General features: G+C 64.2%; 49 protein-coding genes, 2 tRNA genes and 1 pseudogene (1 of these 52 cut by a window edge). 21 read left to right on the top strand and 31 right to left on the bottom strand.

All coding sequences use genetic code 11. The features are described from left to right. Positions 1–212: pseudogene (locus PHO31112_RS22550) on the bottom strand (hypothetical protein); the annotation flags it as partial. A gap of 133 nt (positions 213–345) precedes the next feature. Beyond that, on the bottom strand, positions 346–1,272 hold the full coding sequence (locus tag PHO31112_RS22545; RefSeq protein WP_150623270.1) for a LysR family transcriptional regulator: 927 nt from the start codon (positions 1,270–1,272) through the stop codon (positions 346–348). A gap of 308 nt (positions 1,273–1,580) precedes the next feature. On the opposite strand from PHO31112_RS22545, the gene tcuC reads away from it, so the two are divergent. From tcuC to PHO31112_RS22530, 3 genes are all read left to right on the top strand, one after another. Next, positions 1,581–2,900 (top strand): MFS transporter, encoded by a 1,320-nt coding sequence (tcuC, locus tag PHO31112_RS22540; RefSeq protein WP_150623268.1) that lies wholly within the window; start codon positions 1,581–1,583, stop codon positions 2,898–2,900. Positions 2,901–2,911: 11 nt separating this feature from the next. Continuing rightward, on the top strand, positions 2,912–3,727 hold the full coding sequence (locus PHO31112_RS22535; RefSeq protein ID WP_150623266.1) for a substrate-binding domain-containing protein: 816 nt from the start codon (positions 2,912–2,914) through the stop codon (positions 3,725–3,727). A gap of 153 nt (positions 3,728–3,880) precedes the next feature. Further along, positions 3,881–5,416, top strand: a complete 1,536-nt coding sequence (locus tag PHO31112_RS22530) for an amidase (protein WP_150623264.1) — start codon at positions 3,881–3,883, stop codon at positions 5,414–5,416. Between the two features lie 54 nt (positions 5,417–5,470). Here PHO31112_RS22530 and PHO31112_RS22525 read toward each other — a convergent pair whose 3' ends face one another. The 9 genes from PHO31112_RS22525 to PHO31112_RS22485 all read right to left on the bottom strand — a co-directional run bounded on the left by PHO31112_RS22525 (position 5,471) and on the right by PHO31112_RS22485 (position 14,114). Beyond that, complete coding sequence (locus PHO31112_RS22525; protein WP_150623262.1) at positions 5,471–5,713, bottom strand: DUF3820 family protein; 243 nt, start codon at positions 5,711–5,713, stop codon at positions 5,471–5,473. Positions 5,714–5,844: 131 nt separating this feature from the next. Continuing rightward, positions 5,845–6,486 carry a LysE family translocator gene (locus tag PHO31112_RS22520; protein ID WP_150623260.1) on the bottom strand — a complete coding sequence of 214 codons (642 nt, stop codon included), beginning with the start codon at positions 6,484–6,486 and terminating at the stop codon, positions 5,845–5,847. A gap of 167 nt (positions 6,487–6,653) precedes the next feature. Beyond that, positions 6,654–7,622, bottom strand: a complete 969-nt coding sequence (locus tag PHO31112_RS22515; protein WP_150623258.1) for an ABC transporter substrate-binding protein — start codon at positions 7,620–7,622, stop codon at positions 6,654–6,656. Between the two features lie 59 nt (positions 7,623–7,681). Then, the gene (locus PHO31112_RS22510; protein ID WP_150623256.1) at positions 7,682–8,929 is read right to left on the bottom strand and encodes a c-type cytochrome; all 1,248 of its coding nucleotides are present in this window, start codon (positions 8,927–8,929) and stop codon (positions 7,682–7,684) included. Positions 8,930–9,019: 90 nt separating this feature from the next. Then, complete coding sequence (locus tag PHO31112_RS22505) at positions 9,020–9,874, bottom strand: ABC transporter ATP-binding protein (protein ID WP_150623255.1); 855 nt, start codon at positions 9,872–9,874, stop codon at positions 9,020–9,022. Further along, positions 9,868–10,986, bottom strand: coding sequence for an ABC transporter permease (locus tag PHO31112_RS22500; protein WP_150623252.1), 1,119 nt, complete (start codon positions 10,984–10,986; stop codon positions 9,868–9,870). Before PHO31112_RS22500 ends, PHO31112_RS22505 begins: the two co-directional genes overlap by 7 nt. 6 nt (positions 10,987–10,992) lie before the next feature. Then, positions 10,993–12,036: an ABC transporter substrate-binding protein gene (locus PHO31112_RS22495; protein WP_246178468.1), complete on the bottom strand. Its 1,044-nt coding sequence runs from the start codon at positions 12,034–12,036 to the stop codon at positions 10,993–10,995. A 78-nt stretch (positions 12,037–12,114) separates the two neighbouring features. Then, a complete protein-coding gene (locus tag PHO31112_RS22490; protein WP_150623250.1) occupies positions 12,115–12,999 on the bottom strand; it encodes a class II aldolase/adducin family protein in 885 nt (294 codons plus the stop codon). 17 nt (positions 13,000–13,016) lie between these two features. Further along, a complete protein-coding gene (locus tag PHO31112_RS22485; protein ID WP_150623248.1) occupies positions 13,017–14,114 on the bottom strand; it encodes an LLM class flavin-dependent oxidoreductase in 1,098 nt (365 codons plus the stop codon). Positions 14,115–14,366: 252 nt separating this feature from the next. On the opposite strand from PHO31112_RS22485, the gene PHO31112_RS22480 reads away from it, so the two are divergent. The 4 genes from PHO31112_RS22480 (at position 14,367) to PHO31112_RS22465 (ending at position 19,463) form a co-directional block, all read left to right on the top strand. Next, positions 14,367–15,680 carry an acyl-CoA dehydrogenase family protein gene (locus PHO31112_RS22480; RefSeq protein WP_150623246.1) on the top strand — a complete coding sequence of 438 codons (1,314 nt, stop codon included), beginning with the start codon at positions 14,367–14,369 and terminating at the stop codon, positions 15,678–15,680. Then, a complete protein-coding gene (locus PHO31112_RS22475) occupies positions 15,677–16,324 on the top strand; it encodes a cysteine dioxygenase family protein (protein WP_150623244.1) in 648 nt (215 codons plus the stop codon). Before PHO31112_RS22480 ends, PHO31112_RS22475 begins: the two co-directional genes overlap by 4 nt. 241 nt (positions 16,325–16,565) lie before the next feature. Further along, positions 16,566–18,146: a rhodanese-related sulfurtransferase gene (locus PHO31112_RS22470; RefSeq protein WP_246178471.1), complete on the top strand. Its 1,581-nt coding sequence runs from the start codon at positions 16,566–16,568 to the stop codon at positions 18,144–18,146. A 186-nt stretch (positions 18,147–18,332) separates the two neighbouring features. After that, positions 18,333–19,463 carry a glycosyltransferase family 9 protein gene (locus PHO31112_RS22465; protein ID WP_150623240.1) on the top strand — a complete coding sequence of 377 codons (1,131 nt, stop codon included), beginning with the start codon at positions 18,333–18,335 and terminating at the stop codon, positions 19,461–19,463. Between the two features lie 234 nt (positions 19,464–19,697). On the opposite strand, the gene PHO31112_RS22460 is transcribed toward PHO31112_RS22465, so the two are convergent. The 7 genes from PHO31112_RS22460 to PHO31112_RS22430 all read right to left on the bottom strand — a co-directional run bounded on the left by PHO31112_RS22460 (position 19,698) and on the right by PHO31112_RS22430 (position 27,201). Then, entirely contained in the window at positions 19,698–20,858 is a 1,161-nt protein-coding gene (locus tag PHO31112_RS22460; protein ID WP_150623288.1) for an iron-containing alcohol dehydrogenase, read from the bottom strand. 24 nt (positions 20,859–20,882) lie between these two features. Next, positions 20,883–21,530, bottom strand: coding sequence for a branched-chain amino acid ABC transporter ATP-binding protein (locus tag PHO31112_RS22455; protein WP_150585857.1), 648 nt, complete (start codon positions 21,528–21,530; stop codon positions 20,883–20,885). Beyond that, entirely contained in the window at positions 21,523–22,287 is a 765-nt protein-coding gene (locus PHO31112_RS22450) for an ABC transporter ATP-binding protein (protein WP_150623238.1), read from the bottom strand. Before PHO31112_RS22450 ends, PHO31112_RS22455 begins: the two co-directional genes overlap by 8 nt. 11 nt (positions 22,288–22,298) lie before the next feature. Beyond that, a complete protein-coding gene (locus tag PHO31112_RS22445; protein WP_150623236.1) occupies positions 22,299–23,315 on the bottom strand; it encodes a branched-chain amino acid ABC transporter permease in 1,017 nt (338 codons plus the stop codon). Continuing rightward, a complete protein-coding gene (locus PHO31112_RS22440) occupies positions 23,312–24,208 on the bottom strand; it encodes a branched-chain amino acid ABC transporter permease (protein ID WP_010808561.1) in 897 nt (298 codons plus the stop codon). The genes PHO31112_RS22445 and PHO31112_RS22440 overlap by 4 nt, the downstream gene beginning before the upstream one ends. A 129-nt stretch (positions 24,209–24,337) precedes the next feature. Then, complete coding sequence (locus PHO31112_RS22435; RefSeq protein WP_246178466.1) at positions 24,338–25,642, bottom strand: ABC transporter substrate-binding protein; 1,305 nt, start codon at positions 25,640–25,642, stop codon at positions 24,338–24,340. A 110-nt stretch (positions 25,643–25,752) separates the two neighbouring features. After that, the gene (locus PHO31112_RS22430; RefSeq protein ID WP_150623235.1) at positions 25,753–27,201 is read right to left on the bottom strand and encodes an NAD-dependent succinate-semialdehyde dehydrogenase; all 1,449 of its coding nucleotides are present in this window, start codon (positions 27,199–27,201) and stop codon (positions 25,753–25,755) included. 175 nt (positions 27,202–27,376) lie between these two features. Between PHO31112_RS22430 and PHO31112_RS22425 the strand changes: the two genes are divergently transcribed. Together PHO31112_RS22425 and PHO31112_RS22420 are read left to right on the top strand one after the other, a co-directional pair. Beyond that, positions 27,377–28,279: an IclR family transcriptional regulator gene (locus tag PHO31112_RS22425; RefSeq protein WP_246178465.1), complete on the top strand. Its 903-nt coding sequence runs from the start codon at positions 27,377–27,379 to the stop codon at positions 28,277–28,279. A 251-nt stretch (positions 28,280–28,530) separates the two neighbouring features. Continuing rightward, on the top strand, positions 28,531–29,172 hold the full coding sequence (locus PHO31112_RS22420) for a flavodoxin family protein (RefSeq protein WP_150623233.1): 642 nt from the start codon (positions 28,531–28,533) through the stop codon (positions 29,170–29,172). 128 nt (positions 29,173–29,300) lie between these two features. Here PHO31112_RS22420 and PHO31112_RS22415 read toward each other — a convergent pair whose 3' ends face one another. After that, a complete protein-coding gene (locus PHO31112_RS22415; protein WP_150623231.1) occupies positions 29,301–30,017 on the bottom strand; it encodes a GntR family transcriptional regulator in 717 nt (238 codons plus the stop codon). Between the two features lie 177 nt (positions 30,018–30,194). Between PHO31112_RS22415 and PHO31112_RS22410 the strand changes: the two genes are divergently transcribed. From PHO31112_RS22410 to PHO31112_RS22385, 6 genes are all read left to right on the top strand, one after another. Next, entirely contained in the window at positions 30,195–31,415 is a 1,221-nt protein-coding gene (locus tag PHO31112_RS22410) for a pyridoxal-phosphate-dependent aminotransferase family protein (protein WP_150623229.1), read from the top strand. 187 nt (positions 31,416–31,602) lie between these two features. Further along, on the top strand, positions 31,603–32,880 hold the full coding sequence (locus PHO31112_RS22405; protein ID WP_150623227.1) for an MFS transporter: 1,278 nt from the start codon (positions 31,603–31,605) through the stop codon (positions 32,878–32,880). A 196-nt stretch (positions 32,881–33,076) separates the two neighbouring features. Beyond that, positions 33,077–36,139, top strand: coding sequence for an FAD-binding and (Fe-S)-binding domain-containing protein (locus PHO31112_RS22400; protein WP_150623225.1), 3,063 nt, complete (start codon positions 33,077–33,079; stop codon positions 36,137–36,139). 40 nt (positions 36,140–36,179) lie between these two features. Further along, complete coding sequence (locus PHO31112_RS22395) at positions 36,180–37,349, top strand: DSD1 family PLP-dependent enzyme (RefSeq protein WP_150623223.1); 1,170 nt, start codon at positions 36,180–36,182, stop codon at positions 37,347–37,349. Positions 37,350–37,432: 83 nt separating this feature from the next. Further along, a tRNA-Ala gene (locus PHO31112_RS22390) sits at positions 37,433–37,508 on the top strand. 16 nt (positions 37,509–37,524) lie between these two features. After that, a tRNA-Glu gene (locus PHO31112_RS22385) sits at positions 37,525–37,600 on the top strand. Between the two features lie 171 nt (positions 37,601–37,771). Here PHO31112_RS22385 and PHO31112_RS22380 read toward each other — a convergent pair. Continuing rightward, positions 37,772–38,068, bottom strand: a complete 297-nt coding sequence (locus PHO31112_RS22380; RefSeq protein WP_150623221.1) for a YciI-like protein — start codon at positions 38,066–38,068, stop codon at positions 37,772–37,774. A gap of 49 nt (positions 38,069–38,117) precedes the next feature. Beyond that, positions 38,118–38,906: an AraC family transcriptional regulator gene (locus tag PHO31112_RS22375; RefSeq protein ID WP_150623219.1), complete on the bottom strand. Its 789-nt coding sequence runs from the start codon at positions 38,904–38,906 to the stop codon at positions 38,118–38,120. Between the two features lie 101 nt (positions 38,907–39,007). On the opposite strand from PHO31112_RS22375, the gene PHO31112_RS22370 reads away from it, so the two are divergent. Continuing rightward, positions 39,008–39,916, top strand: coding sequence for a DMT family transporter (locus PHO31112_RS22370; RefSeq protein WP_150623217.1), 909 nt, complete (start codon positions 39,008–39,010; stop codon positions 39,914–39,916). A 48-nt stretch (positions 39,917–39,964) separates the two neighbouring features. On the opposite strand, the gene PHO31112_RS22365 is transcribed toward PHO31112_RS22370, so the two are convergent. The 3 genes from PHO31112_RS22365 to PHO31112_RS22355 all read right to left on the bottom strand — a co-directional run bounded on the left by PHO31112_RS22365 (position 39,965) and on the right by PHO31112_RS22355 (position 42,017). After that, positions 39,965–40,282 carry a VOC family protein gene (locus tag PHO31112_RS22365; protein ID WP_150623215.1) on the bottom strand — a complete coding sequence of 106 codons (318 nt, stop codon included), beginning with the start codon at positions 40,280–40,282 and terminating at the stop codon, positions 39,965–39,967. A gap of 260 nt (positions 40,283–40,542) precedes the next feature. Further along, a complete protein-coding gene (locus PHO31112_RS22360) occupies positions 40,543–41,055 on the bottom strand; it encodes a hypothetical protein (RefSeq protein WP_150585870.1) in 513 nt (170 codons plus the stop codon). Positions 41,056–41,282: 227 nt separating this feature from the next. Continuing rightward, positions 41,283–42,017 (bottom strand): YoaK family protein, encoded by a 735-nt coding sequence (locus PHO31112_RS22355; RefSeq protein WP_150623213.1) that lies wholly within the window; start codon positions 42,015–42,017, stop codon positions 41,283–41,285. A 235-nt stretch (positions 42,018–42,252) separates the two neighbouring features. Between PHO31112_RS22355 and PHO31112_RS22350 the strand changes: the two genes are divergently transcribed. The 3 genes from PHO31112_RS22350 to PHO31112_RS22340 all read left to right on the top strand — a co-directional run bounded on the left by PHO31112_RS22350 (position 42,253) and on the right by PHO31112_RS22340 (position 43,695). Further along, positions 42,253–42,462 carry a TOBE domain-containing protein gene (locus tag PHO31112_RS22350; protein ID WP_150623211.1) on the top strand — a complete coding sequence of 70 codons (210 nt, stop codon included), beginning with the start codon at positions 42,253–42,255 and terminating at the stop codon, positions 42,460–42,462. Between the two features lie 39 nt (positions 42,463–42,501). Continuing rightward, a complete protein-coding gene (locus tag PHO31112_RS22345) occupies positions 42,502–43,071 on the top strand; it encodes a nitrogen fixation protein NifQ (protein WP_217427061.1) in 570 nt (189 codons plus the stop codon). A 99-nt stretch (positions 43,072–43,170) separates the two neighbouring features. Beyond that, a complete protein-coding gene (locus tag PHO31112_RS22340; RefSeq protein WP_343042783.1) occupies positions 43,171–43,695 on the top strand; it encodes a DUF1993 domain-containing protein in 525 nt (174 codons plus the stop codon). A gap of 52 nt (positions 43,696–43,747) precedes the next feature. Here PHO31112_RS22340 and PHO31112_RS22335 read toward each other — a convergent pair whose 3' ends face one another. Both PHO31112_RS22335 and PHO31112_RS22330 read right to left on the bottom strand, forming a co-directional pair. Beyond that, a complete protein-coding gene (locus PHO31112_RS22335; protein WP_150623206.1) occupies positions 43,748–44,278 on the bottom strand; it encodes a GNAT family N-acetyltransferase in 531 nt (176 codons plus the stop codon). Beyond that, entirely contained in the window at positions 44,275–44,964 is a 690-nt protein-coding gene (locus PHO31112_RS22330) for a type 1 glutamine amidotransferase domain-containing protein (protein ID WP_150623204.1), read from the bottom strand. The genes PHO31112_RS22335 and PHO31112_RS22330 overlap by 4 nt, the downstream gene beginning before the upstream one ends. Before the next feature lie 271 nt (positions 44,965–45,235). Between PHO31112_RS22330 and PHO31112_RS22325 the strand changes: the two genes are divergently transcribed. Further along, positions 45,236–45,850: a glutathione S-transferase gene (locus tag PHO31112_RS22325; RefSeq protein WP_150623202.1), complete on the top strand. Its 615-nt coding sequence runs from the start codon at positions 45,236–45,238 to the stop codon at positions 45,848–45,850. A 68-nt stretch (positions 45,851–45,918) separates the two neighbouring features. Here PHO31112_RS22325 and PHO31112_RS22320 read toward each other — a convergent pair whose 3' ends face one another. From PHO31112_RS22320 to PHO31112_RS22305, 4 genes are all read right to left on the bottom strand, one after another. Beyond that, positions 45,919–46,680, bottom strand: coding sequence for an ABC transporter permease (locus PHO31112_RS22320; protein ID WP_150623200.1), 762 nt, complete (start codon positions 46,678–46,680; stop codon positions 45,919–45,921). A gap of 8 nt (positions 46,681–46,688) precedes the next feature. Next, the gene (locus tag PHO31112_RS22315) at positions 46,689–47,618 is read right to left on the bottom strand and encodes an ABC transporter ATP-binding protein (protein ID WP_150623280.1); all 930 of its coding nucleotides are present in this window, start codon (positions 47,616–47,618) and stop codon (positions 46,689–46,691) included. A gap of 146 nt (positions 47,619–47,764) precedes the next feature. Then, on the bottom strand, positions 47,765–48,193 hold the full coding sequence (locus PHO31112_RS22310) for a VOC family protein (protein ID WP_150623198.1): 429 nt from the start codon (positions 48,191–48,193) through the stop codon (positions 47,765–47,767). A gap of 58 nt (positions 48,194–48,251) precedes the next feature. Next, positions 48,252–48,635, bottom strand: coding sequence for a YybH family protein (locus PHO31112_RS22305; RefSeq protein WP_150623196.1), 384 nt, complete (start codon positions 48,633–48,635; stop codon positions 48,252–48,254). A gap of 107 nt (positions 48,636–48,742) precedes the next feature. On the opposite strand from PHO31112_RS22305, the gene PHO31112_RS22300 reads away from it, so the two are divergent. Then, positions 48,743–49,393: a TetR/AcrR family transcriptional regulator gene (locus PHO31112_RS22300; protein ID WP_150623194.1), complete on the top strand. Its 651-nt coding sequence runs from the start codon at positions 48,743–48,745 to the stop codon at positions 49,391–49,393. Between the two features lie 33 nt (positions 49,394–49,426). On the opposite strand, the gene PHO31112_RS22295 is transcribed toward PHO31112_RS22300, so the two are convergent. Next, on the bottom strand, positions 49,427–50,280 hold the 3' portion of the coding sequence (locus PHO31112_RS22295; protein WP_150623192.1) for a LysR family transcriptional regulator. 52 nt of this gene lie beyond the right edge of the window; the window shows 854 of its 906 coding nt (coding positions 53–906); its start codon lies off the right edge, out of view; it ends in the stop codon at positions 49,427–49,429.

Genomic DNA, 50,280 nt, shown 5'->3' with positions numbered 1-50,280 from the left:
CGGTTGGACGTGATCGCGCCGCCGGCGCCGCCGCCAACCGCACCTCCCACCACCGCACCGGTGCTGCCGCCAAGCGCACCGCCCACGGCCGCGCCCGCCACGCCGCCTAGCGCGCCGCCAAGAGCATTGTTCATATCACTGGCCGAAGCCGTCAGGGAAGTCGTTGCTACCACGGCGGCGATCACCACCATCGGGAAAATTCGCTTGAGCATGAGTCTTGAAGTGGATTCGAATGAACGCGAGGCAAGTATAAAGACGCATCGTCTCGCCGCCACTACCTCAATGTTTCACTTCTCGTAAGGTCAGTAACGAAATGTTACCTTGCGTGCGTTCGCTGCGATTCGGCTATACGGCCTCGCTGCCCGCACGGCGCCGCGACGGCACCTTCATCTCGGCCACATAGCGATACAACTGGGTGGCTGCGGGCGAGAGCGGCCGCGCCTTGCTCCGGATCATGCCGACGCGCCGCGTCACCACGGGATCGACCAGCGGCACGCTCGTGAGCAACGGATGGTCGCCGCCCGGCATCGCCATCGTTGGCACGGCCGCCACGCCCAGCCCCGCCTCGACCAGTCCGAGCATCGTCGTCACATGCTGTGTCTCGCAGATACTCGGCGGGCGTTGCGGCAGCGCCGTCAGCGCCTGATCGAGCAGCAGGCGGTTACCTGAGGCCTTCCCGACGGTGATGTAGTCGTACTCGTAAAGCTCTCGCCACGTCACCCGCTTCTTGCCGGCGAGCGGATGGTCGCGCCGGCACGCCGCCACGTAACGCTCCTGCAGCAGGAGCCTGAACTCGATGTTCGGCTCCTGACTGCCGATGAAATTCAACCCGAAATCAGCATCGCCGTTCACCACGGCGGCAAGCACCTCGTTGGCGCTGGCGTCGAGCACGGAGATGCGGATGCGCGGATACGCCCGGTGGTAGCGCGAGATCACCTGCGGCATGAAGTAATACGCGGCAGACGGTACACAGGCGATGGTCACGTGCCCGAGGCTCGACGACGCCACGTCTCGAATCCCCAGCAGCGCGTTATCCAGATCGTCGAGAATCCGTTCGGCATCGCGCGCAAACGCGCGCCCGACGTTAGTGAGCGCCACGCGTCGCGTGCTGCGCTCGAAGAGCTTGACGCCCAGCGCCTCCTCGAGCTTGTCGATGCGGCGTGAGAGCGCAGGCTGCGAGAGGTGAATGGCTTCGGCCGCGCGGCGAAAGCTCGCGAGTTGCGCCACCGCGCGAAAGGCCTGCAAATCGTTCAGATCGAAATTGATCGCCATGACATTGGAGGGATGAAAGTCGGGCAAGCGCCGCACGCGGCCCGGACACCGGGGGACCGCCGCAGGTTCGGGCGTGGCGCAGAGTGTAACGTGTTACCGCTCGGTAGGCGCATTAGCATCGTACGATTGATAGCATATGTGCATCAATCTTTCCAAAACTTGCAATTCACAACCGGGGAACTTCCGGCGCACCATTGGCGACTTCAAAAAAGCGTCCGTGACGGTTCGACACGTCCCTGGCAGAGACGCAATGCGACGATTCATTGGTGGCCCGATCCCCCGGGCCGCAAGCAAAACGGAGACAGGGTATGTCACAGCGCCCCCAAGACGCGGTTTCGCGTCGCCCATCGAAAGCCGGCGCGGTTCTGCGCGTGACGGCCGGCAACTTCCTCGAGCAGTTCGATTTCTTCCTGTTCGGTTTCTACGCCACCCAGATCTCTCGCGTCTTCTTCCCGACGGACAGCGAGTTCGCATCGCTCATGCTGACCTTTGCCGTTTTCGGCGCGGGTTTCCTGATGCGCCCGCTCGGCGCCATCGTGCTGGGCGCGTACATCGATAACGTTGGCCGTCGCAAAGGGCTGGTCACCACGCTGGCCATCATGGCGAGCGGCACCATTCTCATCGCCTTCGTGCCGGGCTACGAAACCATCGGTCTGGCAGCGCCGGTGCTGGTGCTGATCGGCCGTCTGCTGCAAGGTTTCTCGGCCGGTGCCGAACTGGGCGGTGTGTCCGTGTATCTGGCGGAAATCGCCACGCCGGGCCGTAAGGGCTTCTACACGAGCTGGCAGTCGGCGAGCCAACAGGTTGCCATCGTGGTCTCGGCGGGCCTTGGCTTTGTGCTCTCGCTCACACTGACGGCGCAAGAGATCGCCTCGTGGGGCTGGCGCCTGCCGTTCCTCGTGGGCTGCATGATTGTGCCGGTGATCTTCGTGCTGCGCCGCTCGCTTCAGGAGAGCGAGGAGTTCAAGCAACGCAAGCGTCACCCGTCGGTCGGCGAAGTGTTCCGTTCGATGGCCGCCAATGCCGGCGTGGTGCTCGGCGGCACGATGCTCGTGGCGCTGACCACGACGGCGTTCTACCTGATTACCGTCTACGCGCCGACGTTCGGCAAGAGCGTGTTGCACCTCTCGAGCGCCGATGCGCTGCTCGTCACGCTGTGCGTGGGCGTGTCGAACTTCATCTGGCTGCCGATCGGCGGCACGCTCTCGGACCGCATTGGCCGTCGTCCGGTGCTGCTGCTCTTCGCGGGCCTCACGCTGGTGAGTGCCTATCCGGTCCTGTCGTTCCTCGTGCAGGCACCGAGCTTCACGCGCATGCTGATCGCGTTGCTGTGGCTCTCGTTCCTGTACGGTATGTACAACGGCGCGATGATCCCGGCGCTCACCGAAATCATGCCGCCAGACGTGCGCGTGGCCGGATTCTCGCTGGCCTATAGCCTGGCGACGGCGATTTTCGGCGGCTTCACGCCCGCATTGTCGACGTATCTGATCCACGCCACGGGCGACAAGGCCGCACCGGGTTACTGGATGAGCTTCGCTGCGTTGTGCGCAATCTGCGCGACGCTGGCGCTTTATCGTGGCCGCCCCGGCGGGCAAGGCCGCACCCGTACCGAACTTGCCGCAGGCTGAGAGAGCGCGCTATGAAAAACACTTCCACCTCCGTGCGTGCGAGCGCTGTCCGACGCCTGTTCGCCACGCTCGGTGCGGGCATCGCGATGACGGCGCTGTTCGCTGCCACGTCCGCTCACGCAGAAGACCTGCGCGTGATGAACTCCGGTGGCTTCACGGCCGCGTACAAGCTGTTGCTGCCCAAGTTCGAGGCATCGAGCGGCGATCATGTCGACACGGCTTGGGGCCCGTCGATGGGTAAAGCGCCGGAGGCGATCCCGAATCGTCTGGCGCGCGGTGAGTTGGCCGACGTCGTCATCATGGTCGGTTACGCGCTCGACGATCTCATCAAAGCGGGCAAGGTACGCCTCGATTCACGCGTCGATCTGGCCGATTCGCGTATCGGTGTCGTCGTCAAAGCGGGCGACACCGTACCGGACGTCAGCACCCCCGAGAAGCTGAAGGCGGCGCTGCTGGCCGCGAAGTCGGTCGCGTATTCCGACAGTGCCAGCGGCGTGTATATCGAGCGTGAGCTCTTCAAGAAGCTGGGCATCGCCGAGCAGATGCAAGGCAAATCGGTGATGGTGCAGAAGACGCCCGTCGCCGAGAAGGTGGCCGCGGGCGACTACGCGCTGGGATTGCAACAGGTGAGCGAACTGCTGCCGGTCAAGGGCGCGGTGTTCGCGGGCAAGATTCCCGAGTCGCTGCAATCGGTCACGCGCTTCGCGGGCGGCGTACCAGTGAATGCGCCGCATCCCGAAGAGGCGAAGAAGCTGCTGACCTACATGGCTGCGCCTGCCGTTGCGAAGGATGTCGAGTCGACCGGTCTCGATCCGCTGACGCACTGATGCGCCGGGCATCGCTGAAGATGTGAACTAACGTATTTCTACCGCCGTGGCGGACTTAATTTTCCCCTCGGCATCCTTGGCGGGTTTGACCGACAATGGCGTGTCAGACAACGGCGTCGCACCGATCGACGCCACCGCCAAGGAGATAGACGCATGGCCATCGTGCCAGACCTGCCCCCCCTGGCTGCCCAAACGAGTGCAGCCGCAGCCAACACCACGGCTACCCCCGACACTCCCCTGAACGATGTCGTCGCGCTCGATGCGCTCGCGCTGTCCGGCGCTATTCGTACGCGTCAGGTTTCGTGCCGTGAGGTGATGCAGGCCTATCTCACCCATATTGCGCAGTACAACCCAGTGGTCAACGCCATCGTGTCGCTGCGAGATGCCGACGTGGTGCTGGCGCAGGCCGACGAGCGCGACCGGCAACTGGCGAACGGTCAGTATCTTGGCTGGATGCACGGCATGCCGCACGCGGTGAAGGATTTGGCTGCCTGTGCCGGATTTCCCACGCGCAAGGGCTCGCCTTTGACGTCGGCAGACCCCGACACGCAGGACAGCATCAGCGTCGCGCGCATCCGCGCAGCGGGTGCGATTTTCATCGGAAAGACCAACGTATCCGAATTCGGACTGGGTTCGCACAGCTACAACCCGGTCTTCGGCACCACGCGTAACGCCTACGACACAACGCGTATCGCAGGCGGCAGCAGCGGCGGGGCAGGCAGTGCGCTGGCGCTGCGCCTGCTGCCGGTGGCGGACGGCAGCGACATGATGGGATCGCTGCGCAACCCGGCGGCGTTCGGCAACGTGTACGGCATGCGCCCGTCGCAGGGCCGTGTGCCGTATGGCCCGACACCCGAAGTCTTCGTCCAGCAACTGAGCACTGAAGGGCCGATGGGCCGAACGGTGGCCGACGTCGCCCAATTGCTCGCAACGCAGGCCGGCTACGACGCGCGCAGTCCGCTTTCGCTCGCCGGCGAGACGCCGCCGTTCGCGAGTGCGCTATCGCGTGATGTGAAGGGCGTGAAGCTGGGTTGGCTCGGCGACTACGGCGGTCATCTGCCGATGGAAGACGGCGTGATGGCGTTGTGCGAGGCGTCGTTGCGCGACTTCATGGCGATGGGATGCGACGTGGAGCCGTGCATGCCCGACTTCGCGCCGGACCGGCTGTGGCAGACGTGGCTCACGCTGCGTCACTGGCTCGTGAACGGTTCGCTGGGCGCGATGTACGCCGATCCGGCGCGTCGCGACAAGCTTAAGCCGGAGGCGCAATGGGAGGTCGCGGGGGGCGACGCGTTGCGCGCTGCCGACGTGTTTCGCGCGAGCGTCGATCGCAGCGAGTGGTACCGCTCGCTTGCGCGGTTGTTCGAGCGTTACGACTTCCTGTTGCTCCCGTCGGCGCAAATGTTCCCGTTCGATGCGCAATCGCACTGGCCGACGTCCCTGGCGGGTAAGCCAATGGACACCTACCATCGGTGGATGGAGGTCGTGATCGGGCCGACGCTGGCCGGATTGCCGGCGATCAGCGTGCCGGTCGGGTTCGATGCGCGCGGTTTGCCGATGGGACTGCAAATCATCGGACCCGCGCAAGCGGATCTTGCGGTGCTGCAACTGGCGTACGCTCACGAGCAGCAAACACAGTGGGTACGCCGCCATCTGCCGTCGATGCTCACCGGCACTGTGCGGGCCTGACGGCCCTGCGAGGATGTGCGGGCGGCGCTCCGGCTGATTCCGGCCTATTCCGGCTTATCGGGAGCGCGCGGCCTGCGCTTTCGCGCGCAGTGGCCGCAGCAATTCACCCAGTGCGTTGTGATCGATCTCGTGCATGAGGGCGAGCAAGCGGCCGATCTCGCCCGGCGGGAAACCTTCGCGGGCGAACCAGCTCAGGTAGTTGCCCGGTAGATCGGCGATGTACGTGCCTTTGTGTTTGCCGAATGGCATGGGCGTCGTGACGAGGCGCATCAGCGCGTCGGCGTCGAAGTCGAGCATGGCGAAAGGGCGCGACGTGCGGCGCGCGTGGCTGGGACGGAAAGCGTCACGCTACCACACGTGGCACGGGGTGCGCCGATGACCCCGTCACCTTTTACCCCTCGCTTCAGCCCGCTCCGCCTCCCCTCACCTCACACTCGCGACGTCAGCAATTGCCAGCTTGCCGCACCGAACACCACGGCGAGGCATCCGTCGAGCCAGCGCCGAATGCGCAGATAGACGCGCCGCGCCGTGAGTGTCGAGAACAGCATCGCGTAGCCGCAGAACACCGTCAGCCCGAGAACCACGCAACCGGGCACGACCGCGATGGGCATGGCGCCGTCTGGCGTCGAGGACAGCGCGACAACGGACACCCATCCCAGTATGGCCTTCGGATTGGTGAGGTGCATCAACGTGCCGCGCAGGTACAGACGTTTGAGCGACACCATGCCGCTGGCGTCTGCGGGGACGGACTGCGTGGTACGCGCAGGGCGTAGTGCAGATCGCGCGGACTTTAGCGCGAGCCACAGCAGATAGACCCCGCCGAAGAGTTTGATGGCGATGAGGAACTGCGCGTAGGCGAGCAGCGTGGCGGCAATGCCGAGCATGGCAACCGTCGCCCAGAACAGCGAACCGGACATGACACCCAGCGCGAACGTCAGCGCGGGCTTGCGGCCGTGCTTTGTCGCAATGGACATAATCGCCAGATTGCTTGGCCCCGGACTGGCCGCGCCAATGAAATACGCCGTGTAGGCGAGCAGGAGATGCGCTGAGAGCATGCTGTTGGCGACCATGGTGAACCTTGTGCCGGAGGGCAGGGAATCTTCGGAGTGTCGGCGCACATGGCGTGCGGCGCCATAGACAGTTCGTCAATCTCCGGCCGAGCCAATTCGCGGCGGGTTGCCATGCCCTCATGCCGTATGACCGCCCCGTTGGGCGGTCATCGGCACCTGCGGTTGCCTCAGACCTTGACGGGGAAGCGCCGGTCAAACGTGGTTTTTACGTCAAGCGGTTGCCGGAGCAAGCCGACTTGCGAGTAAAAGTCGGCCGTGCGCTGTTGCTCTGCGACGAGGGCGTCGTCGATGTTGCGCCATTTCGTGGCGCGTCGCGAGAACTGTAGTTTCGCGGCCTCGGGCGGAATGCCGACGATACGCGCCATGGCCGCAGAGAATGCATCGACATGCTGATACGACCAGACCTGGGCACGCACGGCGCGCGCGAGGAAATCGCGCAGCACGTCCTGTTTGCTCGCGATGGCGGCGTCGGTCGCCGCGAGATAGCTCAACCCCGACCAGAGCCCGCGTCCGTTCACGAGCACGCGCCCGCGTCCGGTTGTCTCCGCCACGGCGGTGTAGGGCTCCCATGTCGCCCATGCGTCGACCGAGCCGCTGGCCAGCGCGGTGATGGTGTCGGCTGGCGGCAGGAAGCGGAAGTTGACGTCGTTCGGCGCCAGCCCGGCGGCAGCGAGCGCCTTGAGCGTGACGAAGTGACCGATGGAGCCTCGCGTCGTGCCGATGTTTTTGCCCTTGAGGTCGGCGGCGGTGCGCAACGTGGCGTCCGGCCGAACGATCACGGCGGTGCCGTACGCATCGGAGCGATTGGCCCCGATGATCTTGATGGCGGCACCTGCCGACAGTGCAAAGATCACCGGTGCGTCGCCGATCGGACCGCAATCGACGGCACCTGCATTGAGCGCTTCGGCCAGCGGTGCCGCAGCGGGGAACTCGGTCCATTGAATGTCGTAGGGCAATGCCTTGAGTTCGTCTGCGGCTTCGAGCAGCGCACGCAGTCCGCCTTTCTGGTCGCCTGCCTTGAGGATCGGGCGGCCGGATTGCGCGTAAGCAACGCCGGGCAGGGCGAGTGTGGTCAGTGCACCCGCCGCACTGGCGGTCGTGACGTATTGGAGAAAGCGGCGTCGGGAAATCGTCATGATGAAAGCCTGTGGTGGATCGGAAAAAGGGGAAGCCCGGTGCGGACGCTGAACGATGGCTAGTGCACGAAGCCGCCTTTGACGAACCGCACGGGGTCGTCGTCCATTTGGCGCAGCGTGGCGGTGAGCGGGTCGGCGCGCAGGGCGGCCTGAGCGCCGTCCGGCAGGACAGTCGACGTCGTGCACATCAGGCCGCCGTCGGCCCAGCCCCGGCGTCCGGCGGGGGCGAGGGCACGCAACCAGCCGTCACGGTCCGCCAGCCATTCGGTGCCTGCGACGCTTGACGGGGAGGCCCCGGCAATCTGCGCGAAGACCTGCCACGCTTCGGGGTCATCGGCCACGCAGTCGGCTCGCGCGCCGAATAGGGTTGTGACGTTGGCCTTCGGCGTACGCTCCGGGCGTTGCGCCGCCACCTTGCGAATGCCAGACGCTTGATGCGGTGACGGGCCATTGCGCTCGACCAGCAGGGTGAGGAAACGCGGGTCTTCAAACGGGGGCGGATGATCGGCATCCACGGCGACGACGCGCACCCGCTGGTTGCCGCGCCACGCGGCGATATTCCGGGTGGGGCCGTTGGCGCACTTCACCGCGAGGGAGGGCAACGCGATCGGCACGGGCCAACTGCCGCCAGCGGCCATGCCGGCCGACGCCGAGAGCACGCGCATGTAATCGAGTGCGGCCCAGATTTCGCGGTCGCTCAGCCGTCCGGCGAAGCCGGGCATGGTCCTCCCCCGATCGTCACGCATGCCATACAACACATGCCAGAACAGTTCGCCGTCTGCGCGGCGGCTCAGCAGCGCACTCGCCATGGTCGGTGGCCAACGGTGCAACGTAGACGCCAGCGGGCCTTCGCCGCGTCCGTCTGCGCCGTGACATGCAACGCACTGGGCCGCATAGACACGTGAGCCTCGCGAGATGCTCTGCACGGTGAAGCCCGTCGGGCTCGTATGGAAACTGGTCGGCACGGCGGCCGTCAGCCAAAGCGATGGGGATGGCCACGGGGCCAGCACCAGTGCGCCGACGGCGGTGGCGAGCAGCCAGCGCCACGCGCGTCGCCAGAACAGCGCCAGCAGTACGCAGGCGAGGGCAAACGCGATGGCCGCGAGCATCCCGCCGAACTGACGGGCGAGGGCGACGTCGATGACGAGATTTTCCCCGGCGATGCGCACGTCCCATGGCCACGCGGGCGCGCCGTGTGAATCGCCGGTGACGCCGAGCGCATAGAGCGTGCTCAGCCAGGCGGACTGCACGCACTGGAGGGCTTGCAGCAGGGCGTTAAGCCAGAGATGCGAGGGTGGGGACGTCATCGGGCGCGCTCCGCCGGGAAGCGATCCGATGACTCCGATGACGGCCGGTACGTCGACTTCATCCGCTTTGTGATACCACGATCTGCACGATTACCAGCTCGCATCGAGCCCCAGGTGTCGGAGCGCTTCGTGGCGCAGTTTGGTAATGCGCGCGTCGCCGCGATGGCGCGGATAGGGCAGATCGACACGTAGTTCCGCCACGATCTTCGCCGGGCGCGGGCTGAACACGATCACGCGTTGCGCCAGGAAGAGGGCTTCCTCAACGTCGTGCGTGACGAGCAGTGCCGAGAAGCCGGCGCGTTGCCACAGATCGACCAGTTCGCTTTGCATCGCCAGGCGCGTGAGCGAGTCGAGCTTGCCGAGCGGCTCGTCGAGCACCAGCAGGCGCGGGTCGTTGACGAGCGCCCGGGCGAGCGCCACGCGTTGCGCCATACCGCCGGAGAGCTGATGTGGAAACGCGTCGGCAAACTCCGAGAGGCCCACGCGCGCGAGGGCCTCGTCGACTCGCTGGCGTTCCTTGCCGAGCACACCACGGGCTTGCAGACCGAGCGCGACGTTATCGCGCACGCGCCGCCATGGGTAAAGCGTCGGGTCCTGAAACACCACGATGCGCGACGGATCGGGACGCGTAATCGCCGTGCCGTCCTGTGTAATCGTGCCGCGCGTTGCGGTCTCAAGTCCGGCGACGAGGCGCAGCAACGTGGACTTGCCGCAGCCACTTGGGCCGAGCAATGCCACGAACTCGCCGGGCGCGACGCTCAAGTTCACACCGTCGAGCACTTGCAACGGTGCCTGCTGCGTGCCGAACCAGTGATCGACGCCGCGAATATCGATCCGCGCACCGGTGTCGTTCGCGGAGGTGGCGCCGTCGCTCGCGGGATGAGACGCCGGAGCGTGGGCGTCCCGCCGGTCGAGTGTGGGAGAAGACGTTGCGGCGCTTACCATTTGACGGTTCCTTTCTGCCACGCGAGCGCGCGGTCTCGTACGGTGAAGAGCAGCGTAATGACGCCGGAGAAGAGCAGTGCCATGACAATCAGGGCGGCGTACATGTTCACGTAGGAGGCCCAGCCTTGCGCCCATGTGAGGTACCAGCCGAGGCCGGACTTCACGCCCATCATCTCGGCGGTGACGAGCACCGAGAATGACGCCCCAAGCCCCATGAACAGACCGACGAAAACGTTGGGCAGCGCAGCGGGAATCGCGACGCGCAGCACCAGAAACGCATCGGACGCGCCGAGCGTGCGGGCAACGTCGTAGTAGCTCTTGTTCACCCCGGCGACGCCCGACCATGTGAGCACCGCGACAGGGAATGCCGTCGACAGCGCGATCAGGAAGGTTGCGGCCGAATAGCTCGACGGAAAGAAGTAGAACGTGAGCGGCAGCAGGGCGGTGGCAGGCACCGGGCCGAGCACGCGCAGTATCGGATGCACCCAGTAACCGATCGCGCGCGACCAGCCGATCGACACACCGATCAGAAAGCCTGCGATGGCACCGAGTCCGAAGCCGATGCCGAGTAGCTTGAGCGTGTTCACGGCGCTGTCGCCGAGGCGTCGCCAATCGTCCGTATAGACCTCGATGAGGGCTTGCGGCGGGGCGAAGAACGGCGTGGGCAGCGATCCGGTCTTTGCGGTGAGGATTTCCCACGCGGCCAGCACGAGCGCGATGGCGACGAGCCACGGGCCCGCGCCGGTAAGTGCTTCACGCAAACGCAGCAACGGCGGGGTGGCGCGGCCCGCGACCGACAGCACCGCGAGCAGGGCGGCGACGACGAGCGCGAGCGCGCCCAGCTCATCGGTAAAGGCCCAGTCCGAGAAGCCCACGATCTTGTTGGGCCAGCGCAGCGTGAGCGCACCGAAGGCGGCCCATGCGAGCGCGGCGGCGAATCCGGTGCCCCACAAGGCGGGCGTGCGGGGGGCGGCGAAGCGTTGATCGATTTCGGTGTCGTCGAACCGGGGCACGGGCACACGCAGCGTTGTGCCCTCCGTCTGTTCGGCGAGCTCCAGTGCGCCGGCGGGGGAGGCCCCGCGTAGCGCAGCGTTGTCGAGAATGGCACTCATGGTCGTTTATCCCAGGACATTGGCGTAGACGTGCTGCGCCAGTTTCTGCGGGTCGGTGCTCTTCTTGAGCACACCGATGCGGCGGAAGTCGTCGGCGAAGAAGGCGATTTCATCGCGCAGGTCTACGCCGGTCGGATGGTGCGAGTAGGTGAGCGTCGCGTACAGCTTGCGCAGGTCTTCGGGGCTGATCTTCGGCGAATACTTGGCGAAGATCTTCGCGGCCTCGTTCGGGTTCTCGTTCACGAACTCGGTGGCTTGCACGATGGAACGTGCGAGCGCGCTAGCTGCCGCTCGGTCGTTGCGCACCAGTTCCCCGCGCGCGCCGATCACGCAGCACACCTTGCGGGCGTATTCGCCGCTCAGGTTGGTGGCCAGTTCGACGTACGCGCCCTTGGTGCGCTTCTCCAGCAGATACAGATTCGGGTCGCCGTCGGCAATCGCCTGAATCTCGCCCTTGTCGACGGCCACGCCAAGCAGGTCGGCCGGGTACTGACGCCAGGTGATGTCGCGCTCGGCGTCGATGCCGTTCTTAGCGAGCAGGATCTGGAAGAAGTGTTTGCCCGGCGCGGCAAGGTCGGATACGCCGATGGTCTTGCCCTTGAGCGCGGCAAGCGACGTCACGCCTGCGGCCTTCGCGCCCAGCAAGCGCACGCAGCCGCCATGCGAGCTGCCGATGATCTTCACGTCGAAACCGGCTTCGAGCGGCTTGAGCCAGCGGTGGATCATGCCGACGGCGGCGTCCGCCTTGCCAGTGGCAATCGATTCGAGCAACTGGTCGGTCGAGCCGCTGTAGTTGATGAGGTCGACTTGCAGGCCGTTCTTCTCGAAGAAGCCGCGTTCCTGCGCGGCGACGATCGGCGTGAGGCAGAACGAGTTCTGATTCCAGGCGAACGTGAGCTTGCGCGGTTGCGACCACGCGCGGCGTCCGAGCAAGAGGGCGGGGGCGGCCAGTGCGGCGGCCGCGCTCGCGCGCAGCACCTTGCGGCGGCCGGGGCGAACTTCGTGTTGTGTCGTGACTTCCGAACCGTTGGCGGTGTGACGAAACTTCATGGATACGACTCCCCTGATGATTTCTGATGATTGTGTTCGGGTGGCGAAATGGGGGCGAGCGAAGCACGCCCCGCAATGTCAATCGAGCAGATCCGGTTCGGCGGCAACCAATCCTTCGTAGAGGCTTTCGAACGAGTACAGCGCGCCTTCCGGGCCGCCGACCTGACTGTGGGTGTGGCGCGCCGTCGCATCGTCGATCGGCTGCGGCGTGCCGGCGGCTTCCGCGAGCAACTGCGTGTGCGCGGCGTTCTCGAGGGCGATGTACCACCATGCGGCGGCCTCGACGGTCGGGCCCGCTGTGAGAATGCCGTGGTTCTTGAGAATGACGCCCTTGACCGTGCCGCTGCCGTCGGGCTTGTTCAGCGCGTGCGCGATACGGTTGCCTTCGCTGTCGTCGACCACCATGCCGGTGAAGTCGTCGAACAGTGCGTGGTCTTCGAAGAAACCGCATGAGTCCTGCGTGAGCGGATCGAGCGGGCGTCCGAGCGTCGACCATGCCTTGCCGTAGGTCGAGTGCGTGTGTGCGGCGGCAACGAGATGCGGATGGGCCTCGTGAATGGCCGCATGAATCGCGAACGCGGCCTTGTTGAGCGGCCTGTCGCCCACGACCGTCTCGCCCTTGGCATTGACGAGCAGCAGATCGGAGACCTTGATGCGCGAGAAGTGCACGCCCAGCGGATTGACCCAGAAGTGGTCGGTCAGCTCGGGATCTCGCGCCGTGATGTGTCCGGCCAGTCCGAGGTCGAAGCCGTGCCGCGCGAAGATGCGAAACGCGGCGGCCAGACGTGTCTGGCGGTGGCGGCGCTCGGCAAGCACATCGTTGCGCACCGGTGGCGCGTCGAACCAGAAGCGCTGCTGCGGCGCGGTGTTGAGCACGAGCCCGGTGGGCGTGGTGCGTGTCGGGGCGGGGGTGGACGTCGAGCGGGCGAACGTGTGGGTGTCGACGGGCAGAACGGCAGCCATGGGGTGTCTCTCCTCGATCAGGCCGCGCGGCGCGTGGCGTCGTTTTGACGATCGCGTTCGGCCACCAGGGTGCGCAGACGCGGAATGAGTTCGCGGCCATAGTCGATGGCGTCGCCCAGCGGATCGAAGCCGCGAATGAGGAACGTCGTCACACCGAGGTCGTAATAGTCGAGCAGCGCGTCGGCGACTTGCTCGGGCGTGCCGACGAGTGCGGTCGAGTTCGAGCGTCCGCCGATGAGTTTGGCGACCTCCGTCCACAGCACCTTGTCGAGGCGCGCCCCCTTGTCGGCGGCGGCGAGCAGGCGCCGTGCGCCTTCGCTTTGCAGCGCCGAGCCTTGCGGCAGTCCTGCGGCTTCGCGAATGGCCTTCGCCTGCGCGAGAATTTGATCGGCGCGCGCCCAGGCCTTCGCTTCGGTCTCGCCGAGAATCGGGCGGAACGACACCGAGAAGCGCGGCACGCGGCCGTGCACCGCGGCGGCAGCGCGCACGCGCATGGTGATGTCGCGTACCTGATCGAGCGATTCGCCCCACAGGGCATAGATATCTGCGTGCTTGGCGGCGACTTCCAGAGCGGCTTCTGACGCACCGCCGAAGAAGATCGGCACGTGTGGTTGCTGCACGGGCTTGACCTCCGAGAAGCCTTGCTTGAAGCGGTAATACGTGCCGTCGTGATCGAACGGGCGGTCCTCCGTCCAGATGCGACGCAGGATGCTCAGGTATTCGTCGGTACGCGCATAGCGCTCGTCATGCGAGAGAAAGTCGCCGTCGCGTTGCTGTTCGGCATCGGAGCCGCCCGAGATGAAGTGAACGCCGAGACGGCCGCCGCTGAACTGATCGAGCGTGGCGATCTGGCGCGCGGCCAGCGTCGGTGCGACGAAGCCCGGGCGGTGCGCGAGCATGAAGTGGATGTTCTCGGTCACGGTCGTCGCGTAGGCGATCGTGAGCGTGGCGGATGGGCTTGTGGAGTGGTGCGGTACGAGAATACGGTCGAAGCCGGATTGCTCGTGGGCACGGGCGAAATTACGCACGTAGTCGCGGTCGACGGCTGGGCCGTTTTGCGGATGAATTTCGGATTGCTTACTGCTTTGAATCATGCCGATGATTTCGACGCTCATGAACGCTCTCCTTGTGTGGGGCAGGACGCGTGCACGACGACGTGGGTCGGTTTGCGCTACACGCCCATCGATCGGAAACAGACGGTGAACGGGAGTGAGCCTACGCAAACAATTCGCGGCCGTTAAATAATCATTTCCGCAAAGATTATTCGATATGGATGGTTGGGCGAGGCAGCGCCGGGCCTTACGCTATGGGCACTGCGTAAGAAGGCACGCGCTGTGCCAAACGCGTATTTGCTTATTCCAAAAGCCATGTCTTCTCTTGGTCAATCGCCGTTGCTGTCCGACGCGTTGCCGTCGCCAGCGAACCACGCGCCGTCCGGCGCGGTGCTACCTCTGCCGCGGGCCGATGGCCCGGCACGTCTTGCGCAACTGGCTGCTTTGCTGCCCCCCATCACACGCACGCTCGCCGAGCGTGCGGCGGAGCTCGACCGCGATGCACGCTTCCCATTCGAGAACTTCGCGCTGTTGCATCGTCACGGGCTGATTGCCGAGATTGTGCCGCGTGCGCAGGGCGGCGGCGGTGGCGGCCTGGTCGCGGCGCGACGCATCGTCGGTGCGGTTGCGGCGGGCGAATCGGCCACCGCGCTCGTGCTGACGATGACCTACCTTCAGCACCGTTCGCTCGTACGGACGAGCACGCACTGGCCCGAGGTGCAACGACGGGCGGTTTTCGACAGTGCGGTGCGCGACGGCGCGTTGATCAATGCGCTGCGCGTCGAACCCGATTTGGGCACGCCTGCCCGGGGCGGCTTGCCGTCCACCATTGCACGGCGCACCGAATCGGGCTGGCGGCTGTCTGGCCGCAAGCTCTACTGCACCGGCATACCGGCGTTACGCTGGTTGTCGGTCTGGGCGCGAACCGATGAACCCGAGCCGCGTGTCGGGGTATTTCTCGTGCCACGTCCCGACGGCCCGCAGGCGCAGCCCGACCGGCCGGGTATCCGCGTCATTCAGAACTGGGATCACCTCGGGCTGCGCGCGTCTGGCAGTCACGAAGTCGCTCTTGAAGACGTCGACCTGCCTTTCGGCAATGCTGTCGATATTCGCTTGCCCCATGAGTGGGCGCCGGCGGGCATTGGTCAGCCCGATAACGACGCGCACATCGAACAACAGGCGTGGACGAGCGTGTTGCTCGGCACCCTCTATGACGCGGTGGCGCGCGCGGGTGTCGATTGGCTCGTGACGTTCCTGAACACGCGCGTGCCGGGCAATCTTGGCGCGCCGCTCGCCAGCGTGCCACGCATTCAGGAAACGGTGGGCGAGATCGCGACATTGCTGTATGTGAACCAGCGATTGCTCGATGGGGCGGCCGAGTCGGCGGACGCCGGCGTGCCGGATGACGACATCGCCAGTGGTGCGTTAAAGTTCACGGTAACGGGCAATGCCATTCGGGTTCTCGAACTCGCTTTGCGGCTCTCGGGCAATCATGGACTTTCGCGCAACAATCCGCTTGAGCGTTACCACCGCGACGTGCTGTGCAGCCGCATTCACACGCCGCAAAACGACACCATTCTGGGCGCTGCCGGCCGGCGGGCGCTCGCTGCTTTCCGGACATTTGTATGACCGCCACTTTGGATGGCATCGCACTGACCGGCGATGTGCCCGACCATGATTACGAAGCGCTCGATCCGCTGCGCAACTTTGTTGCCGCATTCTCGCGGCTGCTCGAACGCCGTCCGCACGAGACGACACTGCTCGAAGAGGGCGCCGGGCTACTTGCCCAATTGGTTGCCCGCGACGATTGGCTGCCCGAGGCGTTCGCAACCCCGCATCCCGAGCACTATCAGCAATACCTGCTGCATTGCGATTCCGCGCAGCGTTTTTCCATCGTGAGTTTCGTATGGGGGCCGGGGCAGCGCACGCCGATTCACGACCACACCGTGTGGGGCCTGATCGGCATGCTGCGCGGGGCGGAGGACTCCCAGCCTTACGTGCTCGACGCGAAGGGCGTGCCTGTCATCGCGGGCGAGCCGGTGCGTTTGTCGCCGGGCGACGTGGAGGTGCTGTCGCCGCGTCTCGGGGACATTCACCGTGTGATCAACGCCTACGTCGACCGGGTGTCGGTGAGCATTCACGTGTATGGCGCGAACATTGGTGCGGTGCATCGCAGCGTGTTCACCGAGTCGGGCGAGCGCAAAGGCTTCGTCTCCGGCTATGCGAATGCGCAGTTGCCGAATCCTTGGGGCAGAGCGGCGCCACGCGTCTGAGACTGACGCGCCCATAAGCTGCACTGCGCATGCCGCAGTGCACCACAGGGTGCGGCACTTGCGCGGGGCCCTTCTGCGACAATGGCCGCTGGCATACGCAGACGGGGCACTTCGCCGTGCCGACACTCGATACCGAAGCAACGTTCGACGAATTCAAGGAACCACCGTGTCCGTTCAATCGACTGACGCGCCGTCGCAGACGGCTGACCAGGCGCTCGCCGCTGATTTCACCTTCCCCGAACTGACCTTTGCCGATGTGCGTGCCGCGTTGCTCGCGCGCGAGGAAATCGCTCTGCTCGACGTCCGCGAAGAAGATCCGTACGCGCAGACACATCCGTTGTGGGCCGCGAATCTTCCGCTCTCGCGTGTAGAAATCGACGCATGGGCGCGCATTCCGCGACGCGACACACGGATCGTCCTGTACGGCGAGTACAACGGTCAGGATCTCGCGCCGCTCGCAGCGAGCGTGCTTCGCAGGCTGGGCTACACGAACGTCAATTTGCTCGCGGACGGCCTCGACGGCTGGATTGCCGCCGGCGGCGAAGTGTTCCGTGACGTCAACGTGCCGAGCAAGGCTTTTGGCGAGTGGGTCGAGGGATTGCGTCATACGCCGTCGCTGTCGGCGCAGGAAGTGCAGGCACTGCTCGATGCAGACGCCGACGTGATCGTTGTCGACGCGCGCCGCTTCGACGAATACCAGACCATGAACATTCCCGGTTCGACGAGCGTGCCCGGTGCCGAATTGGTGCTGCGCGTTCGCGAACTCGCACCGGACCCGGCCACGCGTGTGATCGTCAACTGCGCGGGGCGCACGCGAAGCATCATCGGCACGCAATCGCTCGTCAATGCCGGTCTGCCGAATCCGGTGGCGGCATTGCGTAACGGCACCATTGGCTGGACGCTGGCCGGCCAGACACTCGAGCGCGGGGCGGATCGCCGTCATCCGTCCACCGTGCGCGAAGCGACGCTCGCGGTAGCGCGAGAGGGGGCGAGAGCCGTTGCCGATCGTGCCGGGGTACGCCGCATAGCGTTGACCGATCTGGCGTCGCTGAATGCGCCGGGGCGTACCGTGTATCGCTTCGATGTTCGCACGCCGGAAGAATATGAGGCGGGGCACTTGCCTGACTTTGCGAGTGCGCCGGGTGGGCAGCTCGTGCAGGAGACCGACCGTCAGGCGCCGGTGCGTGGTGCGTGGATCGTATTGGCGGACGACGATGGCGTGCGTGCCGATATGACCGGCTCGTGGCTGGCGCAAATGGGCTGGACCGTGTACGTGGTTGAACCGCACCGCGCCGAGGCTCGCAGTGCGCGGGGCGGCTGGCCATTGCATACGCCGAGCGCGCTTGACGTGGCGACCGTCTCGCCCGCGTTGCTGGCGCGGTGGCTCGACGAGGCCGTGCCGGAGCAGGTGGCGGTGCTCGACTTCACTTCCGGTGTCAATTACGTCAAACGTCACATACCGGGTGCGTGGTTCGTCATTCGTGCGCGGCTGGCTGAGGCATTGCGCAAGATCGGCCCTGCACAGCGTTACGTGCTCACCTGCGGCTCGAGCTTGCTCGCGCGCTTTGCGGCTGCGGATCTGCGACGTCTGACCGATGCCGAGATCGTGGTGCTCGACGGCGGTACGCAGGCGTGGATCAATGCCGGACTGCCGCTGGAGTCGGGCGAAACGCGATTGGCCAGTGTGCGCGACGATCGATATCGCCGTCCGTATGAGGGCACCGATAACGCTGCTGAGGCGATGCAGGCGTATCTTGACTGGGAGTTTGGGCTCGTCGATCAACTGCATCGCGACGGCACACACCATTTTCGGGTGGTGTGACGAGCCTCGCAGAGGGGAAGCGGGAGACGGCGACGGGCGGGCGGTAAGGGAAGGGTTTGCGGTGCCGTTTTCGCGGATAGACGTGGCATACTCCTGAACTTCTGGCGTTGTCGCCTGACTCGCGGCGTGAGCTTGTTTCACGGGCATGCGGGGCGAGGTGGCGGCCCGTCTGCTTTCGATTCGACCATGCCATTGCAGCGCTTCATTGCCCGCCGTCTGGGCGTTCTCACCGAGCCGAGTACCCGCATTCCTTATGCGTGGGTGTACCACGAGCCCGAAGTCTTCATGCAACGCACGTCGTCGCTGAGCGTTGCCAAAAAATATCTGCACCGACGCTTGCGTCTTGCGATGAGTGGGCAGTCGAATCGCGAAGTGCGACATGTAGCGCCGAATGCGCGGGTGTTGTGGATCTACGGCGGCAAGGCGTCGGTGGGCGATGCCGTGATGGACATGTCTGGCCGGGCGTTGTTGCGCGGACGTGAGGGGGCTGTCGATCTGTTGATTACGCCGGGGTTGAAGGCGTTGTTCGAGGGTGACGATATCTTCCGTCACGTCTACGACGATCCTGCGAGCGTGAATCCGGGCGAATACGACGTCATCGTATTGCAGGAATTCAACTATCCGACGCTGCGGCTCAAGCGGAAATTTTTCCCGTCGCTGCCCTTTGCCTGCTTGTTCCGCTTCTTCCACGGTCCGGACCGTAATCAGACACAGTTCAGCTTTGCGGCCGTCAACGATGTTTTCTCGTTGGGGCTGGCGTCCGACGACTTGTTTGCGCGTGCAAAGCCGTATCTACGCGGGGAGTCGGAGTTACCGGAGACCGTGGCTCAGCGACTGCCGCCGGGGCCGTTCCTCGTGCTTGCGATGGGGGGCGTGGAGCTGCGCCGTACCTATGCGCATTGGCGCGAGTTTTTGCAGGCATACGACATTGCGTACCAACCGGGGATGCCGGCGGACATTGTGTTGTTGGGATCGGGCAATGGTGCTGAGGCGGCGAAGGCGTTGATGACGGCAAAATTCGTCAATTTGCAATTGGTGTCATACGTTGGCCAGTTAACGTTGCGCGAAGCGAAGCGAGTGATTGCAAACGCTGTACTTTTCGTGGGTGCCGACGGTGGTTTGATGCATGTGGCGCACACGACACCCACGCCGAGCGTGACGCTTTTTGCGAAGGCCGAACCTCCCTATTTGCGGCTTACGCCGCGGTGCCAATCGACGCCGTTGCAGACTGATTCGGACGTGAGTGCGGTTGATCCGGCGGAGTTGGCGGAGACAGTCGTTACCGCATTGGCATCGATGCCGCTGCGTTTGGGCTAGGCGGGGAGGGGGAGAAAGAATGGTGGGGAAAGAGACGGATCGGGGCCCCTTTCTGAATCGAGTTGGGTTTATGTCTGAGAGGCGGAAAGGGGCCTCGGTCCGTCGGAGAGGTGCTGTGGGGGCGAGCAGCAGGCTGGGCGGATCAGGTGGCAGGGTGAGTAAGACAGGTCGGAGGCAGGTCAGGCGGGCCGCCTGTCAGGCGACCCGCAACGCGGGGCAAAAAAGCCCGGCGAATCAAAACGCGGCGCTATAGATAGCGAAAGCGTCGGCTTCTGTGACTTCACGCGGGTTATTCACGAGAAGACGGGTTTGGAGCATGGCGTCGCTGGCCATGCGGGCGATGTCGTCTTGCTTGACGCCGACTTCCCGCAGGGTACGGGGAATTGCGGTATCGACGATGAGTTGCTCGATGTGTTGAATGAGCGCATTGGTTTTCGCCTCATCGCTGCCGGAGATTTTGGCGGGAAGAATGACATCGGCCAGCTCGGCATAGTGCTTGTTCGCGGCGGGGGCATTGAAGCGCATGACGTGTGAGAGCACGAGGGCGTTCGAGAGGCCGTGAGCGACGTGGAAGATGCCACCAATCGGGTAAGCGAGGGCGTGAACGGCGGCGACGGGTGAGTTCGCGAAGGCTTGTCCGGCGAACATAGCGCCGAGCAGCATGGCTTCGCGGGCTTCGCGGAGGTTGCCGTCGTTGCAGGCGGGCAGCAGATTGCGCGAGAGCAATTCGAGGGCTTTCACGGCGAGCGTGTCTGAATTCGGGTTCTTCAGATGCGCGGACGTATAGGCTTCGATGGCGTGCACCATTGCGTCGATACCTGTTGCGGCGGTGGCGGCGCGTGGCAGACCGAGCGTGAGTTCTGCGTCGAGAATCGCGAGGTCTGCGTAAAGTTGCGGTGCTACGACACCCATCTTCGTCGTTTCGCCGGTCGTGACGATCGACACGGCGGTCACTTCCGAGCCCGTACCGGCGGTTGTCGGCATTTGCACCAGCGGCAGGCGTGTGCCCGTCACCTTCTTGACGCCGTACATCTCCTTGATCGACTGCGTGCCGGGCAGCAGTACCGCGAGCAGCTTGGCTACGTCCATCGACGAGCCACCGCCTAGCCCCAGTACGATCTCTGCGTCGGCCGCGCGGGCGCGTTCGGCGGCTTCCAGCACCACGTGTTCAGGCGGGTCGGCGATCACGTCGTCGATCACCGAAACCTGCCAGTCGTGCTTGGCGAGATCGGCCAGTGCCGGGGCCAGCAGGCCGCTCTTGTGCAAAAAGCCGTCCGTCACCACGCACAGGCGGTTGCCCGTCGGATACTGCTCACGCAACAGCGCGCCCAAGCGGCGTGCTGCACCAAATTCCACGACGACCGTTGGAACCGTCTGGAAACGAAAAGCGTTCATCATCGTTTTCCTCTTGAGACCTTCTCAGACTGACGCGACCATCTGGCCGCGATCGATTCGGTAGACGCTATCGAGCACTGCGCCTGCGTGTTGCAGATCTGCGCCCGACAGAATCACCGCGAGACCAGCGCCGCGCATCTGGCCGATCACCTCGGCAATGCGCTTCGAGAGTGCCGGGGCCACGCCTTCGAACGGTTCGTCCAGCATCAGCAGACGCGAACTGGTCATCAGCGCGCGTCCGACAGCCACCAGTTTCTGCTGGCCTCCCGACAATTGCAAGGCGCGGCGCGGTGCCCACTCCCGGGCTTCCGGAATGATGCGGTAGACCTTGTCCAGACGTTCCTGCACGTCCTTCGCTTTCAGTGCCCAGGCGGGCACACATAGGTTTTCCTCCACCGTCATGTCCGGAATCAGACGGCGATCTTCCGGGGCGTAGCCGATACCCAGCGACGTGCGCTCATGCGACGGCGCCTTCACCAGATCCACGCCGTCGAACGTCAGCGTGCCGCCGTTAGGCTTCACCAGCCCCATGATCGCGCGCAACGTCGTCGTCTTGCCCGCGCCGTTGCGCCCGATCAGACCGACAATCGCGCCCTTCGGCACCGAGAACTGCACCCCGCGCAGAATGTCCGTCGCGCCGAAGCGCACATTCAGATTTCCGACCTCAAGCATGGGCCACCTCGCTTGCCACATTCCCGGCGCCCGGCACCGCAGCCACCGTCTCGCCAATGATCAACTCACGCACCTGAGCGTTGGCCAATACCACATCGGCCGTGCCGTCCGCCAGAATACGGCCGTCGCAAAACGCCAGCACCCGATCGCTGTAGCGGCGCACGATTTCCATGTCGTGCTCCACGAAAAGTACCGTAATGCCCAGCGCGCGTGCCGCATCCAGCACACGATTCATCACGTCGAACTTCTCTTCCGCGGCCACGCCCGAAGTCGGCTCGTCGAGCAACAGCACTTCCGGCTTGCAGACCATCGCCAGTGCAATATCCAGCAGCTTGCGCACGCCCTCGGGCAACGTGCCCGACATCATGTCCGCGAACTCCAGCACGCCAAGACGGGCCAGACTCTCGTTCGCCAACTCGGCCGACAGCCCCGAAATCGCCAGCGCGATCTCGATGTTCGCGCGCGCCGTCTGCGAGCCGAAGAGCTGCGGAATCTGGAACGAACGCGCAATGCCCAGACGCGTAATCTTGCGCGGTGCGAGCCCCGTGATGCGCTTGCCGCGGAACACGATCTCGCCGCGATCCGGCTTGATATAGCCCGTGAGCATGTTCACGAACGTCGTCTTGCCCGCACCGTTCGTGCCGATCAGCCCCACCACGCTTTGCGCGTCGATATTGACCGTAATGTCCTTCGCCGGCGTGACACTGCCGAACGTCTTGTACAGGCCCGTGGCCTCAATGATGTGTTTCGATGCCATCTCGTGCCCCTTCATGCGGCGTCGCCCGAGGCGGCCGTCGTTGTCGTCGCCGTCTGCGTGACCGGATGCACCGCTCCCCGCTTGCGACGCGCCAGCCCCAGACTCGTCAGCCCGCCCGGCAGGAACGCAATGATCGCCAGCATGATCGCGCCCATCACGATCTGCCACGTGTTCGGCGCGTAGCGATACGCCATCGCACGCGCCACTTCCAGCAACAACGCACCGATGAACGGCGAGAAGGCGAAGCGCGTGCCCGAGAGCACCGCGATGAAGACGAACTCGCCCGAGGTCGTCCAGAACGCCATGTCCGGATCGATGTGACCGATATTGAACGCCTGCAACGCGCCACCCAGACCCGCGAGGGCGCCAGCGATCACATACGTCAGATGAATGTTCGCGCGTGCTGACGTACCCAGATACTCCACGCGGATCTCGTTGTCCTTGATCGCGGGGCCGAGACGGCCCGGCGTCGAGCGCATATACAGCGCAGCCGCCATCACACAGACAATCGCCGCGATGAAGCCCACCGCGAACAGATTCGTCCCCGCGAGTTGCCACGGCCCGGTGCTGCTGCCCAGTGTCGGGGCGTTCACGTTGAAGCCGTCGCTGCCGCCGAGTTCCACGTTATTGAGCAACAGGCCATAGCAGATCATCGACAGCGCTAGCGTGAGCATCGCGAAGAAAATGTCTCGATAGCGTGCCAGCAGGAAGCCCAGCACCAGTGCGAGAACGGCCGAGGCGATCATCGAGATCGCCAGTAGCGTGAACAGCGCCGTCAGGCCGTAATAGTTCATGCCGAGGCCCACGCAGTACGCGCCGACCGCGAAGAACAACGCCTGCCCGAAGGAGGCCAGCCCCGTGCGCAGCAACAGCGCCAGTCCCAACGCGACGATGCCCTTCGACAGCGCCACCGACACCAGAAACTGCCACTGAGGCAGCGCCAGACCTGCCGCACCGATGGCGGCGAAACCGATCACCGCGAGCCACGTGCCGGGCGCGCGCAGGTGAGAACAGATTGCGGAACTCATATCTTGCGAGCCTCCATCGGAGCGAAGATCCCTTTCGGACGCACAGCCAGCACCAGCGCCATGACGATGTAAATCGAGAACAACTCGCCTTGCGGCCAGTAATGCACCGCACTCGCGCGCACCAGACCCACGAGCAGCGCGCCAAACGCCGCGCCGGGCAGCGAGCCTAGCCCACCGATCACCACCACCGCAAAAGTGAGCACCACGATCTCCACCCCCATGCCCGGTGCCACCGACACCGTCGGCGCCGTCAGCGCACCGCCAATGGCGGCCAGCACGGCACCGGCCATGAACGTCACCACGAAATAGCGGCTCACGCGAATGCCCATCGCCTGACTGACCTCACGATCGTGAATCACCGCGCGCAGCAAACGGCCGCTGCGCGTGAACTTCAGGAACGACGTGAGACCGATACCGGCCACGAGCGCCACGCCCACGATCAGGAAGTTGTAGTTCGGGTACGAAAGATCGCCCAGATCGAAATTGCCGAGAAAGCTGTACGGCTCCGACACCGTGTATGGGTCCACGCCCCACACCAGCTTGATCGCGTCTTCCATGATCAGGAAGAGCGCATAGGTCACCAGCAGCAGCACCACGGGGTCTTGCCCGTAGAAGCGCTTCAGCACCCCGCGCTCCATGATGAAACCGATGGCTCCGCCCGCGACGATGGCCGCCAGCACGAGCAACAGATAGCTCACATAAAGGTTGCCGCCCTGGGCAACCCACGGGCCGATCAACGTCACGCCAGCGTACGCACCCAACGCGTACAGGCTGCCATGCGCCATGTTCAAGATTTTGAGCACGCCGTAGACGAGGGTCAGTCCCAGGGCAACCAGGAACAGCCACGCGGCGTACATCACCCCGTCCACCAGGACGGCGTAGATCTGCGACATCTCGCATTCTCCTTGGAACGCAAAGCGGTGGGCGGCACACAGTCCGCCACACCCGCTTTGCGGGTACGACTCAAAGTCGTTGCTGCTTTATTGCGCGGAAGACCCGCGAGTCCTCCTGAACGAGACGCCTCAGTGCTTCAGGCCGCCCTTGATCCAATCGGCCGACTTCACGCCCTCGGGCGGCGTGACTTCCGCGATCGAGTACTGCTTCACGTCGGTCACGGTGACCTTGCCGTTCACGTTCTTCACAATGCCGAACGCCGTGCCTTGCGCTGCCTGGTGACCCTTGCCCAACGTCAGGCCGATCTTGCCGGCCGGTGCGTCGAACGCGAGGTGCTCGAACGACGCGATAACCTGCTCGGGCATGGGCTGCTTGCCGCCGTTGGCCGCCTGCGCCTTCTCATAAGCCGCCTTGAGCGCGAGGATGCTCTGATTCATCTTGTACGACGGGTAGCTCGGCGTATCGCTGAACTTCGCGCTGTAAGCGGTGCGCAGCCAACGGTTCAACGCGTTGTCGGGCGCGAACATGCCGTACATGCCGCGTGCACCGATGATCACGCCGTCCGGCAGACGCGTCTTGCCGTGCGTGGCCGTCTCACCGGCGGTGAGCACCGTCAGCGACTTCTTGAACAGATCGCGCGGACCCGCTTGCACCACGAGGCCTTCCAGATCGCCGCCCCAGAAGCTCGAATGCAGCACGTCCGGGTGTGCGGACAACAGGCTCGAAATACCGGCGTTGTACTGACCTGCGCCCAATTGCGGCATTTGCGAGCTGACAGCCTTCGCGTTCGGCTTGAGCGCCTTCAGCGTGCCTTCGAAGTCGGCCCAGGCGTCCTGACCCCAGGCGTAGTTCTGATTGATGCCGGCATACGTTTGCAGATCCGGCTTGCGCTCGGCAACGTAGCGGGCTGCACCCACGTTGTCCATCGTGGCCGTGGCGACCGGGCGGAAGACGTACTTGAAGCTGGCGTCTTCGAACACGCGCGGCGTGCCGCAATCGAAGAGCAGCGTGACCTTCTTCAGTTCTTCCGCGACCGGCGCAATGGCCAGGCAGTTGCCCGACGACGTGTAGCCCACCACATAGTCCACGCCCTGATTCAGCAGGTTGCGGTATTCGCTCACTTGCTTGCTCGTGCTGCCCGCTTCGTCGATATAGACGAGTTCGATCGGTGCGCCGCCGAAGCCCTTCGTGGCGTACGGGGCGGGCACCTTGCCGGCGTTGAGTTCGGCTGCCGTGATTTCGGCGGCGTTCTTGGCGGGCACGCCGAAGGGACCTGCGGCGGCGCCCGACATGAACGTCACGATGCCGATCTTGATCGGCTTCGCGGCCGTCGATGTCTGAGCTTGCGCCGTCGTGGCAACCGAGGCGATGGCGGCGCCGGCCGCGAGTGCGAGAGCGAGCGGCTTCATGCCGTGCTGGATAACGCGCTTCATACTGGTTTCCTTTGGTGGTGTTGCGACTTGTCTGTCGATTTATGAACCTGCGGAGTTCTGATGCTCCGGTGCTTCGGTGCGATGACGGGGCCTGTTCCCAGGCCCGTCCATCACACTTGCAGGCACAGGTACTTCAGTTCGAGGTATTCCTCGATGCCGTAGTGCGAGCCTTCGCGGCCCACACCGGATTGCTTGATGCCGCCGAACGGTGCGACTTCGTTCGAGATCAGCCCCGTGTTCAGGCCGACCATGCCGTACTCCAGCGCTTCGGCCGTGCGCCATGCGCGCGAGATATCACGCGTGTACAGGTACGCCGCAAGACCGAATTCCGTGTCGTTCGCGAGCGCGACGGCGTCGGCGTCGGCCGTGAAGCGGAACAAGGGCGCTACCGGGCCGAAGATCTCTTCGCGTGCCACGCGCATTTGCGACGTTGCGTCGGCAATCACCGTCGGTGCGTAGTAGGTGCCGCCCAGCGCATGCGCTTCGCCGCCCACCAGCACACGGCCGCCGTGCGACTTGGCGTCTTCGACGAGCGTGACCACCTTTTCCACCGCCTTGCCTTCGATCAGCGGGCCGATCACCACACCGTCTTCCAGACCGTTGCCGACCTTCATGTCGGCCACGCGCTGCGCGAACTTCGCGGCGAACGCGTCATAGATGCCGTCCTGAATATAGAAGCGGTTCGCGCACACGCACGTCTGACCGCCATTGCGGTACTTCGCCGCGATCGCCCCTTCGACGGCGGCGTCGAGGTCTGCATCGTCGAACACGATGAACGGTGCGTTGCCCCCCAGCTCCAGCGACATGCGCTTGACGGTCGGCGCGCACTGCGCCATGAGCAGACGGCCCACGCCGGTCGACCCCGTGAACGACAGCTTGCGCACGCTCGGGTGCGAAGTGAGCACGCCACCCACGGCACGCGCGTCGCCCGTCACAACCTGAAATACGCCGCCCGGAATGCCGGCGCGGTGTGCCAACTCGGCCAGCGCAAAGGCGGAGAGCGGCGTGAGTTCGGAAGGCTTAACCACGATGGCGCAACCGGCGGCCAGTGCCGGGGCGACCTTGCGCGTGATCATCGCCGCAGGGAAATTCCACGGCGTGATGGCCGCGCACACGCCAACGGGCTGCTTGAGCGTGATGAGGCGCTTGTCCGAGGCGGGCGTGGCAAGCACGTCGCCATCCACGCGCTTGGCTTGCTCTGCGAACCACTCGACGAAGCTGGCGGCATAGGCGATCTCGCCACGCGACTCGGCGAGCGGCTTGCCTTGCTCACGCGTCATCAGATAGGCCAGATCCTCCGTGTGGGCGATCATCAGATCGAACCAGCGGCGCAGCGCGGCGGCACGTTCCTTGCCAGTACGGGCAGCCCACGGCTTTTGTGCGGCTTCGGCCGCCGCCACGGCACGCGTGGTTTCCTCGGCGCCAAGTTCCGGCACCTTGGCCAGCACCTCGCCCGTGGCCGGGTCCAGCACGTCGAACGTCTTGCCGTTGTCGGCCGCGATCCATTGACCGTCGACCCAGGCGAGTGTCTTGAAGAGGGTAGTGTCTTTGAGTTGCATGGCTGTTGACCGGGCTCGCCGGCTTTTCCTGTTGGCGAAACGGCGTGCGGCAGTGTCTCGGGTTGCCGCTTGCTGTTCTATCTATTGAACGATATTCTATGTATTGAACATGATTCTACGTATTGAACGTTTCGGGGGCAACTAAGGGGTTTTCCTAGGGCGGAATGAGAATGACTTGCCCGTACCATGCTGGCGCGTGGCCCGCCACCCGATCCATCCTCACGATTTCGAAGCCGACACCTCGTTCATGCCCAAGCGCACACCCGACGTACCCGCCAACGCCGCATCCGACACCCTTGCCTCTGAGCCAATCAAGACTACGGCGCCTGCCGTGGTGCGCGCGGTGCACGTCCTGGATGTGATTGCGGCGTCGTCCGAGCCGGTGGCGCTGGCCGATCTGGCGCGTGAGACCGGGGTGCCCAAGAGCACGCTGCATGGCCTGTGCGATACGCTGGTCAAGCTGCGGCTGGTCAAGCGCCATGCCAATGGCGGCATGACGATGGGCTCTTACGTGATGGGATGGGCGAACGCGTTTCTGTCGCAGACCAACATCACCGAGGAATTCCGGGCGGTCTGGGAGGCGTCGCGCGCGTTTGCACAGGAAACTGTGACGCTGTCTGTGCTCGACGGCGCTGAGGTGATCTATCTGGCCTGCCACAATGGCAACCGCCCGCTCGGCGTGACCTTCCGCATTGGTATGCGGCTGCCCGCGCCCTATACCGCGACCGGCAAGGCCATGCTCTCGACGCTGCCGCCGGGCGAGGCGGCCGATCTGCTGGCCGGTGTATGGCCCGCGCCGCTCACGCGGGCGAGCGTGAGCACTTATGCGGCGTTGACCGAGGAAATGGCGCAAGTGCGTCGCGATGGCTATTCGATCGACAACGGGCAGATGCGCGAAGGCATGATTTGCTTCGGTGCGCCGGTGTTCGATGCCAGCGGCGAGCGCGCCGTGGCTGGGCTTGCCGTCAGTTTTCTCACAAATGAGATCGATTCGGAGACCGGCCGGCGCATTGGACGCCAGATGCGCGAACTGGCCGATCAACTCTCCGTGCGGCTTGGCGCACCGGCCCGCCGTTAGCGCGTACCCGCGCGCGGTCAGCGTAGCGCCATCTTCCCGTCAGCCGGGGGCTGATTTGCCGACAGCGTGGTGCCGCCATCGGATTGTTATCTTTGGCGGAACAGTCATGTCCAGTTATGCGGGCTATTCCCTAGGGGTTATCACTGGCATTATTGGACATTGACTGATGTCCAGACAAGCCAGCGGAAGCGTAGGGAAGCGCGATCCCGGCGGTGCCATGGGGCGGACATCCATTCGGGAAGCACTACGCCATGTCCAATATTGCAATCGTGTACTACTCGCAAGGCGGCGCAACCGCCATGATTGCCCATTCCGTCGCGCAAGGCGTGAACGACGCCGGCGCACACGCGCAATTGCTCAGCATCGAACCGCACCAACTCGTCGACGGGCAATGGCACGACGAAGCCATGCTCACGCGTCTGGCGGCTGCCGACGCCATCATTTTCGGTGCGCCGGCCTATCAGGGCGGTATCGCCGCCCCGTTCAAGGCATTTGCCGACGCAACGACCGGCATGTGGCGGGCACCCAGTTGGCGCGACAAGGTCGCTGGCGGATTCTCGTTCAGTTGCCGTTCGGCCGACGACAAGCGCAATACCCTCGACTACTTCGCGGCGCTTGCCGCGCAGCAGGGCATGGTGTGGGCCGATGTCGACGCATCCGGCATCGCACCGGGCGCATCTGCCGGTAAGCGTCACGCCGGCGATTTCCCGGCCGTCACGGCGTCGGGCATGGAAATCGACGCCGCCTACGCACTCGATCCGGCGGATGTGATCGCCGGCAAGCAGTACGGCCGCAATGTCGCGGCGCTCGTCGCGCGTCTCGCGGGCGAAGTCCTCGAATCGCCCGCCGTGCTTGCGCGTCGCGCGCGAGAAGCGGCCGAGCGCCGTCTCTGAGTTGACTCGGCAGGATGCGTGAGCGGCAGGCGGGCCCGCGAAAGCCCGCCAGAGACGAATCGCAGTACCAATGAAAAAGGCGTGGCGCCGGATAGGGCGCCACGCCTTTTTGCTTTGGGAGCGTTGGCTCAGTTGCTCGGTGCGTCGCTCGCCGGTTCGGCGTGGATTTGCAGGACGGCGTCGCGCTTGGCCAGTAGGTGCTTGCGCAAGATCTCGCCGAGGCGTTTGCCATCGTGCTTTTCCAGCGCATCGATCATCTGCTCGTGCTCTGCAATAGCGCGGTCCCATTTGTCTGCATGGAAGTTCGAGCGAAAGCGCAGCGCCATGAGACGACGATTGATCGACACATAAGTTTGGCGCAACGCCCCGTTGCGCGCCGCTTCATTGATGCGATCGTGAATGGCTTGATTGCGCGCGTAATAGCCCGGCAGATCCTGCTGTGCGCGGCACGCGAGCATCGCGTAATGCAATGCTTTGATTTCAGCCAGTTCGATGGGCGTCATGCGCTCGGCAGCCAACTCGCCTGAAAAAGCCTCGAGCCCACTCATCAGCTCGAACATCTCCCGGATTTCCTTTTCCGTCATGCGGGCGACGCTCGCCCCGCGATTCGGCGCAATCTCGATAAGACCCTCTGCGGCAAGCACTTTGAAGGCTTCGCGCAGTGGGGTGCGCGAGATGCCAAGGGTTTCGCACAACTCGCGTTCATTGAGTTTGACGCCGGGTGAGAGAACCCCCTCGATGATGAGCTTGCGCAGATGCTCGACTACCGTGTCGTGCAAACGCAAGCGCTCCACGCGCGGAATGTCTGGGGCGGCAATCGTCGACGTGCTTTCCATTTTTTGCATTCAAAATCATCAAGTCTTCATGTTCGCGATTGTAACGTACGGTGTCAGGCACCCGTATCTCTAGGGTAAACGCCTGTATTGAAAGCGCTTCTCACCTATTGCGAAAGTCCTCGGCTCTGCTAAAGTATTTTGAATGCAAAATTCAAAAGAGAATTTTTGAAGAGGAGAGAGACGTTCATGCTGAAGCTCGATTTCCACCCCTCGGGGCGCCACTTCCTGCAGATCCCTGGCCCCAGCCCGGTGCCCGATCGTATTCTGCGCGCCATGAGTTACCCGACGATCGATCATCGCGGCCCGGAATTTGGCGCGCTCGGCCGCAAGGTGCTGGCCGACATCAAGAAGATCTTCAAGACGGAACAGCCGGTGGTGATCTATCCGGCGTCGGGCACGGGGGCGTGGGAAGCTGCGCTGACGAATACGCTTTCGCCCGGCGATCACGTGCTCATGTTCGAGACGGGACACTTCTCCACACTCTGGAAGAAGATGGCCGAGAACCTTGGCCTGAAGCCGGAGTTCATCGGCCTGCCGGGCACCGACGGCTGGCGTCGCGGCGTTCAGCCGGACATGATCGAAGCGCGCTTGCGCGCCGACACCGCGCATGACATCAAGGCCGTGTGCGTGGTTCACAACGAAACCTCGACCGGCGTAACCTCGGACATCGCGGCGGTGCGTCGCGCCATCGACGCTGCCGGGCATCCCGCGCTGCTGCTCGTCGACACGATCTCGGGCCTCGGCTCGGCCGATTACCGTCACGACGAATGGGGCGTGGACGTCACCGTCTCGGGGTCGCAGAAGGGCCTGATGCTGCCGCCGGGAATCAGCTTCAACGCGGTCTCGCCCAAGGCGCTCGAAGCTGGCCGCAGCGCCAAACTGCCGCGCGCTTTCTGGGGCTGGCAGGAAATCATCGAAGCGAACAAGAACGGCTACTGGCCGTACACGCCGAACACGAACCTGTTGTACGGCCTGTCCGAAGCGCTCGACATGATTCTCGAAGAGGGGCTGGACAACGTGTTCGCCCGCCACCAGCGTCTGGCCGAAGCCACGCGCCGCGCCGTGCGCGCGTGGGGCCTTGAGATCCAGTGTCAGGACCCGGTGGTATACAGCCCGGTGCTCACCGGTGTGGTCATGCCGCAGGGCGTGGACGCCGACGAAGTGCGCAAGCGTATCTACGAGCGCTTCGATATGTCGCTGGGGCAGGCGCTCGGAAAGATCCGCGGCACGATGTTCCGTATCGGCCATTTGGGCGACTGTAACGACCTCACGCTCATGGCAACGCTCGCGGGTTGCGAAATGGGGTTGCAGATTTCCGGCGTGAAACTCGTCGGTTCGGGTGTCGTTGCCGCGATGGACTATCTGGCGCAGGCAAAAGACACGCCGTCGCTCAAGGCCGCCGCCTGACAGGCCGTTAGTAATCCTTAACAGGAGACGAAGGGCGCCGTAGCCGTTGCCGGTACCCTTGCAGTGAACGCTTTACTTGTCATTCAGGCGGTAACGGGCCCCACCACAGAAGGGCTCGTACCGCGGCAACACCTTTTGCGCCATCTGCAGGCAGGGGCGCTTCACAGGATGTTTCAGGAGACATGCAATGAAGCTTTTCAGAGCGACACGGGTCGTGCTGGTGATGCTATGCGTCATGTACTTCATCACCTATCTCGATCGTGTCAACGTCAGTACGGCTGCCGCCGGCTTCGGCAAGGAATTCAATCTCAACAAGACCGAAATCGGTCTCGTCTTCTCCGCTTTCGCTTATCCCTATCTGGTTTTTCAAATCATCGGCGGCTGGGTGAGCGACCGCTTCGGTGCGAAGCGGACGCTACTCTTCTGCGGTGCGTTGTGGGCCGTCGCGACGATTCTCACCGGCATGGCGGGCGGTCTCGTCACACTGTTGCTGGCACGTCTGCTGCTGGGCCTCGGTGAGGGCGCAACGTTTCCGGCGGCAACGTCGGCCATGTCCCGTTGGATCCCCAAAGAAAAGCGCGGTTTCGCTCAGGGCATCACGCACGCGGCGTCGCGCATCGGCAATGCCGTGGCTCCGGCCGTGGTGGTGTTCATCATGGCGACGCACGGCTGGCGCGAATCGTTTTATCTGTGCGGTATCGTGAGTCTGGTCTGGGTGGTGTTGTGGGGGCTCACGTTCACGGAGCGCCCGCAAGATCATCCGCGCATCACGACCGAAGAACTCGCCGTGCTGCCCGCGCTGAAGGCAAAGAGCGCGTCGGTGCCGTGGGCGCCGCTGTTCAAGCGCATGATGCCGGTCACGATCGTGTACTTCTGCTACGGCTGGACGTTGTGGCTCTTCCTGTCGTGGATTCCGCAATACTTCCTGCACAGCTACGATCTCGACCTGAAGAAGTCGGCGTTGTTCGCATCGAGCGTGTTCTTCGCCGGTGTGATCGGCGATACGCTCGGCGGGATCGTCACGGATAAGCTGTACGAGCGCACCGGTAACCTGAAGCGCGCACGTAGCTGGATGGTGTCCGTGTGCATGCTGCTCACGCTGATTTCGCTCGTGCCGATGATGTTCACGCACCATCTGTACGTGTCGATGGCGTGTCTGGCGTTCGGCTTCTTCTTCGCCGAAATGACGATTGGCCCGATGTGGGCGATCCCGATGGACGTCGCCCCGGAATACTCCGGCACGGCCAGCGGCATGATGAACACCGGTTCGGCGCTGGCCGCGATCCTCTCGCCGGTGATTTCGGGCTATCTCATCGACCGCACGGGCAACTGGGAACTGCCGTTCGTGGGCAGCATGATCTTGATGGCCCTCGGCGTGGTGCTGGCTTTCCGCATGCAGCCCGAGAGCAAGTTTTCGGTGGCCGGCGATGCCGCCAAAGCGAGTAATGCGCGCCAGCCGGCCTGATGGGCGTGAGATGTATGTGTGATGTGCGCCTGATCGTCGCGCGTGCCGAAAGCTCGGCGCGCGCGACATCGGGCGGCATCGGCGACATCTCCTGCAAAACGTCAGCCGGACACGCTTTATCTTTACCTTCGCCATATCTTCTGCCCGCCCGGGCGGGCCCGCGCAACGGCCCTGTCAGCTCAACGCCAGCAACGTCATGAACGCCCAATCGAACGTCCGCGAGACTTCCCACGCCGATCTCATCGCCCAGCCCGTGCATCTGATGCCGATGCAGCGTGCCGGCGTGGCCCTCACACCCTTGCAGGATCGTCTGCGCCGCGAGATGCGTGGCGATGTGTGCTTTGATCGCGCGAGTCGCGGCCGCTATGCGACCGACGCGTCGATCTACCAGATATTCCCGATCGGCGTGGTAGTGCCGCGCGATCAGGAGGACCTGATTCGCGCCCTCGACATCGCACGTGACCAGCAGGTGCCGGTGCTCGCGCGCGGCGCGGGCACGAGCCAATGCGGCCAGACCATCGGCGAGGCGCTGGTCATCGACAACAGCAAGTGGCTCAACCGCGTGGTGGCGTTCGACGCCGAGGCGCGCACCGTCACCGTCGAGCCGGGCATCGTGCTCGATCACCTGAACGCGTGGCTCAAGCCGCACGGCCTGTGGTTCCCGGTGGACGTATCGACAGCGGCGCAATGCACCATCGGCGGCATGACGGGCAACAACTCGTGCGGCTCGCGCTCGCTTGAGTACGGCAACATGGTGCACAACGTACTGTCCATCAATGCGGTGCTGGCCGATGGCGCGCAATTGCACTTTGGTTCGCTGCACACGCCGCCCGCCGACGCTCGCATGCGGGCGATTCTCGAGCGCGTTCACGAGATCGCCGTGCGTGAGCGTGACGAACTGCGTGAGCGCGTGCCGCGCGTGCTGCGACGCGTGGCGGGCTACAACCTCGATTTGTTCGACTGCCTCAATCCGCGGGCGTACACACACGACGGCGTGGCCAACCTGTCGCATTTACTGGTCGGCTCGGAGGGCACGCTCGCGTACAGCCGTCAGATCACGCTCAAGCTGGTGCCGCTGCCCGTGCACAAGACGCTCGGTGTGGTGAACTTCCCCACGTTCTATCAGGCGATGGATCTCACGCAGCACATCGTCAAGCTGGGGCCGGTCGCGGTGGAACTGGTTGATCGCACGATGATCGATCTGGCGATGGACAACCCGGCGTTCCGCCCGGTAATCGAGACGGCGCTCACCGGCGATCCGCAAGCGATTCTGCTCGTGGAGTTCGCGGGCGACGACGCTAATGCGCTGCGTGCGAAGCTCGACGACCTCGCCTCGCTCATGGCGGATCTCGGACTGCCCGGCAGCGTGGTGAAGATGCCCGAAGCGGGGCCGCAGAAGGCGCTGTGGGAAGTGCGAAAGGCGGGCCTGAACATCATGATGAGCATGAAGGGCGACGGCAAGCCGGTGTCGTTTATCGAAGACTGCGCGGTGCCGCTGGAACATCTTGCGGAGTACACGCGGCGGCTGACCGAAGTGTTCCATCGCAACGGCACGGAGGGCACCTGGTACGCGCACGCGAGCGTGGGCACGCTGCATGTGCGCCCGATTCTCGATATGCGTCGCGACGGCGCCGTGAAGATGCGCGACATCGCCGGAGAGGCGGCAGCGCTCGTGCGCGAATACAAGGGCGCATACTCGGGCGAGCACGGCGACGGGCTGTGCCGCGGCGAGTGGGTGGCCTGGCAATACGGGCCGCGCATCAATGCGGCGTTCGCTGAGATCAAGCAACTGTTCGATCCGCAGAACCGTTTCAATCCGGACAAGATGGTGCGTCCGCCGAAGATGGATACGCGCGAGTTGTTCCGATTCGCGCCGGGCTACGCGGCCACGCCGATCACCCCGGCGCTCGACTGGACGGCGTGGAACGTGACGCGCGACGCGCTGACCGGCGAGCAGAGCGCCCCCGATACCGGCGCCGATGCCACGCACGGCCTCGCGTCGGCCGTCGAGATGTGCAATAACAATGGACATTGCCGCAAGTTCGACGCGGGTACGATGTGCCCGAGCTATCGCGTCACCCGCGATGAACAGCATGTGACGCGCGGACGCGCCAATACGTTGCGTCTTGCCGTGTCCGGACAATTGGGCGACGAAGGGCTCGCGAGCGACGACGTCAAGGCGGCGCTCGATCTGTGTGTGTCGTGCAAGGGCTGCAAGCGCGATTGCCCGACGGGCATCGACATGGCGCGCTTCAAGATCGAGGCGCGTCACGCGCGGGCCAAGCGCCACGGCGTGTCGTTGCGCGACAAGCTCATCGCCTACTTGCCGCGCTATGCGCCGTGGGCCAGCCGCGTAGGCGGCCTGCTCGATGCGGCGCAGCGTCTGCCGGGCAGCAACGCCGCGAAGCGCTGGCTCGGCCTGGCGCTGGAGCGCTCGGTGCCGGCGCTGAAACCGTCGTTCCTGGCGCGACAGACGCCGCTTGCTGCGACGCCGGCGCCGGAAGCGGCCGGGCAGCGTCAGGTACTGCTCTTCGTCGATACGTTCAACAACTACATGGAACCGGAGAATGCGCGCGCCGCCAAGCGCGTGCTCGAAGCCGCCGGATATACCGTTCACGTGAGCCAGCGCGCGGGCGAGCGTCCGCTGTGCTGTGGGCGCACGTTCCTCGCAGCGGGGCTGGTGGACGAAGCGAAAGCGGAAGCCCGGCGGTTGCTCGACGCCGTGATGCCGTTCGTCGAACGCGGTGTGCCGATTGTGGGGCTGGAGCCGTCGTGCCTGCTGTCGTTGCGCGACGAAGTGCTCGGCTACGGTTTCGGCGATGCGGCCCGCAAGGTGGCAGACAATGCGTTCCTGTTTGAGGAATTTCTGGTTCGTGAGAAGGTGGCAGGGCGTTTCGATGTGGCTTGGCGGGCCTTGCCCGATGGCGTGGGCGAGGCGCTCGTGCATGGGCACTGCCATCAGAAGGCGTTCGATGCCTACTCGCCCGTGACGGCCGTTCTTGGATGGGTGCCGGGGCTGAAGGTATCATCGATCGAGTCGTCATGTTGCGGCATGGCGGGCAGCTTCGGTTATGAGGCCGAGCACTACGATACCTCTCGCGCCATGTCCGAATTGACGCTGTTGCCGGCGATCCGGAAGCGCAAGGAGAACGCCATCGTTGTGGCCGACGGCACCAGTTGCCGGCATCAGATTCACGATGGTGCGCACACGGATGCGCTTCACCTCGCGTGTGTGCTGGCCCGGGCGCTGCCTGCCTGAATGCTGCATATTTTTTGCAAATGCCTTCCAGGGGATTGTGATGCCCGATTCACTCAATACGGTTTCGACGTCTGCCAATGTAGCGGTACCCCCGGTCGCGCGCGTGGGCGATTCGCTCGCGCAGGTGGCAACGCCTTCCTTGCTGCTCGACCTCGACGCCTTCGACGCGAACGTCGCCCGCATGGCGAGTGCCGCCGCCGCCCAGGGTGTCGCGGTGCGTCCGCACGCCAAGGCGCACAAGTCCGTCACGATTGCACGAGCCCAGATGGCGGCGGGCGCCGTCGGCATCTGCTGCCAGAAGGTCACGGAAGCGATTCCTTTCGTCAATGCGGGGATCGGCAACATCCACATCAGCAATGAGTTCGTGGGCGAAGCGCGCGTGGCGCTCGTCGTGGAGATGGCGTCGCGCGTCACGCTGTCCGTCTGCGTGGACGACGTGCGTCAGGTGGCGCCGCTCGGTAAGGCGGCACAGCGCGCCGGTGTGCGTATCGCCGTGCTACCTGAGGTCGATGTGGGGCAGGGGCGTTGCGGGGTGGATTCGACGGACGCCGTGGCGCAATTGGTCGATGCCATCGATCATTATGAAGGGCTGCGCTTTGGCGGGTTGCAGGCGTATCACGGCAGCGCGCAACACATCGATAGCTGGGACAAGCGTCGTGATACGGCGCGGCTTGCCGCCGACCGCGCGTCGGCCTATGTGCGCTTTCTCGAGGCGCGCGGGATCGCCTGCCCGGTGGTCACGGGCGGTGGCACGGGCACGGCAGAGTTCGATATCGAGAGTGGCGTCTATACCGAGATTCAGCCCGGCTCGTATGTGTTTCTCGATGGTCATTACGGCTCGCTCGAATGGCGCGACGAGTGGTGCTTCCGCCATGGCCTGTTTCTCGCGTCGACGGTCATGAGCACGGCACGCGCCGGCATCATCGTGTGCGATGCGGGGCTCAAGAGCGTGGCGACGGATTCGGGGCTGCCGCGCTTCTGGTCGTCGCAACAGGTGGGCAAGCCGCATTACCGCACGGCGTCGGATGAGCATGGCGTGCTTGAACTGGGGTCTCCCGGCGAGGACAGCGCACCCTGGCTCGGCGAGCCAATCCTGCTCGTGCCGGGGCATTGCGATCCGACAGTCAATCTCTATGATCGGTATGTGGCCGTACGGCATGGACGTGTCGAAGGGCTATGGCCCATTGAAGCGCGTGGCCTGAGTCAGTGAAGCCTAACGGCGTCGAAAAATTTTCGCGCAGGGGACTTCACAACTTTCAAAAACCGCGTTATAGTCTCGTTTCTTCGCCGTACGGGGGTATAGCTCAGCTGGGAGAGCGCTTGCATGGCATGCAAGAGGTCAGCGGTTCGATCCCGCTTACCTCCACCAAAACGGAAGACTTTATGTCCCCTTCGTCTAGAGGCCTAGGACATCACCCTTTCACGGTGAGTACAGGGGTTCGAATCCCCTAGGGGACGCCAGATTCATCGGCGTGATTCTCGGCAATATCCGAAAACACGACGTACAATCGGTTGTCGACATACGCGCTTGGCTTCACTGCCAAGCGCGTTTTGTTTTTTCCGCGACGGAATTTTCTCCTCGGCGTCGTATGGCAAGCGGCATCCTGTGCCGCATATCCCCATGCATTGCGCTCAGCGCAACGGCGAACTCGCTGTTTTGCCCACGACGGTTTTCCACGGCCGCACGCACCACGCCTTCACCAGACCATTCACGACATACGGATCGGTTTTTGCGAACGCTTCGGCCGCTGCAGGGGATTCGCCTTCGAAGAGTAATGCCGCCGCGTCTATGGGGGATTCGAGCGCGCCGGCGAGCAGTAGCTCACCACGATCGGCGGCTTGCCAGGCGAGCGCCAAATGGGCGTCGCGATATTGGGCGCGACGCTCGAGATAATCGTCGACGAGGTCGTAAGTGAGCAGGTAATGCATGAGGTTGTCTCCTTTGAATTCGCTGCGGTATCGACGGCGTACCGCTGCATTATCGGTAAAACGCCGACGGCGGTACGCCGAAATGCCGCTTGAACATGGCGGCAAACGCGCTCTGGCTTGCATAGCCGTGATCGAGCGCGACATTCACGATTTTCTCACCGCGCGCGAGCGCTTCCAGGGCCTGAAGCAGGCGGGCCTGCTGACGCCAACGGCCGAACGTCATGCCCGTCTCCCGGGCGAAGCGTCGCTGGAAGGTCTTTGCCGACAGGCCGGCGTCGCGAGCCCAGTCGTCGATGGTCGCATCGTCGCACGGGGTCTGCATCAGGCGGTCGCATGTGCGGGCCAAACGCGTGTCGCGCGGCCACGGAAGGTACAGCGGGAGAACCGGCAAGACAATCAGCTCGTCGAGCAGCAGACGCATGAGGCGCGCATCGCGCGAGTCGTTCGCGTAATCGGTCGGCACGTGAATGGCCGCGAGAATCAGCTCGCGCATGAGCGGCGTGATTTCCACCACGCAACTCTCATCGGGTAAGGGTTCCGTGCCGGGCTCGACGAACACCGTGCGCATCTTGACGTTGCCACTCATCTGCACCGTATGCTCCAGCCCGGCCGCCAGCCAGACGCCGCGCGTGGGCGGCACCACCCAGCGACCCGATGCAGACGCGATGATCATCACGCCCTCGATGGCGTAGAGCAGTTGCGCGCGGCGATGGGAATGCGATGCGATGAACTCGTTGTGCGCATAGTCAACCGCCATCGCCGCCATCGGCATGGGCGTATTTTCGAAGCGAAGGTGGTCGGGCAAGCGAGCCTCCGGGGGGCGGCGGACGGTGTTCATGAGTGTCCTTCTTGAGACAGGTTCGGGAATTTTAGCGTGAGACGCCCCATTGCGGCATGCCCGACGATGACGCTTCCTTTTCATACTTGCGGAAAATCGTCATGGGGTACTTCCTGTATCCGCTGGGCGCCATGCTGTTGTGGGCCGGCAATGTCATCGTCTCGAAGCTCTCGGCTACGACCATCGCGCCGTCGGCCATCACGTTCTACCGGCTGGTGCTGGCGCTTGCCGTCATGACGCCATTCGTCATTCGTCCGCTGGCGCGCAACTGGGGACACATTCGCCCTCAACTGGCCAAACTCGGCTTCCTCGGTTTCCTGAGCATGTCGTTCTATCAGAGCCTGTCGTATCTGGCGGCGCACAGCACGACGGCGACGAACATGGCCATCGTGACGGCCCTCGCGCCGCTGCTCACGTTGCTGTGGAGTGTGGTGCTGCTGCGCGAGCCGCCAACGCTCGGCATGCTCGTCGGTGGCCTGCTGTCACTGGCGGGACTGGTGTATCTGATCGGGCAGGGGCATCCGTCGCAACTGCTCGACGGCGGCGTGCATCTGGGCGACGTGCTCATGTTGATCGCATCGGCATCCTACGGGCTGTACAGCGTGTTGTTGCGACGCTGGCACGTGGCCGTGCCGCCTGCGCAGTCGACTTACGTCCAGGCCTGGGCAGCACTCGTGACGATGATCCCGATGCTTGCGCTCGTGCCCGCCGGTCAGGCACAACTCAACACCGCCACGGTGCCGCTGGTGCTGTACGCGGGGCTGGGGGCATCGATTCTGCTGCCGATCCTCTGGATTCAGGGCATTCGCCATCTGGGGCCGAATCGGTGCAGCATGTTCATCAACGTACTGCCTGTCATGACGGCGGCGATTGCGGTGGTATTGCTGGGTGAGCGCTTGCACACGTTCCACCTGATCGGCGGCGGCGTGGCGCTTGCCGGGGTATTCATTGCGCAGCGCTGGCAGCGTCCGCTGCCGGGCTTCGGCACGGCCCCTGAAAACCCGGCGTAAGCCCGCTGCTGCGCGGCGATGCTGCGGCAGCGAGGCAGGGGGGACGCGTTACGAACCACGAACCGCGACCCCGTAAGTGCTCACTATGCGATGGTCCTGCTCTGCTGCGCAGAAAGCTTCCCAGAGCAGGCCATTGCAGTCGGTGCTGCTGGAATACTCGGGGACACTGTCGTCTTCGAAGCCAACGTGTCGCAGCGTACCGGCGTGCGCGGGCGACTGGTTGATCGAGAAGTTCAGCAGGTCGGTACGCCACATGGCGTAGGCACCGGGCACGACAGCCGCCGGCGGCTGACCGAGACGCGCCGAATAGTCTTGAATGGATTCGTCGAGATCGCGCACGGCGAGCGCGATGTGAAAGCGTTTCATGGGGGCTCCTGACGTGGGTATGACAATGCATCGGCGCAAGGCGATGTGAGTGCCCGCTCGCGATGCGAACTATCGAGGTCAATCAGGTCAATCGGATCGACGAGGCCTATCCTAGATGTCGTCAGGACGCTCTGCCAGACGGCGGGTTGTCCCGGTATCCGGCGTAACTGGATAGCGCAGATGGCCAATCGGTTTCGCTGACGTCGTGCTGGAATCGAGCCGGCGTCGTGACTGGCAGACGGAGTGACGTGAGCGGGCGCTTACTGGGGCCGCTGGAAGTCGTTCTCGACCCATGCGCGGGCGCTGTTGCGCGAGAGCTTGAATGTGGGCGGCACCTTGACCGATGCGAGCGTTTCGCCGAAGCGATCGATGGCGCTCAGCATGGCGTATGGATCGTAGTCGTCGGGCACGATGTCGAGCGTGACGTCGATGTCGCCGTCGGGACCGTCGACGCTCACGCGTTTGTGCAACTGCGCGCGCAATTGCTGCTCGTGACGCCGCAGCACTTCGTCGGCGGTCTTCACGAGCGTGTGAAACGCGTTGACGTCGAGCGGCTTCGGATTCTTCTTGTCGCGCCCCATCGTCCACGGCCCGACGAGCGCCGGTTCCGATTCCCCATCGCGGTACATGGCGACGGCCCAGCCGTCGTCTTCCTCGTTCTTGACGACCTTCGCCGTCCATCCGTCGTCGCGCCACAGGCGATCTTCGTGGATGGCATCGGTGTTGTCGAGGGTGTCGTCGGTCGGATGAAGGTCGGTGGAGGTGGCAGTCACTGTCGGAAATCGGGGCTTGGGGAGATGCGTGCGGTAGGTGCAAGGCGCGTCGGGGCGTGGGCTTGCGAGAGTGGCGATTTTACCGCGTCCGGCCGAGGCGCGGACGCGTTCGCCGTATTGCGTAGGGAGACGCGGCCGTCAGCCCTCGACCGCCCCGCCGTCGGCGAACGCGCCGGGCGTACGTCACTTCGCGCGGATAAGGCGCGAAGATGGCAGGCGCCGGCAGGTCACTCGTTCGCCACCGCCAATGCGATGAGCAACGCCACCGGCAGCATCACGCACCAGAAGCCCGCGCCGTGATACGCGAAGCCGCCGAGAACGGCTCCGACCGCAAACGCGGCAAGCGCCGGAATCATCTTGCGCAAACGGGCGCGTGCGGCCTTGTCGTCGCCGCAATTGCCGCTTGCCAACTCGACCATGTCGATCACGATCTGCGTGGTGTTGCCGGTCATGATCGTCGTCGGTGCGAGGTCGGCGAGCACGAGACGTCCGACGGCGTTCTGGATGGCGAGAGCGGCCACGCCGAACATGCCCGACAGAATCGCGAGCGGCGCGTCGGCCGAGACGATGGGCTGTGCCGCCATGCCCACGATCATGAAGCCGAGCAGCAGCAGTGTCTGCACCGCGAGCAGCAGACGCAAAGGCCGGCGCCCGGTGCGCGAAAAGCCTTGCACGACCAGCTTCACTAACGCGACGAAGACAACGAACACGGGCAGCGCCAGCAGTTTGGCCAGCACGCCCACATGCGTGCTGGCGACCAGTTGTACGCCGATCATCACGAAGTTGCCGGTCACGTGGGCGGTGAAAAGCCCGAAGAGTGCAATGAAACCCACGACGTCGATGTAACCCGCCACGAACGCGAGCGCCATGCCGATGGCGGCCGGTTTGGAAAAATGACTGACCCATGCGCGGGCGAAACTGGAGGCCTCGGTCGGTGTGGGGATGTGGCGGGGGGTACCCATGATGACTCCTCTGACGACTTCTATTGTGTGGGTCTTGTACCTGCGAAGCGGCACGTGGGAGTGGCTCCGGGCGCTGATGGAGCATATCATCGCCCCATGACCCGCGACATCGTATCGACCCGCTATACTTCGGCATGCTACCGGGGCCATCGCTGCCCGATGGCGCTCGTCTTGCCCCATCCCCTTACCATTCGACGTGTCGAAGGCATCCGAATTCATCGGCAGGAGACTTCCAATGAAGACCAGCGCACGCAACCAGTTCAGCGGCAAAGTCGTCGCCTTGCTGCGCGGTGCCGTGAACGACGAAGTCACGATGCGCACAGACGCTGGTCAGGAGATCGTGGCTGGCATCACGCATGAAAACACGAAGCGTCTCGGACTGACGGCCGGCCGCGCGGCTGCCGCGCTGGTCAAGGCGTCGAGCGTAATTCTGGCGGTTGCCTGAACGCCGCCGCGTCATGGGTTGTCGAGGGACCGAATGGCCATGCGAGTTTCGCTGATCCCATCGCATTCGCGCACCGAGGCAGCGCTGTTCGCGTTGCTATTGCTCGCGAACGCGACGCCCGAGCGCGTGGCGCGTCTGGGGCTCTCGGGCGCGGCAATGGCGGCGTTGCTGCGTCGCCATTTCGCACCGGTGCCCGAGGCGTGGCACGCACTCGCAGCCGATTTACCGACGCCCGCCTGGGCATCGCACGCCATCTTTGTCGTGGAGATGCGCGAGATGCTGCGCCGCCGGGCCGATCCGATTCTGCACCCGGCGGATGCGGCCGATATGGCGACGATTCTCGCCACGGCGTGTCTGCGTCCCGATCATCTGTGGCGAGACCTCGGCCTGACCGGCCGTGAAGATGTGACGGCCCTGCTCACACATTTCTTCCCGTCGCTGGTGGGTGAGAACACCGCCAACCTGCGCTGGAAGCGATTCCTCGCCGAGGCGTGCGCCAGAGCGTATGGCCGTGCGCCCGCACCTGCGCCGGGATGCCCAGGGTGCGAGGCTTACGGCGAATGCTTCGCGCATTTGCGCCAGACGAGCGCTCCTGTCGAGTTTCCGTAAGCTGCCCCCGGTGTACGGCGAGAATTCCTGGGCGCTGATAGCATGTGTGTTTGCGCGACTTGTGCGCGTTATCCGCAACGCCATCCCCCGAGGAGTTTCATGATGTCGATTTCGCTCTATCGCGCCACCATCCCCGTCTATCTGCGTGGTCTGACCGTGATGGCCGACTACCTCAAGACGGCCCGTGCCCATTGCGGGGCTAAGTCGCTTGACCCGCAAACGATTCTGAAAGCGAAGCTCGCCCCCGACATGCTCGACTTCGTCGCTCAGGTGCAGCGCGTGAGCGATACGGCGAAGTTTGCCGTGGCACGGCTCACGGGCGTGGAGTCGCCGAAGTTCGACGACAACGAGACGACCTTCGATCAATTGCGCGATCGCATCGCGAATACCGAGGCGTTTATTGCCGGTATTCTCGAAGACCGCTTCGACGGCGCCGAATCGCGCCAGATCACGCTGAAGTTCAAGGAATATCAGACCACGATGGATGCGGTCGATTACCTGTTCAAGTTCGCGCTGCCGAACTTCTATTTCCACGTGACGACCACGCACGACATTCTGCGTGCACAAGGGGTGGACGTGGGCAAGAAGGATTATCTCGGCCCGTACGAGATGGAAAAGATCTGACCTGCGCGATGTGCGATGCGCAGCGACGTGGGAGCCCGGGGGCTCCCGCACGTTAGCGCGTGGCGATGGGGAGATACATGCGCAGTTCGTCCTGGAAACCGTTGCCGGCGCGCATGGCGTCGGGCTCGCGCCCGATCTCGACGAATCCGAACGATTGATACAGCGCGATCGCCGGGCGATTGTCGGCACTCACTTGCAAGGTGACGTGACGTAGCCCCGGCTGCGAGCGAGCAAGCGCCAGCGCTGCTTCGACCAGCGCACGTCCGACGCCGCGCCCCGCCGCGTCCGAGCGCACATACATTCCCCACAAAAAGCCGACGTGCGCGAAGTTCGTGCGCTGCCCGCGTCCCAGACCCAGCACGCCAATCAGCCGTTCGTTCTCGAACGCGCCGAAGACACCCCCATCGGGGCGCGCCACCAGCCATTCACGCACGCGTTCGACCGGCCAGTCCTTCTCTTCCTCGTAAGTCGATCCGAACGCCTCGGGGTGGGCTTGCAGACCTGCGAGCCGCAATGCCTGAAACGCGAGCGCATCGTTCGGCACGAGACGCCGCACGTCGACGGATGACTCCCGCGAATTCATGGCAGACGAGGCTCCATCATCGCAAGCACGGTACGCGCCGCTTCTTCCGACGAGGCAGGATTCTGGCCCGTCACGAGCCGTCCGTCGCCGACCACATGCGACTGCCAGTTACCGGCTTTCTCGTACAGGCCACCCAGGCGGTTGAGTTCGTCTTCGACGAGGAACGGCACCACATCGGTGAGGCCAACCGCCGCCTCTTCGGCATTGGTGAAACCTGTCACATGACGGCCGCGTACGAGCGGCTCGCCGTTCTTGCTGCGCACCTGTCGCAGCACCCCCGGCGCGTGACAGACGAAGCCGATCGCCTTGCCCGCGCGCTCGAAGGATTCGATCAGATGGATGGAGTTCGGGTCTTGCGCCAGATCCCACAGCGGGCCGTGGCCGCCGGGGTAGAAGAGGGCGTCGTAGTCGGTGGCTTTGACGTCGGCCAGCCGGAGGGTGTTGGCAAGCGCCTTCTGGGCCTCGGGATCTTCGCGAAAGCGCCGCGTTGCATCCGTCTGCGCATCGGGCTCGTCGCTCTTCGGATCGAGCGGCGGCTGACCGCCTGCGGGGGACGCCAACGTGACATCCAGCCCTTCGTCGATGAATACGTAGTAAGGCGCGGCGAATTCTTCGAGCCAGAAGCCAGTCTTCTTGCCCGTGTCGCCAAGGCGGTCGTGCGAGGTCAGAACCATCAGGATGTTCATGATACGTCTCCCTGTCGAGTCGGCCATGCGGCACATTCTACCTGTCATGCGACGTGCTCGCAGGCGTCGGCGTGTGCCGTGCGACAGGCCGGCGGCACGGCGTCGTGCCACCGGCCGCTTGTGAGCCGGATTCACAGAAAACCGCAATCGAATTCGATTTGCGCGGCGTCGGACGTCCGCTATGCTTGTGCGGATGCGGGCTCCGCCCGTCGCATGACAACCGAACGATCACACGAGCACCGGCAGAGACTGCCGACCACAGGAGCAAGACATGCAATTGATTGGAATGCTGGATTCCCCGTACGTGCGCCGCACGGCGATTTGTCTGAAGCTGCTCGGGTTGCCGTACGAACATCGCTCGCTGTCCGTCTTTCGAACGTTCGACGAATTCTCGACGATCAACCCGGTCGTGAAAGCCCCGACATTCGTGGCCGACGACGGCACGGTGCTCATGGACTCGACGCTCATCCTGCAATACATCGAGACGTTGGTCGATCCGGCGCGGCGGCTCGTGCCCGCCGACCCTGCCGAATACCTGCGCGCATTGCGCCTCACGGGGCTGGCGCTGGCGGCATGCGAGAAGTCGGTGCAACTGGTGTACGAGCGTGAGCTGCGCCCGAGCGAGAAGCGCCACACACCCTGGACGGATCGTGTCCGCAAACAGGTGCACGCAGCGTTCCGCGCGCTGGAGACCGAACTGGCGCGCAAGCCCGTGCTGGCGACGCCGGACGGCATCGGCGAGCATGGCGTGGCGATTGCCGTGGCGTGGCGCTTCCATCAGTTGATGTTGCCGGAAGTCGACTTCGGCAACGACTTTCCGGAAGTCGCCCGGTTCTCCGCGCAGGCCGAGGCGCTGCCAGCATTCCGGGAAACGCCGCCGCTCTGATCCGGATAGCCGGGCAGGTGCAGGGAGGGACGGGCGGTGCCGGACGACTCACCGTCCGGCACGGGGCGTCAGTTCTTGAGCCGGTAGCCCGTCTTGAACATCCAGGCAACGATGGCGAGGAAGACGGCGAGGAAGACGATCGTCATGCCGAGACTGACACCCACGCTTACGTCTGCCAGCCCGTAGAAGCTCCAGCGAAAACCGCTGATGAGATACACGACCGGATTGAACAGCGTGACCGTGCGCCAGAACGGCGGCAGGATGCTCGTCGAATAGAAGCTGCCGCCGAGGAACGTGAGCGGCGTGATGATGAGCAGCGGCACCAGTTGCAGCTTCTCGAATCCGTCGGCCCAGATGCCGATGATGAAGCCGAGCAGGCTGAACGTCACGGCGGTGAGCACCAGAAACAGCACCATCCAGAGCGGATGCTCGATGCGCAGCGGCACGAACAGCGCGGCGGTGCCGAGCATGATGACACCGAGAATGATCGACTTGGTCGCCGCAGCCCCCACATACGCCACCACGATCTCCATATACGACACGGGCGCGGAGAGCACCTCGTAGATCGTGCCGGTAAATCGCGGGAAATAGATGCCGAACGAGGCGTTCGTCACGCTTTGCGTGAGCAGCGAAAGCATGATGAGACCCGGCACGATGAACGCGCCGTACGGCACGCCCTCGATTTCCGGAATGCGCGAACCGATGGCCGCACCGAACACCACAAAGTAAAGCGACGTCGAGATGACGGGCGAGATGATGCTCTGCATCAGCGTGCGACGCGTGCGGGCCATCTCGAAGTTGTAGATCGCCCTGACGGCGTAGAGATTCATGGCGCGGCTCATCCTTCTTTTTTGTGCACGAGCGAGACGAAGATGTCTTCGAGCGAGCTTTGCGTCGTGTGCAGATCCTTCACCGAGATACCGGCATGCTCCATATCGCGCAGCAGGGTCGCGATGGAAGTCTGCTCGATATTGGCGTCGTAGTTGAAGGCAAGTTCGGTGCCGTTGTTGCCGAGCGCAAGGCCGTAGCGGGCAAGCGACTCGGGCACGGCAGACAACGGCTCGGCGAGTTGCATCGTGAGCTGCTTGCTGCCCATGTGCCGCATCAGCTCGGTCTTCTCCTGCACGAGCGTGATCTGACCGCCGGTGATGATGCCCACGCGGTCGGCCATTTCCTCGGCTTCTTCGATGTAGTGCGTGGTGAGGATCACGGTAACGCCTGTCTCGCGCAGCGATTGCACGAGACGCCACATGTCGCGGCGCAGCTCGACGTCGACCCCCGCCGTGGGTTCGTCCAGGAACAGCACGCGCGGCTCGTGCGAGAGCGCCTTGGCGATCAGCACGCGTCGCTTCATGCCGCCCGAGAGTTGCATGATGCGGCTGTCTTTCTTCTCCCACAGCGAGAGCGAGCGCAGCACCTTTTCGATGTACGCTGGATTCGCGGGCTTGCCGAACAGGCCGCGCGAGAAAGAGACGGTGGCCCACACCGATTCGAAGGAGTCGGTGGTCAGTTCCTGCGGCACGAGGCCGATGGTTTCACGCGCGGCACGGTAGTCCGTGACGATGTCGTGACCGTCGACGGTGACCGTGCCCGAGGTCGGGCGCACGATACCGCAGATAGTACTGATGAGGGTCGTTTTGCCGGCGCCGTTCGGGCCGAGCAGGGCGAAGATTTCGCCGCGTTGGATTTCCAGGTTGATGTTCTTGAGTGCCTGGAAGCCGGTCGCGTACGTCTTCGACAGATTCTGGATTGAGATCACGGATGGCATGGCGGCGACGATAGCACAGGCGTGCGGAACTTGTTGGGTAGGCTGTACGGGCAAAAGAACGGCGGGCATCGGGGCTGTCGTCTGTCCCGTATGCCCGCCCGCAGGCAGCCAAGCAACCGCGTCGGCCCCCGGCGCATCCTGAATCTTCAGCCCTTCGGCATTTCCTTCGGCACGATCACCATCCAGTTCATGCCGAAGCGATCCTTGACCATGCCGAACGTCTTCGCGAAGAAGGTTTCGCCGAGCGGCATGTTGACTTCACCGCCGTCTGCGAGGGCGTTGAAGGCCTTTTCGGCCGCGGCCACTTCCGTAAAGTCGACCGACAGCGAGAAGCCGCCGAACTTGGGCTTGCCGCTCACCTCGCCGTCCGAGGCCATCACCATCGATTCGCCGATGGTGAATTCACCGTGCATGATCTTGTTCTCGCTTCCCGGCGGGAGCATCCCCTCCGGGCAACGCTCGGGGCTCTCGCTGTAGCGCATGAGCATGCCGCGCTTCGCCCCCAGCGTCTTCTCGTAAAACGTAATGGCTTCTTCGCAACGACCTTCGAAAAACAAATAGGAATGGACTTGCATGGAGCGCTCCTCTCGATGTCTTAAAAAAGGGGCATGACGACGCCCCGGCAGGAAAGTGCTAAGGCGCGAACGACATGGGCACCGAGGCATGCTCATGCACCACACGCCAACGGCCTTGTGTCTTGCGATAGCACACCGTCGCACGCACGGTGGCGCCGTATGTCTGTCCGTCGGCACCGGTGTTGCGCACGATATTCACGCTATGGCTGAACGCCAGATCGCCGGCGTGCTGGAGATGCCATTGCGCGACTTCGAAATGGACCGGCCCGACCGTATGGCCGAACCAACCCTCGAGCAAACGGCGATACGCCTCAAGGCCGCGATGCTCGATAGGCGGCATCACGTCGAACACCACGACATCGGGGTCGTAGTGTTCGAGCCATGCTGCATTGATCGCACAAATGGCCGCTTCGTCGCCATGTGCCGGATATGTCTCCACCATAGTGCCTCCTCACGTGTTGCGCTGATATGTCGCGCTGCAACTTGCCTTTGTGGACAGTGTACACAAACAATAGCAGACATAATGGACAGTGTCCACAAGGAGTTGTAATGACAGAACAAGACACAGCGACAGGGCCGGCACGCACGACATACCGGCATGGCGACCTTCGCCGGGCGTTGCTGGAAGCGGGGATAGCGCTGGCGCGCGATGGCGGGCCGGACGCCGTGATTCTGCGCGAGGCCACGCGCCGCGCCGGGGTAGTGCCCAATGCGGCGTACCGTCACTTTGCGAATCGTCAGGATTTGCTCGATGCTGTGCGCTCGGCGGCATTGGCCGAACTGGCGCTGGCCATCGAGCATGAGATGGCGGCACCCGGGATGGCGGCGCTCGACGCGGCCGGCCGTGCGCGTGCGGGCTTGCGGGCCGTCGGCATTGGCTATCTGCACTTTGCGCGCGCGCAGCAGGGGCTGTTCCGCACGGCGTTTGCACCGTCGGAGAATGTGCGTTCGGCGGCGACGCCGGAGAAAGCAGGAACGAGCGGGCTCAATCCCTTCCAACTGCTGGGGGCGGCACTCGACGGGATGGTCGCCGCAGGCATTATCGGCGCGGCGCAGCGGCCCGGCGCGGAGTATCTGGCGTGGGCCGCCGTACATGGCTTGGCGGTGCTGGTGATCGACGGCCCGCTGCGCGATCTGCCTGGCGATCAGGTCGACGTGCTGGGGCAGCGGCTTGTCGCAATGGTCGAGCGCGGACTATAGACGCGCAGGTGCGGGGCGCGATCCTCGTGGGCCTCAGGGCGTTGTCAGACGGGGTGTCAGCAAGTCGGTGAGCCAGTTCATGAACGCGTGTACGCGCCGTGGCAAGTGACGCCGGTTCGCATAGAGCAGCGTCACGGCCAATGGCTCTGCCCGATACTCGGGCAGCACTTCTTGCAGCGTGCCATTGGCCAAATGTTCGCGTGCGCCGCTCTCCGGCGCCTGAATCAGCCCGAGCCCGGCGAGGCACGCCGCCTGATAAGCGTCGGCATTGTTCACGGTGAGCACACCTTCCATCGGCCATTGCGTGTAGCGCTCACCATCGAAGTACTCCCAGCCGACCGGGCGCGTGCCCAGTGTCGTCGTGTAGTGAATCAACTGATGCTTGCGCAGATCGTCGAGCGTGCGCGGCACGCCGTAACGTTCGAGGTAGGCCGGGCTCGCGACGTTGATCTGACGCATGTGACCGAGCGGGCGCGCAATCAGCGTCGAGTCTGCGATGGCACCCACGCGCAACACGCAGTCGAACCCTTCGCGCACGAGGTCGACGCGCCGGTCGGTGCTCGACAATTCCATGTGTAGCGCCGGATGCTGCGCCAGAAACGCGGGCAATTGCGGAATGACGATCATACGCGCGAGCGTGGCGGGCAGATCGATGCGCAGGCGGCCCGTGAGCGCTTCGTCGCGCACGGCGAACATCGTCTCCCACTCTTCCATGTCGGCGAGCAGATCCATGCATCGCTCGAGACAGGCCTGACCGTCCTGCGTGAGCTGCACACGCCGGGTGGTCCGATGCAGCAGGCGCGTGCCCAACTTGGTTTCGAGTTGCTTGATGGCGTTGGAAACGCTGGCGCGAGGCAGGCCGAGACTGTCGGCGGCCTGCGTGAAGC

Origin of the sequence: Pandoraea horticolens (assembly GCF_902459555.1) — a bacterium.
Lineage (GTDB): Bacteria > Pseudomonadota > Gammaproteobacteria > Burkholderiales > Burkholderiaceae > Pandoraea > Pandoraea horticolens.
This window is presented reverse-complemented; position numbering and strand designations above follow the sequence as displayed.

What these genes read in the sequence shown, in the direction of transcription:
- PHO31112_RS22545 (WP_150623270.1), bottom strand. Translation starts at nt 1,272, where the DNA reads ATGGCGATCAATTTCGATCTGAACGATTTGCAGGCCTTTCGCGCGGTG.
- tcuC (WP_150623268.1), top strand. Translation starts at nt 1,581, where the DNA reads ATGTCACAGCGCCCCCAAGACGCGGTTTCGCGTCGCCCATCGAAAGCC.
- PHO31112_RS22535 (WP_150623266.1), top strand. Translation starts at nt 2,912, where the DNA reads ATGAAAAACACTTCCACCTCCGTGCGTGCGAGCGCTGTCCGACGCCTG.
- PHO31112_RS22530 (WP_150623264.1), top strand. Translation starts at nt 3,881, where the DNA reads ATGGCCATCGTGCCAGACCTGCCCCCCCTGGCTGCCCAAACGAGTGCA.
- PHO31112_RS22525 (WP_150623262.1), bottom strand. Translation starts at nt 5,713, where the DNA reads ATGCTCGACTTCGACGCCGACGCGCTGATGCGCCTCGTCACGACGCCC.
- PHO31112_RS22520 (WP_150623260.1), bottom strand. Translation starts at nt 6,486, where the DNA reads ATGGTCGCCAACAGCATGCTCTCAGCGCATCTCCTGCTCGCCTACACG.
- PHO31112_RS22515 (WP_150623258.1), bottom strand. Translation starts at nt 7,622, where the DNA reads ATGACGATTTCCCGACGCCGCTTTCTCCAATACGTCACGACCGCCAGT.
- PHO31112_RS22510 (WP_150623256.1), bottom strand. Translation starts at nt 8,929, where the DNA reads ATGACGTCCCCACCCTCGCATCTCTGGCTTAACGCCCTGCTGCAAGCC.
- PHO31112_RS22505 (WP_150623255.1), bottom strand. Translation starts at nt 9,874, where the DNA reads ATGGTAAGCGCCGCAACGTCTTCTCCCACACTCGACCGGCGGGACGCC.
- PHO31112_RS22500 (WP_150623252.1), bottom strand. Translation starts at nt 10,986, where the DNA reads ATGAGTGCCATTCTCGACAACGCTGCGCTACGCGGGGCCTCCCCCGCC.
- PHO31112_RS22495 (WP_246178468.1), bottom strand. Translation starts at nt 12,036, where the DNA reads ATGAAGTTTCGTCACACCGCCAACGGTTCGGAAGTCACGACACAACAC.
- PHO31112_RS22490 (WP_150623250.1), bottom strand. Translation starts at nt 12,999, where the DNA reads ATGGCTGCCGTTCTGCCCGTCGACACCCACACGTTCGCCCGCTCGACG.
- PHO31112_RS22485 (WP_150623248.1), bottom strand. Translation starts at nt 14,114, where the DNA reads ATGAGCGTCGAAATCATCGGCATGATTCAAAGCAGTAAGCAATCCGAA.
- PHO31112_RS22480 (WP_150623246.1), top strand. Translation starts at nt 14,367, where the DNA reads ATGTCTTCTCTTGGTCAATCGCCGTTGCTGTCCGACGCGTTGCCGTCG.
- PHO31112_RS22475 (WP_150623244.1), top strand. Translation starts at nt 15,677, where the DNA reads ATGACCGCCACTTTGGATGGCATCGCACTGACCGGCGATGTGCCCGAC.
- PHO31112_RS22465 (WP_150623240.1), top strand. Translation starts at nt 18,333, where the DNA reads ATGCCATTGCAGCGCTTCATTGCCCGCCGTCTGGGCGTTCTCACCGAG.
- PHO31112_RS22460 (WP_150623288.1), bottom strand. Translation starts at nt 20,858, where the DNA reads ATGAACGCTTTTCGTTTCCAGACGGTTCCAACGGTCGTCGTGGAATTT.
- PHO31112_RS22455 (WP_150585857.1), bottom strand. Translation starts at nt 21,530, where the DNA reads ATGCTTGAGGTCGGAAATCTGAATGTGCGCTTCGGCGCGACGGACATT.
- PHO31112_RS22450 (WP_150623238.1), bottom strand. Translation starts at nt 22,287, where the DNA reads ATGGCATCGAAACACATCATTGAGGCCACGGGCCTGTACAAGACGTTC.
- PHO31112_RS22445 (WP_150623236.1), bottom strand. Translation starts at nt 23,315, where the DNA reads ATGAGTTCCGCAATCTGTTCTCACCTGCGCGCGCCCGGCACGTGGCTC.
- PHO31112_RS22440 (WP_010808561.1), bottom strand. Translation starts at nt 24,208, where the DNA reads ATGTCGCAGATCTACGCCGTCCTGGTGGACGGGGTGATGTACGCCGCG.
- PHO31112_RS22435 (WP_246178466.1), bottom strand. Translation starts at nt 25,642, where the DNA reads ATGAAGCGCGTTATCCAGCACGGCATGAAGCCGCTCGCTCTCGCACTC.
- PHO31112_RS22430 (WP_150623235.1), bottom strand. Translation starts at nt 27,201, where the DNA reads ATGCAACTCAAAGACACTACCCTCTTCAAGACACTCGCCTGGGTCGAC.
- PHO31112_RS22420 (WP_150623233.1), top strand. Translation starts at nt 28,531, where the DNA reads ATGTCCAATATTGCAATCGTGTACTACTCGCAAGGCGGCGCAACCGCC.
- PHO31112_RS22415 (WP_150623231.1), bottom strand. Translation starts at nt 30,017, where the DNA reads ATGCAAAAAATGGAAAGCACGTCGACGATTGCCGCCCCAGACATTCCG.
- PHO31112_RS22410 (WP_150623229.1), top strand. Translation starts at nt 30,195, where the DNA reads ATGCTGAAGCTCGATTTCCACCCCTCGGGGCGCCACTTCCTGCAGATC.
- PHO31112_RS22405 (WP_150623227.1), top strand. Translation starts at nt 31,603, where the DNA reads ATGAAGCTTTTCAGAGCGACACGGGTCGTGCTGGTGATGCTATGCGTC.
- PHO31112_RS22400 (WP_150623225.1), top strand. Translation starts at nt 33,077, where the DNA reads ATGAACGCCCAATCGAACGTCCGCGAGACTTCCCACGCCGATCTCATC.
- PHO31112_RS22395 (WP_150623223.1), top strand. Translation starts at nt 36,180, where the DNA reads ATGCCCGATTCACTCAATACGGTTTCGACGTCTGCCAATGTAGCGGTA.
- PHO31112_RS22380 (WP_150623221.1), bottom strand. Translation starts at nt 38,068, where the DNA reads ATGCATTACCTGCTCACTTACGACCTCGTCGACGATTATCTCGAGCGT.
- PHO31112_RS22375 (WP_150623219.1), bottom strand. Translation starts at nt 38,906, where the DNA reads ATGAACACCGTCCGCCGCCCCCCGGAGGCTCGCTTGCCCGACCACCTT.
- PHO31112_RS22370 (WP_150623217.1), top strand. Translation starts at nt 39,008, where the DNA reads ATGGGGTACTTCCTGTATCCGCTGGGCGCCATGCTGTTGTGGGCCGGC.
- PHO31112_RS22365 (WP_150623215.1), bottom strand. Translation starts at nt 40,282, where the DNA reads ATGAAACGCTTTCACATCGCGCTCGCCGTGCGCGATCTCGACGAATCC.
- PHO31112_RS22355 (WP_150623213.1), bottom strand. Translation starts at nt 42,017, where the DNA reads ATGGGTACCCCCCGCCACATCCCCACACCGACCGAGGCCTCCAGTTTC.
- PHO31112_RS22350 (WP_150623211.1), top strand. Translation starts at nt 42,253, where the DNA reads ATGAAGACCAGCGCACGCAACCAGTTCAGCGGCAAAGTCGTCGCCTTG.
- PHO31112_RS22345 (WP_217427061.1), top strand. Translation starts at nt 42,502, where the DNA reads ATGCGAGTTTCGCTGATCCCATCGCATTCGCGCACCGAGGCAGCGCTG.
- PHO31112_RS22340 (WP_343042783.1), top strand. Translation starts at nt 43,171, where the DNA reads ATGATGTCGATTTCGCTCTATCGCGCCACCATCCCCGTCTATCTGCGT.
- PHO31112_RS22335 (WP_150623206.1), bottom strand. Translation starts at nt 44,278, where the DNA reads ATGAATTCGCGGGAGTCATCCGTCGACGTGCGGCGTCTCGTGCCGAAC.
- PHO31112_RS22330 (WP_150623204.1), bottom strand. Translation starts at nt 44,964, where the DNA reads ATGAACATCCTGATGGTTCTGACCTCGCACGACCGCCTTGGCGACACG.
- PHO31112_RS22325 (WP_150623202.1), top strand. Translation starts at nt 45,236, where the DNA reads ATGCAATTGATTGGAATGCTGGATTCCCCGTACGTGCGCCGCACGGCG.
- PHO31112_RS22320 (WP_150623200.1), bottom strand. Translation starts at nt 46,680, where the DNA reads ATGAATCTCTACGCCGTCAGGGCGATCTACAACTTCGAGATGGCCCGC.
- PHO31112_RS22315 (WP_150623280.1), bottom strand. Translation starts at nt 47,618, where the DNA reads ATGCCATCCGTGATCTCAATCCAGAATCTGTCGAAGACGTACGCGACC.
- PHO31112_RS22310 (WP_150623198.1), bottom strand. Translation starts at nt 48,193, where the DNA reads ATGCAAGTCCATTCCTATTTGTTTTTCGAAGGTCGTTGCGAAGAAGCC.
- PHO31112_RS22305 (WP_150623196.1), bottom strand. Translation starts at nt 48,635, where the DNA reads ATGGTGGAGACATATCCGGCACATGGCGACGAAGCGGCCATTTGTGCG.
- PHO31112_RS22300 (WP_150623194.1), top strand. Translation starts at nt 48,743, where the DNA reads ATGACAGAACAAGACACAGCGACAGGGCCGGCACGCACGACATACCGG.